The sequence below is a fragment of the Sphingomonas oligophenolica genome, assembly GCF_006438955.1.
Classification (GTDB): domain Bacteria; phylum Pseudomonadota; class Alphaproteobacteria; order Sphingomonadales; family Sphingomonadaceae; genus Sphingomonas; species Sphingomonas oligophenolica_A.
The window spans coordinates 1-57,671 of record NZ_RCZK01000003.1; the positions used below are offsets into that span (position 1 = coordinate 1).

The 57,671-nt window shown below is 64.7% G+C and carries 47 protein-coding genes, 1 tRNA gene, 1 pseudogene and 1 riboswitch (1 of these 50 running past the window's edge); of the genes and pseudogenes, 19 read left to right on the forward strand and 30 right to left on the reverse strand.

Annotated features, from left to right (window positions below):
• Both EAH84_RS04725 and EAH84_RS16525 read right to left on the reverse strand, forming a co-directional pair.
• Window positions 1-210, reverse strand: a 210-nt coding sequence (locus EAH84_RS04725; protein WP_140868377.1) for a transposase, incomplete at its 3' end; no start/stop codon positions are given.
• Window positions 211-380: 170 nt separating this feature from the next.
• Window positions 381-515, reverse strand: coding sequence for a hypothetical protein (locus tag EAH84_RS16525; protein ID WP_277753720.1), 135 nt, complete (start codon window positions 513-515; stop codon window positions 381-383).
• Between the two features lie 39 nt (window positions 516-554).
• On the opposite strand from EAH84_RS16525, the pseudogene EAH84_RS16330 reads away from it, so the two are divergent.
• Window positions 555-858 (forward strand): annotated as a pseudogene (locus EAH84_RS16330) (DDE-type integrase/transposase/recombinase); the annotation flags it as partial.
• Window positions 859-1,017: 159 nt separating this feature from the next.
• On the opposite strand, the gene EAH84_RS04730 reads toward EAH84_RS16330, so the two are convergent.
• The 8 genes from EAH84_RS04730 to EAH84_RS04765 form a co-directional block, all read right to left on the reverse strand.
• On the reverse strand, window positions 1,018-1,407 hold the full coding sequence (locus EAH84_RS04730; protein ID WP_140868533.1) for a hypothetical protein: 390 nt from the start codon (window positions 1,405-1,407) through the stop codon (window positions 1,018-1,020).
• A gap of 54 nt (window positions 1,408-1,461) precedes the next feature.
• Window positions 1,462-2,445, reverse strand: coding sequence for a type II secretion system F family protein (locus tag EAH84_RS04735; protein WP_194150356.1), 984 nt, complete (start codon window positions 2,443-2,445; stop codon window positions 1,462-1,464).
• A 19-nt stretch (window positions 2,446-2,464) separates the two neighbouring features.
• Window positions 2,465-3,439, reverse strand: coding sequence for a type II secretion system F family protein (locus EAH84_RS04740; RefSeq protein ID WP_140868536.1), 975 nt, complete (start codon window positions 3,437-3,439; stop codon window positions 2,465-2,467).
• A gap of 61 nt (window positions 3,440-3,500) precedes the next feature.
• Window positions 3,501-4,790, reverse strand: a complete 1,290-nt coding sequence (locus EAH84_RS04745) for an AAA family ATPase (RefSeq protein ID WP_140868539.1) — start codon at window positions 4,788-4,790, stop codon at window positions 3,501-3,503.
• A gap of 1 nt (window position 4,791) precedes the next feature.
• Window positions 4,792-5,427 carry a CpaD family pilus assembly protein gene (locus EAH84_RS04750; RefSeq protein WP_140868542.1) on the reverse strand — a complete coding sequence of 212 codons (636 nt, stop codon included), beginning with the start codon at window positions 5,425-5,427 and terminating at the stop codon, window positions 4,792-4,794.
• A gap of 11 nt (window positions 5,428-5,438) precedes the next feature.
• Window positions 5,439-7,040, reverse strand: coding sequence for a type II and III secretion system protein family protein (locus tag EAH84_RS04755; protein WP_140868545.1), 1,602 nt, complete (start codon window positions 7,038-7,040; stop codon window positions 5,439-5,441).
• A 1-nt stretch (window position 7,041) separates the two neighbouring features.
• Window positions 7,042-8,085 carry a Flp pilus assembly protein CpaB gene (cpaB, locus tag EAH84_RS04760; protein ID WP_140868548.1) on the reverse strand — a complete coding sequence of 348 codons (1,044 nt, stop codon included), beginning with the start codon at window positions 8,083-8,085 and terminating at the stop codon, window positions 7,042-7,044.
• A gap of 49 nt (window positions 8,086-8,134) precedes the next feature.
• Entirely contained in the window at window positions 8,135-8,611 is a 477-nt protein-coding gene (locus tag EAH84_RS04765; protein WP_140869244.1) for an A24 family peptidase, read from the reverse strand.
• Between the two features lie 20 nt (window positions 8,612-8,631).
• On the opposite strand from EAH84_RS04765, the gene EAH84_RS04770 reads away from it, so the two are divergent.
• Window positions 8,632-9,600, forward strand: a complete 969-nt coding sequence (locus tag EAH84_RS04770; protein WP_241656472.1) for an alpha/beta fold hydrolase — start codon at window positions 8,632-8,634, stop codon at window positions 9,598-9,600.
• Complete coding sequence (locus EAH84_RS04775; RefSeq protein WP_140868551.1) at window positions 9,597-10,685, forward strand: NAD(P)/FAD-dependent oxidoreductase; 1,089 nt, start codon at window positions 9,597-9,599, stop codon at window positions 10,683-10,685. The genes EAH84_RS04770 and EAH84_RS04775 overlap by 4 nt, the downstream gene beginning before the upstream one ends.
• 10 nt (window positions 10,686-10,695) lie before the next feature.
• Here the strand turns inward: EAH84_RS04775 and rnhA are convergent, their stop codons facing one another.
• Genes rnhA through ispH form a run of 3 tightly spaced genes read right to left on the reverse strand, consistent with a single transcriptional unit; the run spans window position 10,696 to window position 13,045 of the window.
• A complete protein-coding gene (gene rnhA, locus EAH84_RS04780; protein WP_140868554.1) occupies window positions 10,696-11,136 on the reverse strand; it encodes a ribonuclease HI in 441 nt (146 codons plus the stop codon).
• Window positions 11,133-12,083 carry a homoserine kinase gene (gene thrB / locus EAH84_RS04785; protein WP_140868557.1) on the reverse strand — a complete coding sequence of 317 codons (951 nt, stop codon included), beginning with the start codon at window positions 12,081-12,083 and terminating at the stop codon, window positions 11,133-11,135. Before thrB ends, rnhA begins: the two co-directional genes overlap by 4 nt.
• Before the next feature lie 5 nt (window positions 12,084-12,088).
• Window positions 12,089-13,045 carry a 4-hydroxy-3-methylbut-2-enyl diphosphate reductase gene (gene ispH, locus EAH84_RS04790; RefSeq protein ID WP_140868559.1) on the reverse strand — a complete coding sequence of 319 codons (957 nt, stop codon included), beginning with the start codon at window positions 13,043-13,045 and terminating at the stop codon, window positions 12,089-12,091.
• A 121-nt stretch (window positions 13,046-13,166) separates the two neighbouring features.
• On the opposite strand from ispH, the gene EAH84_RS04795 reads away from it, so the two are divergent.
• The 5 genes from EAH84_RS04795 (at window position 13,167) to gcvPB (ending at window position 18,804) form a co-directional block, all read left to right on the forward strand.
• Window positions 13,167-13,802 carry a hypothetical protein gene (locus EAH84_RS04795; RefSeq protein WP_194150357.1) on the forward strand — a complete coding sequence of 212 codons (636 nt, stop codon included), beginning with the start codon at window positions 13,167-13,169 and terminating at the stop codon, window positions 13,800-13,802.
• Between the two features lie 67 nt (window positions 13,803-13,869).
• A riboswitch (glycine riboswitch) is annotated at window positions 13,870-13,962 on the forward strand.
• A gap of 159 nt (window positions 13,963-14,121) precedes the next feature.
• The gene (gene gcvT / locus EAH84_RS04800; protein WP_140868562.1) at window positions 14,122-15,294 is read left to right on the forward strand and encodes a glycine cleavage system aminomethyltransferase GcvT; all 1,173 of its coding nucleotides are present in this window, start codon (window positions 14,122-14,124) and stop codon (window positions 15,292-15,294) included.
• Window positions 15,294-15,665 (forward strand): glycine cleavage system protein GcvH, encoded by a 372-nt coding sequence (gcvH, locus tag EAH84_RS04805; protein ID WP_140868565.1) that lies wholly within the window; start codon window positions 15,294-15,296, stop codon window positions 15,663-15,665. The genes gcvT and gcvH overlap by 1 nt, the downstream gene beginning before the upstream one ends.
• A gap of 108 nt (window positions 15,666-15,773) precedes the next feature.
• Window positions 15,774-17,135 (forward strand): aminomethyl-transferring glycine dehydrogenase subunit GcvPA, encoded by a 1,362-nt coding sequence (gene gcvPA, locus EAH84_RS04810; RefSeq protein WP_140868567.1) that lies wholly within the window; start codon window positions 15,774-15,776, stop codon window positions 17,133-17,135.
• Window positions 17,136-17,241: 106 nt separating this feature from the next.
• Complete coding sequence (gcvPB, locus tag EAH84_RS04815; protein WP_140868570.1) at window positions 17,242-18,804, forward strand: aminomethyl-transferring glycine dehydrogenase subunit GcvPB; 1,563 nt, start codon at window positions 17,242-17,244, stop codon at window positions 18,802-18,804.
• Window positions 18,805-19,139: 335 nt separating this feature from the next.
• Here the strand turns inward: gcvPB and glnA are convergent, their stop codons facing one another.
• The 4 genes from glnA to glpD form a co-directional block, all read right to left on the reverse strand.
• Window positions 19,140-20,552 (reverse strand): type I glutamate--ammonia ligase, encoded by a 1,413-nt coding sequence (glnA, locus tag EAH84_RS04820; RefSeq protein WP_140868573.1) that lies wholly within the window; start codon window positions 20,550-20,552, stop codon window positions 19,140-19,142.
• A gap of 34 nt (window positions 20,553-20,586) precedes the next feature.
• Entirely contained in the window at window positions 20,587-20,925 is a 339-nt protein-coding gene (locus EAH84_RS04825; protein ID WP_140868576.1) for a P-II family nitrogen regulator, read from the reverse strand.
• 89 nt (window positions 20,926-21,014) lie between these two features.
• On the reverse strand, window positions 21,015-22,001 hold the full coding sequence (locus EAH84_RS04830) for a rhodanese-related sulfurtransferase (protein ID WP_140868579.1): 987 nt from the start codon (window positions 21,999-22,001) through the stop codon (window positions 21,015-21,017).
• Window positions 21,994-23,439: a glycerol-3-phosphate dehydrogenase gene (gene glpD / locus EAH84_RS04835; RefSeq protein WP_140868582.1), complete on the reverse strand. Its 1,446-nt coding sequence runs from the start codon at window positions 23,437-23,439 to the stop codon at window positions 21,994-21,996. The genes EAH84_RS04830 and glpD overlap by 8 nt, the downstream gene beginning before the upstream one ends.
• A gap of 101 nt (window positions 23,440-23,540) precedes the next feature.
• Between glpD and EAH84_RS04840 the strand changes: the two genes are divergently transcribed.
• The gene (locus tag EAH84_RS04840; RefSeq protein WP_140868585.1) at window positions 23,541-25,748 is read left to right on the forward strand and encodes a ribonuclease R family protein; all 2,208 of its coding nucleotides are present in this window, start codon (window positions 23,541-23,543) and stop codon (window positions 25,746-25,748) included.
• Window positions 25,749-25,810: 62 nt separating this feature from the next.
• The gene (locus tag EAH84_RS04845) at window positions 25,811-26,110 is read left to right on the forward strand and encodes a hypothetical protein (RefSeq protein WP_140868588.1); all 300 of its coding nucleotides are present in this window, start codon (window positions 25,811-25,813) and stop codon (window positions 26,108-26,110) included.
• 10 nt (window positions 26,111-26,120) lie between these two features.
• Here EAH84_RS04845 and EAH84_RS04850 read toward each other — a convergent pair whose 3' ends face one another.
• Window positions 26,121-27,290 (reverse strand): saccharopine dehydrogenase family protein, encoded by a 1,170-nt coding sequence (locus EAH84_RS04850; RefSeq protein ID WP_140868591.1) that lies wholly within the window; start codon window positions 27,288-27,290, stop codon window positions 26,121-26,123.
• 29 nt (window positions 27,291-27,319) lie between these two features.
• Window positions 27,320-29,098, reverse strand: coding sequence for an ABC transporter transmembrane domain-containing protein (locus tag EAH84_RS04855; RefSeq protein WP_140868594.1), 1,779 nt, complete (start codon window positions 29,096-29,098; stop codon window positions 27,320-27,322).
• 144 nt (window positions 29,099-29,242) lie between these two features.
• Between EAH84_RS04855 and EAH84_RS04860 the strand changes: the two genes are divergently transcribed.
• Window positions 29,243-30,475 (forward strand): polyhydroxyalkanoate depolymerase, encoded by a 1,233-nt coding sequence (locus EAH84_RS04860; RefSeq protein ID WP_140868597.1) that lies wholly within the window; start codon window positions 29,243-29,245, stop codon window positions 30,473-30,475.
• Between the two features lie 646 nt (window positions 30,476-31,121).
• On the opposite strand, the gene EAH84_RS04865 is transcribed toward EAH84_RS04860, so the two are convergent.
• The 4 genes from EAH84_RS04865 to EAH84_RS04880 form a co-directional block, all read right to left on the reverse strand.
• On the reverse strand, window positions 31,122-32,486 hold the full coding sequence (locus EAH84_RS04865; RefSeq protein ID WP_140868600.1) for a hypothetical protein: 1,365 nt from the start codon (window positions 32,484-32,486) through the stop codon (window positions 31,122-31,124).
• A gap of 112 nt (window positions 32,487-32,598) precedes the next feature.
• Window positions 32,599-34,137, reverse strand: a complete 1,539-nt coding sequence (locus EAH84_RS04870) for a hypothetical protein (RefSeq protein ID WP_140868602.1) — start codon at window positions 34,135-34,137, stop codon at window positions 32,599-32,601.
• 330 nt (window positions 34,138-34,467) lie between these two features.
• The gene (locus EAH84_RS04875; RefSeq protein WP_140868605.1) at window positions 34,468-35,454 is read right to left on the reverse strand and encodes a hypothetical protein; all 987 of its coding nucleotides are present in this window, start codon (window positions 35,452-35,454) and stop codon (window positions 34,468-34,470) included.
• A 27-nt stretch (window positions 35,455-35,481) separates the two neighbouring features.
• Window positions 35,482-36,156, reverse strand: a complete 675-nt coding sequence (locus tag EAH84_RS04880; protein WP_140868608.1) for a hypothetical protein — start codon at window positions 36,154-36,156, stop codon at window positions 35,482-35,484.
• Window positions 36,157-36,299: 143 nt separating this feature from the next.
• Between EAH84_RS04880 and EAH84_RS04885 the strand changes: the two genes are divergently transcribed.
• Together EAH84_RS04885 and EAH84_RS04890 are read left to right on the forward strand one after the other, a co-directional pair.
• Window positions 36,300-36,776 (forward strand): hypothetical protein, encoded by a 477-nt coding sequence (locus EAH84_RS04885; protein ID WP_140868610.1) that lies wholly within the window; start codon window positions 36,300-36,302, stop codon window positions 36,774-36,776.
• A 2-nt stretch (window positions 36,777-36,778) separates the two neighbouring features.
• Window positions 36,779-37,519, forward strand: coding sequence for a hypothetical protein (locus EAH84_RS04890; protein WP_140868613.1), 741 nt, complete (start codon window positions 36,779-36,781; stop codon window positions 37,517-37,519).
• A 355-nt stretch (window positions 37,520-37,874) separates the two neighbouring features.
• Here EAH84_RS04890 and EAH84_RS04895 read toward each other — a convergent pair whose 3' ends face one another.
• Window positions 37,875-38,294 (reverse strand): hypothetical protein, encoded by a 420-nt coding sequence (locus EAH84_RS04895; protein WP_140868616.1) that lies wholly within the window; start codon window positions 38,292-38,294, stop codon window positions 37,875-37,877.
• A 443-nt stretch (window positions 38,295-38,737) separates the two neighbouring features.
• Between EAH84_RS04895 and EAH84_RS16595 the strand changes: the two genes are divergently transcribed.
• Together EAH84_RS16595 and EAH84_RS04910 are read left to right on the forward strand one after the other, a co-directional pair.
• Complete coding sequence (locus tag EAH84_RS16595; RefSeq protein ID WP_161978334.1) at window positions 38,738-39,127, forward strand: bifunctional DNA primase/polymerase; 390 nt, start codon at window positions 38,738-38,740, stop codon at window positions 39,125-39,127.
• A 475-nt stretch (window positions 39,128-39,602) separates the two neighbouring features.
• Entirely contained in the window at window positions 39,603-40,976 is a 1,374-nt protein-coding gene (locus EAH84_RS04910; RefSeq protein ID WP_425326442.1) for a DNA primase family protein, read from the forward strand.
• A 259-nt stretch (window positions 40,977-41,235) separates the two neighbouring features.
• On the opposite strand, the gene EAH84_RS04915 is transcribed toward EAH84_RS04910, so the two are convergent.
• From EAH84_RS04915 to EAH84_RS04940, 6 genes are all read right to left on the reverse strand, one after another.
• Window positions 41,236-42,153 carry a DUF5655 domain-containing protein gene (locus tag EAH84_RS04915; RefSeq protein ID WP_140868627.1) on the reverse strand — a complete coding sequence of 306 codons (918 nt, stop codon included), beginning with the start codon at window positions 42,151-42,153 and terminating at the stop codon, window positions 41,236-41,238.
• Window positions 42,150-43,493 carry a restriction endonuclease subunit S gene (locus EAH84_RS04920; RefSeq protein ID WP_140868630.1) on the reverse strand — a complete coding sequence of 448 codons (1,344 nt, stop codon included), beginning with the start codon at window positions 43,491-43,493 and terminating at the stop codon, window positions 42,150-42,152. Before EAH84_RS04920 ends, EAH84_RS04915 begins: the two co-directional genes overlap by 4 nt.
• A complete protein-coding gene (locus tag EAH84_RS04925) occupies window positions 43,490-44,971 on the reverse strand; it encodes an N-6 DNA methylase (RefSeq protein WP_140868633.1) in 1,482 nt (493 codons plus the stop codon). Before EAH84_RS04925 ends, EAH84_RS04920 begins: the two co-directional genes overlap by 4 nt.
• A gap of 13 nt (window positions 44,972-44,984) precedes the next feature.
• Window positions 44,985-48,371 carry a type I restriction-modification system endonuclease gene (gene hsdR / locus EAH84_RS04930; protein ID WP_140868636.1) on the reverse strand — a complete coding sequence of 1,129 codons (3,387 nt, stop codon included), beginning with the start codon at window positions 48,369-48,371 and terminating at the stop codon, window positions 44,985-44,987.
• A gap of 59 nt (window positions 48,372-48,430) precedes the next feature.
• A complete protein-coding gene (locus EAH84_RS04935) occupies window positions 48,431-49,636 on the reverse strand; it encodes a tyrosine-type recombinase/integrase (protein ID WP_140868639.1) in 1,206 nt (401 codons plus the stop codon).
• 186 nt (window positions 49,637-49,822) lie between these two features.
• Window positions 49,823-49,909, reverse strand: a tRNA-Leu gene (locus EAH84_RS04940).
• 122 nt (window positions 49,910-50,031) lie between these two features.
• On the opposite strand from EAH84_RS04940, the gene EAH84_RS04945 reads away from it, so the two are divergent.
• From EAH84_RS04945 to gltB, 4 genes are all read left to right on the forward strand, one after another.
• Window positions 50,032-50,970: a complex I NDUFA9 subunit family protein gene (locus EAH84_RS04945; RefSeq protein WP_140868642.1), complete on the forward strand. Its 939-nt coding sequence runs from the start codon at window positions 50,032-50,034 to the stop codon at window positions 50,968-50,970.
• 73 nt (window positions 50,971-51,043) lie between these two features.
• Complete coding sequence (locus tag EAH84_RS04950; protein ID WP_140868647.1) at window positions 51,044-51,850, forward strand: undecaprenyl-diphosphate phosphatase; 807 nt, start codon at window positions 51,044-51,046, stop codon at window positions 51,848-51,850.
• A 153-nt stretch (window positions 51,851-52,003) separates the two neighbouring features.
• Window positions 52,004-53,437, forward strand: a complete 1,434-nt coding sequence (locus tag EAH84_RS04955) for an NAD(P)-dependent oxidoreductase (RefSeq protein WP_140868652.1) — start codon at window positions 52,004-52,006, stop codon at window positions 53,435-53,437.
• 32 nt (window positions 53,438-53,469) lie between these two features.
• Window positions 53,470-57,671: the 5' portion of a glutamate synthase large subunit gene (gene gltB, locus EAH84_RS04960; RefSeq protein ID WP_140869253.1), read on the forward strand. The gene runs 301 nt beyond the window's last position; the window shows 4,202 of its 4,503 coding nt (coding positions 1-4,202); it begins with the start codon at window positions 53,470-53,472; the stop codon falls past the right edge of the window.

The window sequence follows — 57,671 nt, forward strand, 5'->3', positions numbered from 1 at the left end:
CACGTCGATCGCCGGTTCGCTCGCGGCCGGCTCCGATCCGAATACGTCCGCCGCGCCCTCCAGCAGCCGGGATCGCCACTGGTTGATGAGGTTTGGATGCACGTCATACTGCTGCGCCAACTCGGCCAGCGTCTTCTCACCCTTTACGGCAGCCAGAGCTACCTTGGCCTTAAACGCCGGGCTGTGATTCCGGCGGGGTCGCTTGCTCATCTTGCCTCCTGGGGCGGCCAACATGGCCGCGGTCAGATCGGCAATCCACTTATCCCCGCTGTTCAGATTTCCCGAGCCACCTCTGATTTGCGTGGCTGCGTGGGATCAGGCGAAATGACCGTTGAAAGCCAGGCTAGCGGCTCAACCGATCGTTGACCGGCAACCGCGAATCAGCGGCGGCCGCGGTGTCCGATCGTCTGGATGAGCAGTTCGTAGAACGCCAGCGCCGATCGATCGGTGGGATCCGCATCCGGCGATAGGGCGGCAGCGCGCAACCGGTCGAGGTGCTGGTCGAGGAGCGACACGGTCTCTGGCGATGTCGACGGAGCCGGCAGGGGTCATCGGCAGCGGCGATCACCACGGACGGACTGCGCTCGTATCGCGCGGCGATGAGGGATCTCGGCAACCATGAGAAGCAGGAGGTCGGCCGCTGGGCGAACGACCGGGTGGCGAACAGCCATCTGCCGTTCCGACAACGGGAGCGGGCAATGCTGCGGTTCAAGGCGAATGAAAACCTTACAGAAGTTCGCTTCGGTCCACGCCAACGTCCACAATCACTTTGACCTCGAACGCCATCTCGTCGGCCGCCAGACCTACAAAGAACGACGCTCAGCCGCGCTGGCTGAGTGGCAACAACTGTCGAGCTAGGCGGCCGTGCTCAAAGCCCGACCCGTATCGTCGAGGGACTGGTTCGCATTGGACTGACGGCACCCAGCGATCTGCCGTTCCGACGACGAGAGCGAGCGATGGTCAGATTCCGGCTGATGAAGACTCAATAGAAGTTCGCTGCCGTAATCCGGTCACGCTCTAGCTGAAATCGAACCAGCCGCGCTTGCGGTCGTCGGCGGCATAGGGACGCGCTGCGGCGCGGGGGCGCGGCGCGACCGTCTGCGCGGTCACTGGCGCTGCGGTGCGCAGCCGTTCGTTCTCGCGTTCAAGCTCGGCGATCCGGTCGCGATGGTCGGCCTCGCGGTCGTCGAGCCCGGTCTTGGCGGTCGCGATCCGTTCGTCAGTCTGCGCGGTCAGCGTCTTGTGCTCGGCGTCCCACGTCTTGCGGTTGGCGGCATGCGCGTCGCGTTCGGCGAGATAGCGTTCCTTCCACTTGCGCCCGCCCGGATGGCTCGCGAGCCCGAGGAACCAGCCGGCGATCAGCAGCAGCGCGAGCACCGCGAACTGGGTGGGAGTGGAAAATAGCATCGTCGGTGTCTCCTGTTACGGAAGCTCAACGATCCTCAACGCCAGTGGTTGCGATTAGAACGCGTCGCTGATCGAACACGCCGCCGGACCCAGAATGACGACGAACAACGTCGGCAGGATGAACAGGATCAGCGGGATGGTCATGATCGCGGGCAGCCGCGCGGCCTTTTCCTCGGCGCGCATCATGCGTTCGTTGCGGAATTCGGCGGACAGCACGCGCAGCGCGGAGGCGAGCGGGGTGCCATATTTCTCGGTCTGGATCATCGTCGTGACGACACCCTTCACCGCGTCCAGATTGACCCGCATCGCCAAGTTTTCGAACGCCTGGCGTCGCTCGGTCAGGAACCCAAGCTCGATCGCGGTCAGCGTGAACTCGTCGCCCAGTTCGGGATAGGCCCGGCCCAGCTCGCGCGCGACGCGCCCGAAGGCGGCATCGACCGTCAGCCCCGCCTCGGCGCAGATCACGAGCAGGTCGAGCGCATCGGGAAGCCCCTTGCGGATCGCGTTGCTGCGCTTGGTGATCTTGTTCTTGAGGAAAATATCGGGGGCTTTGTACGACAGGATGAAGGTGACCGCGACGATGCCGTATTTCTTCAACGGGCCATAGGCCGCGACCATGTCGGTGCCATAGACCAGGAACAGCGCCAGTCCGCCGAACACGATCGGCAAGACCAGCCGACCGAAGATCACCGCGACCGCCCACTCCTTCGACCGGATGCCCGCCTGCATCAACTTGGTCTGTACCGTCTTGACCTGGCTATCCTGGAGAACCTTCAAGGTCGACAGCAGCGTGCGCATCCGGTCGGCGGTGTCGTTGCGCTGGACCAGTTTGGCGCGGCGCTTGGTCGACGCGGTGATGCCCGCTTTCAGCTGTTCGCGGCGGTCGGTCAGCGCCTTGACGCGCTTGGCCATCGGATCCCTAACGGTGGTGACCGCATAGATGGCGATCACCACCGCGAAGGCGGCGATGCCCGACAGCATCGTCGCCACCCACAGCACATCGATCCCCATGATCGTCGGTCCGGCCGTTGCGTTCATGATCCGTCTCGCCCCGCCGTTAAATTTCGAAATTGACCATCTTGGCCATGATGAACGCCCCGAGCCCCATCCAGATCAACCCGCCGATGCCGGCAATCATCAGCCGCTGATCGACGAAGAAATTCTGCATATAGCTCGAATTGATCACCCAGATCATGGCGAACACGATGAACGGCAGCGATCCGACGATATAGGCCGAGGCCTTGGATTCGGACGACATCGCCTTGATCTTGAGCTTCATCTGCGCGCGCTGGCGCAGCACGGTGGCCAGGTTCGCGAGCGTTTCTGCAAGGTTGCCGCCGGTCTCGCGCTGGATCGCGATCGTGATCACGAAGAACTGGAATTCCGGAGTGCCGAGCCGATCCGCGGTATCCTGCAACGCCGAATCCATCGACTTGCCGATCTTCATCTTGTCGGTGATCATGCGAAATTCGTCGCCGACCGGACCCGCAACCTCGGTGCCCACGACCGAAATCGTCTCGGTCACCGGCAAGCCCGACCGAAGCCCACGGACGAGCAGCTCGATCGCGTCGGGAAATTTGTTGGTGAACTTGTTGATCCGCCGCTTGATCAGCATGCTCACCCACTTGTGCGGCAGGCCGATACCGACAAACAGACCCATGAAGATCGCGAGCAGGATGGGGGCGCCCTTGATCGCCAGCAGCAGCGCGACGATCGCGAACAAACCCGCCGATATCATCGCGTAGCGGCCGACCGTCCACGATTTGCCGGTCATCGCTAGCCGCTTGGCCAGCTGGGCGGGATTGGGGAGCAGCCGTCCGAATGCCGCCTCGGTCTTGGAGGTGGATTTGGCGGTCGAAATGCTGCGTAACTGCGCCTCGGGGGAGAATGCCCGGTCGCCGTGACGCGATCGTACCGCGGTCAACCGACGCGCCTGCGCGCGTTGGGGGGAAGGGCCGACGAACGCGAACACTGCCATGGCGAGCACGACCATCGCGCCGGTCGCGATCATGATAAAGGGCATCAGTTCCATCGCGGTCGCTCGGCTCCCAATCTCTTGCCGTCAGGCGGGCCCCTGCGCGAGGCCGCCCGCGTCATTTCTTCGCACGCTTCGGGATTATCGACGAAAAGCCGCTCATCAGTGATTTACCCTTGGGAGCGGTATCGCCCTTGCGGGTCGCGCCCGTTGGCAGCGCGGCGTCGTCTTCGTCGGACAAATGCGAGAGGCCCCGGGCAAGTGCGAGCAATGGCGCGATCGTCTTCGAATTCTTGCCCGCCTCCGCGACGGTCTTCCCCAGTTTCGCGGACTGGGTCAGCAGCTTCTGGTCGAACGGTACGACCTGGTCGATCTTGCGTTCGATCGATCCCTCGAAATCCTTGCGGCTGATCTCGAGTTGCCCCGACGCGTGTACGCGGTTGGCGACGACGGTGACCGTGGTGCGCGGCGCGTTGGTCTTCAGCCACGACAGCAGGCGGATCGTGTCGCGCGCCGCCGCCAGCGTCAGTTCGGTGACGATGATCGCGGCCTGCACCTCGGTCATCAGGTGCGGATACTGGACCAGCATCCCACGCGGCAGATCAATGATCGTGCATTCGAACGCCGATCGCATTTCTTCCTGAAGCTGGAAGAAGGCGGTGCCGTCGGTGATCAGCGGGGTATTGATCGGGGCCTCCGCGCTCAGCACCGCGAGCTTTTCGGTCGCCCGAACCATCGCGCGTTCGATGAACAGGCCATCGATGCGACTGGGGTTCTCGATCGCATCGGTCAGCCCGCGGCCTGGCTCGAGATCGAGCGCCAGCGCGCCGGTGCCGAAATGGATGTCCAGATCGAGCAGTGCGGTCGAACGGCTTTCGCGTTCCGCCATGAGCCACGCCAGCGCAGCGGAGATTGTCGATGCGCCGACGCCGCCACGCGCACCGATCACCGCGATCGCGCCGTGCGGCCGTTCCACCGCGGCTTCGGTCTGTTTGGGCGCGTTGAGCATCGTCTGCGCATGGCCGAACGCTTCGCGCAGCATGTCCGGATGAAGTGGCTTCAGCAGATAATCCTGGATCCCGCTCGCGACCAGGTCGCGATACAGCCGGACATCGTTGACCTGACCCGCCGCGATCACGACGGTGCCGGGTTCGCAGACTTCGGCCAGCGCGTTGATGTCGTTGAGCGGATCGCCCGATTCGGCGAGGTCGACGAACAGGATCATCGGGCTCGCGGAGACCGACAGCGACTGGATCGCGTTGCGCAAGCCCCCCTTGAAGATCTTGTCGATCGACCAACCAAGGTCGGTCGCGATCGGCCGGATCGTTTCGACCGTGGTATCGTCGCAGACATAGGCGGCAAAGGGATCGCGCGATCCGACACCGGCGGGTTTCCAGGGTGCGTTCATCTTAGTTGCCCTTCGCGCTCTCGGTTTTCACCGTGTTGCCGTTCCCGGTGGGCGTCGCCTTGCGATAGGCGTCGATCGCCTTGGTCGAGGTCGCCGGATCGAGCGAGCTGTCGGCGGCGCGGCCGCGGACCAGGTCCTCGGGGCGCGCGATCATCGCGGCGAGCGTGGAATTGGTCGCACAGCCATAGTTGGACGACGCGTTGCCGTTGAACTCATGGCTCGAATCGCGGCTGTAATCCGGGCATCCGGGTACGCTCGCGCGCATCCGGCTAACCACCACGCGGATCGTCCCAGGCGTGATCGGCGCGGCGGCGACCGGCGGCTCCTCGGCGAGCAGGAGGCCATAGCTTGCTACCACCGCGGCGACATCGCCGCGGGCGCCGGGGCCTTCATAGGCCGGATCGTCGATCGAGATCCGATCGCCGAACCCCAGTTTCATGACGTTCATCCAGCCGGTCAGCCGCTGACGCTCGCCGGTGGCGAGCGTACCGCCGCGAACCGCGAGATCGATCGCATAGTCGGTGCGCGCGATAACCGGCTGATGGACCGATTCGAGGCCCCGGTTTTCGGTGCCCATGCACCCGCCGATCGCCATCGTCGGCGCCAGCGCGGCAAGGAGGAGCTTGTGCTTGATCATGACGGGCATCCTCAATTCGAAAAGCCGGGGGCGGGGATCGCGCCCTTTTTGGTGTTGATCGCCTTGGTCTCGGCGCGGCGCGCCGGGACGGGCTGGGGCGAGGGCATGGTCGGCACCGCCGCTGCGGCGCCGATTGTCGGCGTGACCGGCGCGGTGCCGGCCATGGTCGGGACGGGACGCTGCGCGCCGCTCTGCCCGCTGCCAAGCTCGCCCAGGAACACGCGGCCGAGATCGGTCGGGGCGCGATAGCCGTCGGTCGGCAGCGCGATGTCGGCGGCGTTGTTGACCGGCTTCACCAGATACGGCGTGACGACGATGACGAGTTCGGTCTCGTTGCGCTGCCATCCGTTGGAGCGGAACAGCGCGCCAAGCACAGGCACGTCGCCCAGCCCCGGGGTCTTCTCGATCGAATTCTGCGTGCTGTTCTGCAGCAGCCCGCCGATCATCATGCTCTGCCCCGATCCCAGTTCCAGCGTCGTTTCCGCGCGCCGCGTGGTCAACGCTGGGATGGTCGTACCGTTGATTTGGACCGCTCCTGCGGCGCTGAGTTGCGATACCTCGGGCCGAACCCGCAGCGAGATGCGGCCATCGGACAGCACCGTCGGGGTGTATGATAGGCTGATGCCATATTGCTTATATTCGACCGACACCGCCCCGAGCCCCTGGCTGATCGGGATCGGTATCTCGCCGCCCGCCAGGAACGAGGCGGTCTCGCCTGACAGCGCTGTGAGGTTGGGATTGGCGAGGGTCGAGACCTGCCCCAGCGTTTCGCCCAGATCGAGCGCACCGAGCAGGTTGAGACCCAGCAACTTGCCGATCCCCCCAAACGTGGTGGTCAGCGGACCCTTCTGGATCGACGAACCCGGTGCCGCGATGATCTTCCCGTCGATCGGATTGATCGTGTAACCGGACACGGTGCCCGAACCGACGCCGAGCGGCAGATTAGGATCGGTCGTGAAGGTCGTTCCCGGCGCACGGCCTGTCGCCACGCCGAACTTGAAGCCGCCGGTGCCGTCGATCGTCGACAGGTTGCTGCCGATGTTCTTGGCGAAATTGCGGCTGACCTCGGCGATCCGGACCTGCAGGTTGACCTGCAGCGGCGTCGCGGATTTCAGGCGGCTGAGCACTTTGGTCGCATCGCCGACATAGGCCTGGACCAGGCGCTCGGCTTCGGCGGCGTCCTCGGGCTGGGCGACGGTGCCGGTCAGCAGGACCAGGCCGTTCATCGGCGTCGCGACGATCTGCGCGTCGGGCATCGCCAGCCCCAGCATCGACCCGATCGAATCGAAGTTGTTGCCGACCCGTACGGTGGACGAATAGACGACCGCGCCGCTGCGCGAGGTCGCCGAGATCGTCGTCTCGCCCGGCTTCTTGCCGAAGATGTAGATTTGCGTCGGCGATCGGACCTGCACGTCGGCGATCGCGTCGTCGGCGACGAAGACGTCGGTCATCGGCGTGGCGAGCGTCACCAATCGGCCGCGGCCGGTGTTGACCTCGACCAGCGCGGGAGCGCTGGCGATCCTGGCCTGCGCCCCGAGCGGCGACGGAATCGTGGCGGCGGATGCAAGCGCGACCGCCAGCGGCAGGCCGATTTGCGTCATCGAGATACGCATCTTAATTCTTCCCCCCGACCGGAACCACGGTCACGTTGTTGCCGCGCGCGACGCGCACGACGGGTCCGACCGGTGCGACGGCGGAGGCCGTGCCGGACGGCGGTGTGTAGCCAGGCGCGCTCTGCATCGGCGCGCCCCCGAAACCAGCGTTCGTGGATGCCTTCCCGGGCACCGTGCTGCGCTGATAGCGCGATACGTCGGCGCCGGTCGCGAACGTGGTGTTGCCCGTCTGCGGCTGGCTGGCGAGCTGGATCAACATGTCCTTTTCCGCCTTGGGATCGCCGTCGGGAACCTTGACCGCGCCCGATGCGATCGCCTGTTCCAGCTCGGCCGAATTGTCCGCCAGGCTGCGCAGCGAGAGCGACAATGATCCCAGCGTCTGCGCGACCGCGATCTGTTCGGCGATTTTAGGGGTCGCTTCGACGGTGACGTTCGAAAAGGTGCGGACCTGGGTCTTGCCATCTTCACCGACCAGATTGTCCGTGCGCTGGTCGGTCGCGAGTACGCGCAGGTTGCGCATGATCGTCTCCGATACCTTGAGTGGGGCACCTTCGCCGCCACCGGTCACGGTCTGGGTCAGGACCAGATCGATCCGGTCGCCCGGAAAGACGAAGCCTGCGACCGCGGCCTGTGCCGACACCGGCACGGTGACCGCGCGCATCCCCGGCCCGAGCGCGGCGGCCAGAAAGCCGCGATCGCCCGGCTTGACCAACGCGCCCTGCGTGATCGGCTGGCCCGCGGTGATTGCGTTGCGCACCACCGTGCCTTGAAGCGACTGCACGTTGGTCTGCGCCTTCAGATAATAGGCGCCGTCGACCATTTCCTTGGGCCAGGGCTGAAACTTTAGCGCGGTGGCGTCCAGGATCGTGCCGACCGGCAGCGCCCGCGTGGCGACCAGCACCTCGGGGCCGTCGATGACGACCGGCTGACCCATCGCGGAGGCTTGCGGCGCCGCGCTGCCCGCGATCAGCGATCGCGCGAAGAACGCGGTCATCAATGCGACGACCAGGGCACCTGCCAACAGAGCGAGCTTGCGACTATCCATGTCTCATCCGGCCTTTCGGGGTGCGTAGGATTGCACCGGCGTTAATCATCTACGAAAACTGGTTAAAAAGTGGTTCGCGCAATACGAGTAGTGCGGCGATCGCGATCGCGACGCCGTAAGGTACTTCGATTGCACGCGAACTCTTGCGGATCACGCTGTCGATCACCATGACCAGCGTCACCACGCCGCCCGCGATCGACATGATGATCATCATGTCGACGAACCTGACGAGTGGCATCCAGAGCGACAGCGCGGCGATCAGCTTCACGTCGCCGCCGCCCATCCAGCCCATCGCGAATACCCCGCAGAAGATCGCGAAAACGATCCCTGCGAACAGCAGCTGCACCGCCATGTCGGGCCACAGCGACAGCCCGCTGCTCCACCAGAACAGCGGCGCGGCGAGCGCGATCGCGGCGTTCTTCCAATTCGCGATCTCGCGGACGCGCACGTCCTCGATCCCCGCCGAGACCAGCATCAGCCCCAGCGCGACGACCAGCGCCACCGAAAGAAGATTTTCCCACCCCATCGGGCAAACAGGTAGACGCAATGGCTTTCGAAAAAGTAACCGTAGGCGCGATGACCGCCGATCCTTCCCTCGCCGTCCGCCGCGCGATCGCCGACGATGCCAGTTTTTCGACGTGGCGCGCGCGCGATGGCTGGGCGCATCGCCGGTTCGACTGGCCGGCTGCGACGCCGCGGGGGCGCGTGCTTGTCCTGGGCGGGCGCGGCGATATCGTCGAGAAATACCTCGAAATCCTCGGCCATCTTCATGCGGAAGGCTGGTCGGTCACGACGTTTGACTGGCGCGGCCAGGGTGGATCGGGGCGGTTGTCGCCCAATTCCCGCGTAGGCCATGCCGCCGATTTCGCGATCTTCGTGCGCGACCTTGCCGATTTCTGGGACGAGTGGACGCAGCAGGCGGACGGCCCCGCGATGCTCATCGCGCATTCGATGGGCGGCCACATCGCGCTTCGCGCGCTGGCCGAGCGCGCGATCGATCCGGCCGCGGTCGTCCTCGTCGCGCCGATGGTCGGCATCCGATCGCCGATCGGCGCATGGGCGGGCGCCTGGCTCGCCCGAATCATGGCGAGAATGGGCGACCCGGCGCGGGCGGCGTGGCGGGTCAGGCCGGACCAGCGCTCGGCGGGGCATCGCCAGCGGCTGCTGACGCATGATGTCGGGCGGTTCGAGGACGAGGCGTGGTGGTATGAACGAAAGCCCGACCTGCTCCTCGGCCCGCCGAGTTGGGCGTGGGTTGCCGAAGCGTTTCGTTCGGGCCGCGCGCTGGCGACCGATCCGCGGATCGCCACGATCACCGTACGGATCCTGATGCTGGTCCCCGATGCCGACGGTCTGGTCGATTCACGCGCCGCGATCCGGCTGGCCGCGACATTGCCCGATGCGACCCTGATCCGGTTCGGCGACGAGGCCGCGCACGAGTTGCTGCGCGAATCGGACGCGGTGCGCGACCGGGTCTACGCCATGATCGACAGCTTTCTCAACCGCCACGCATGACGACCTACGACATCGCGATCGTCGGCGCGGGGATCGCCGGCGCCAGCTTGGCGGCGGAACTCGCGCCCCATGCCCGAGTCGTTGTGCTCGAGGCGGAGGAGGTCGCGGGTTATCATGCGACCGGGCGATCGGCGGCATTCTGGTCCGAAACCTATGGTGGCCCGGGGATCCAGCCGCTCACCAGCGCGTCGGGCCCGCCGTTGCGCGACGGGGGGTTTCTCGAACCGCTCGGCTCGCTCCACATCGGCCGCGCGCAGGATCAGTCGCGAATCGACGCCTTCCTCGCCGCGTTCGCGGGCACGCACGTCCCGCTCGAACGGGTCGATCCCGCCGCGCTCGTCCCCGGCCTGCGGCCCGAATGGACGCTGGGGGTGAGCGAACCGAGCTGCGCCTATATCGATGTCGCGGGTCTCCACGCGGCCTGCCTCGCGCGGGTGCGGCGCGCCGGTGGCGATCTCGTGACGAGCGCCAGCGTCGAGCACGCCGAGCGCCACGACGGCGTATGGCGGATCGACACGAGCGCGGGGATTCACGCCGCGCGCGTCCTGGTCGACGCGGCGGGCGCCTGGGCGGACCCGGTCGCGATCCGGTGTGGGGTCGCGCCGCTTGGCATCCAGCCGTATCGCCGCACCGTCGTCCAGCTGCGCACCGATCCGCCGACGGCGCCGGGTATCCCGCATGTCGCCGACATCGCCGGTGGTTTCTATTTCAAGCCCGAAGCGGGCGGCAAGCTGTGGCTCAGCCCGCACGACGAGACCCCGACCGACCCGTGCGACGCGGCGGCGGAGGAGCTCGACGTCGCGATCGCGATCGACCGGTTCGAACAGGTCGTCGACTGGCGGGTGGTTGCGGTCGAGCGGCGCTGGGCGGGGCTCAGGAGCTTCGCGCCCGATCGGCATCCGGTCTATGGCTTCGACAACGCCGCGCCCGGGTTCTTCTGGTTCGCGGGGCAGGGCGGGTTCGGTATCCAGACCGCGCCCGCCGCCGCTTCGCTCGCCGCCGCGCTAATGCTGGGCACCGATCCGCCCGCAGGGCTCGACCCAAGTCGCTATGCGCCGGGCCGATTCGCGGGACCGGTCAGGTGAGTTCGTAGCGTCAGCCTGCCGCCGCGGCGACCGCGGCGGCGCTGGCCAGCTGGTCGGCGCGTTCGTTGTCGGGATGCCCGGCATGGCCCTTGACCCAGACCCATTCGATGTCGTGGGGCTCGGTCGCGGCGATCAGCGCGTGCCAGAGTTCCGCGTTCTTCACCGGCTTGTTGCTCGCGGTCAGCCAGCCGTTGCGCTTCCAGCCATGAATCCACTTGGTCAGGCCATCCATGACATATTTGCTGTCGGTCGACAGCGTCACCTTGCATGGCCGAATCAGCGCGTTGAGCGCCTCGATCGCGGCGGTCAGCTCCATCCGGTTGTTGGTGGTATGAGGCTCGCCCCCCGACAACAGCTTCTCACTGTCCCCGACCCGCAGGACCGCACCCCAGCCACCCGGCCCCGGATTGCCCTTGCACGCGCCATCGGTCGCGATCTCGACGATCGTCATGCGAAGAGATTCCTTTCCTCATAGGCGTCGAGCCGACGGCGATAGGCGAGCGGGTCCTTGCGGGTCACCAGCGCGTCGGCCGGGGTGTGGATCCAGTCATAGGCACGGGTCAGCAGGAATCGCAGGCACGCGCCGCGCGCCAACACCGGCAGTGCGCCGCGCTCGGCGTCGGACAGGCGACCGCGCGCGCAATATCCCGCGACGGCGGCCGCGCCGACGGCATCATCATAGCGGCGGCCGGTCGCGTCGAAAGCCCAGGAGGTGTGCATCACCGCGACATCGTAGGCGCGAATATCGGTGCACGCGAAGTAGAAATCGATCAGTCCGGTTACCGAATCGTCCAGCATCAGGACATTGTCGGGAAACAGATCGGCGTGGATGATCGATCGCGGCAAGTCCGACGGCCAGCGCGCGACGATATCGGTCAGCGATCGATCGACCCGCGTGCGCAACCCCGGCTCGATCGTGTCGAGCTGGTCCGCGCACGATGCGAACAGCGCCTGCCAGTCGGCGGGGCCCAGCGTATTGGGTCGCGCGAACGGCGCGTCCGCGACCGCAGCATGCATGTCCGCCATCGCCGCGCCGACGGCGTGGGCCTGCGCGGGGGTGGGATGGCTGAGCGACACGCCCGGCAGGAATTCGATCAGGCAGGCGGGCCGGTCGGCGAGCGTCTGGATCGTCGTTGCGGTGCGGTCGGGCAGCATCCGCGGCACCGGGCATCCCGCCGCCGCGAGCCGGTCGAGCAGCGCCTGGAAGAAGGGCAGGTCCGCGCTCGCGACGCGCTTTTCGTACAGCGTCAGGAAATAGCGGCCTTGGGTGGTGTCGACCATATAGTTCGAATTTTCGACCCCCTCGGCGATCCCCTTGGCGGAGACCAGCGCACCGACATCGTAGCGCGACAGGAATGCGGCGAGCGATTCCGCGGAGACATGGGTGTAGACCGCCACCGCGCTCAGGCCGCGGCGTCGAGGCCGCGTGGCAATTTGAACGCGATCGTCTCGCGCTTGGTTTCGACCTCGCGCTCGATCACGTCGAACCGCGTCGAGAGATGATCGACCAGTTCGCGGACCAGCAGTTCGGGAGCCGACGCGCCCGCGGTGATGCCGAGCGTGCCGACGCCCTCAAGGAAGTCCCAGTCGAGCTCGTTCGCGCGCTGGATGAGCCGGGCGGGGGTACCCTCGCGCTGCGCGACCTCGACCAGCCTGACCGAATTGGACGAATTGGGCGCGCCGATGACGAGCATCGCGTCGCACGACGCCGCGATCGCCTTGACCGCTTCCTGCCGGTTCGACGTCGCATAACAAATGTCTTCGCCGCGCGGCGGCTGCATCGCGGGGAACCGGCGTTGCAGCGTCGCGACGACCTCGGCGGTATCGTCGACCGACAGCGTCGTCTGGGTCAGGAAGGCAAGGTTGGCAGGGTCGGCGCACGCCAGCGCTTCGGCATCGGCCACCGTCTCGACCAAGGTCATCGATCCCTCAGGCACCTGGCCGAAGGTGCCGATCACCTCGGGATGCCCGGCATGCCCGATGAACACGATGTGCCGCCCCGCCGCGACCAGCCGTTCGGCCTGGCGGTGGACCTTGCTGACCAGCGGGCAGGTCGCATCGAGATAGTCGAGTCCGCGGCCCTGCGCCTCCGCGGGTACCGATTTGGGCACGCCGTGCGCGGAAAAGACCACCGGCGCGCCGTCGGGCACCTCGTCGAGCTCCTCGACGAACACCGCGCCTTGCGTACGCAGCGTATCGACGACGAACTTGTTGTGGACGATCTCGTGGCGGACATAGACCGGCGCGCCATGTTTCTCGATCGCGAGCTCGACGATCCGAATCGCGCGATCGACTCCCGCGCAAAAGCCGCGGGGGGCCGCGATCATGAGTTCGAGGACGGGTTTGTCGGGTGCAGCCATGATGCGGGTTTCACTACGCGATTGCTTGCGCGGGTGAAAGCCGGTTCCTATGGTGCCGCCCGATCGGCGCCCGCCCGTTCTCATCCCGGGCGCCCGCCCGCTTAAGAAGGTATGCGTTTTCGTGAAAACACCGCTTCTCGCCGCTTCGGCGCTCGTGTTCGTGCTCGGCGGCTGTGCCGGTAAGGGTGAAATCGAGGATGGCGGGATTACCGCGGTCCGTTCCGCCTGTCCGCAGGTCGCGGTGCCCGCGGGGACTGGCGACATCACCTTGTTCGATCCCGCGACGAGCCGCGATTCGACCGCGATCGACGTCACCGCGACGATCACCGATGTCCGTTCGACCTGCGGCGATGCCGGTGATCAGGTCAATACCGCGGTGACGTTCGACGTGATCGCGCGGCGGACGCATACCGAAGCCGCGCGCGATGTCGTGTTGCCGTATTTCGTCACCGTCGTCCGCGGTGGCAGCGCGGTCGTCGCGAAGCGCGTCGGTAGCGTCACGGTCCATTTCGATGCGGGTCGCGACCGGGCGCAGGCATCGGCCGCTGGCTCGGCGCAGATCGCGCGCGCCGCCGCGACCCTGCCCGACGATGTTCGCGCCGAGCTCACCCGTCGCCGCAAACCGGGGGATCAGGATGCCGCGGTCGATCCGCTCAGCAAGCCCGAAATCCGCCAGGCGGTGCTCCGCGTTACGTTCGAGGCACTGGTCGGATTCCAGCTGACCGACGACCAGCTGAAATATAACGCCCAGCGGTAACACGTCGCGATTGACTCGGTTTCGGCGCGCGGCCACAGCATGGCGCGTCGGTCGCGGGCAACCGTGACGGGCACGCGCGGGAGAGAGCGTTCCTCCAAGGACGCCGCCGAAGGAGCAACCACCCCGGAATCTCTCAGGCACACGGGACCGCGCGCGCCACCGACACTCTGGAAAGCGTCCTCGTTTCGGCGAGGGCCACCGAAGGGGTAAGCGCGGCCTGATCAGCAGGGGTCTCGCGAAAGCTCTCAGGTCCCGTGACAGAGGGGGTAACGGTCGGCACGCGGGAACCCTCGCGCGCCCCGCCCTTTGGAGACGGACCATGAGTGAGCCAGTCCATGATATCGCGGCCGAGATCGCGGCGCGCGACGATGCGGAGGTCGAGGCAGCGGTCATCGATCTGCTCCCGCTCGACGCCTGGCATCGCGCGCATGGCGCGCGGATGGTCCCGTTTGCGGGCTATGAAATGCCGGTCCAATATGACGGCATCATGGCCGAACACCTGTGGACGCGCGAAAGCGCCGGGCTGTTCGACGTCAGCCATATGGGTCAGATCTTCCTGTCCGGCGAGGGGCTTGATGAGGCGCTCGAAACGCTGATTCCCGCCGACGTGAAGGGCGTGAAGCCCAACGCGCAGAAATATTCGCTGCTGCTCGACGAGGGTGGTGGTATCCTCGATGACCTGATGTTCACGCGCTGGGACGACGGGCTCTACATGGTCGTCAACGGTGCGGTGAAGTACGAGGATATCGGGCATCTGCGGATGGAATTGCCCGACGACATCACGTTGAACCACATGGACGACCACGCGCTGCTCGCGCTCCAGGGGCCGAAGGCGGTCGATGCGCTGGCGCGGCTAGTGCCGGGGGTCGAGGCGCTGGTGTTCATGACCGGCGACCATTTCGACTGGAACGGTACGCAGCTGTGGATCAGCCGATCGGGCTATACCGGCGAGGACGGCTTCGAGATGTCGGTGCCCGGCGAACACGCCGTATTGCTCGCCGATGCGCTCGTCGCCGAGCCCGAGGTCAAGCCGATCGGCCTCGGCGCGCGCGATTCGCTCAGGCTCGAGGCGGATTTGCCGCTCTACGGCCATGACCTCGATACCGAGACGACTCCGATCATGGCCGCGCTCAATTTCGCGGTCGGCAGCAAGCGCCGCCGCGAGGAAGCCAATTTCCCGGGCGCGGCGCGCATCCTGATGGAGCGCGAAAACGGCGCGATCGTCCGTCGCGTCGGCCTCGTCATCGAGGGCCGCCAGCCGGTGCGCGAAGGCGCCGCGGTGATCGACGCCGACGAAACCACCGTTGGCAGGGTGACCAGCGGCGGCTTCGCGCCGACGCTCGGCGCGCCGATCGCGATGGCCTATGTTCCCACCGCGATGGCAGAGGTCGGCACCCGGGTGCAGATCGTCCAGCGCGGCAAGATCCACACCGGGATCGTTACCGCGATGCCCTTCGTTCCCCACCGCTATGTCCGTGCAGGAGGCAAGTGATGAGCCGTTACTTTACCGAAGATCATGAATGGGTCGATGTCGATGGCGAGATCGGTACCGTCGGGATCAGCGATTACGCGCAAGGCCAACTCGGCGACATCGTGTTCGTCGACGTGCCCGAAGAGGGCAAGTCGCTGACCAAGGGTGACGAGGCCGCGGTCGTCGAATCGGTCAAGGCCGCGTCCGATGTCTATTCGCCGGTCTCGGGCACCGTCATCGAGGGCAACCCCGCGCTTGCCGACGAACCTGCGCTGGTGAACAGCGACGCCGAGGGCGACGGCTGGTTCTTCAAGATCGGGATCAGCGACGCGAGCGAGCTCGACGAGCTGATGGACGAAGGTGCTTACGAGGCGTTCGTCGCGAAGCTGTAATCCCCATCCCGCTTGCGGGAGGGGCTAGGGGAGGGCCTGTCCTCCTGATTTCTCTCTCGACAAGCCCTCCCCCGACCCCTCCCGCAAGCGGGAGGGGAGGAGCCAATCATGCGCTACCTGCCTCTTACCGGCCACGACCGTGTCGACATGCTCGCGGTGATCGGCGCATCGTCGATCGACGACCTGTTCGTCGACGTGCCCGACGTCGCCCGCCTCGATGGCCCGATCCACGACCTGCCGATGCACGCCAGCGAAATGGCGGTCGAACGCCATATGTCGGCCTTGGCGCGCAAGAACCTGACCGCGGGGGATGCACCGTTTTTCCTCGGCTGCGGCGCGTACAAGCATCACGTTCCCGCCAGCGTCGATCATTTGATCCAGCGCGGTGAGTTCCTGACCGCCTACACACCCTACCAGCCCGAGATCGCGCAGGGCACGCTCCAGATGCTGTTCGAATTCCAGACCCAGGTCGCCCGTCTGCTCGGGACCGATGTCGCCAACGCGTCGATGTATGATGGCTCGACCGCGTGCTGGGAAGCGATCGGGATGGCGCGGCGGATCACGCGCCGCGGCAAGGCGATCCTGTCGGCGGGGCTCCACCCGCATTATGTCTCGGTCGCCAGGACGATGGCCAAATATACCGGCGACGTGCTCGACACCGCGGCCCCGCGGCTCACCGCGGACACCGATTTCGAGGAGCGTCTGATCGCGAAGATCGACGATGATACCAGCTGCGTCGTCGTGCAGTATCCCGACATCCTCGGCCGGATTGCCGACCTGAAGCCGCTCGCCGACGCCTGCCACGCCAAAAAGGCGCTGTTGATCGCGGTCGTCACCGAACCCGTCGCGCTCGGCGCGATCACATCGCCCGGCGAGATGGACGCCGACATCGTCGTCGGCGAAGGCCAGTCGATCGGCGTCGGGCTTCAGTTCGGCGGACCGTATGTCGGCCTGTTCGGCTGCAAGGAAAAATACGTCCGTCAGATGCCCGGGCGGCTGTGCGGCGAGACCGTCGACGCCGACGGCCGCCGTGGTTTCGTGCTGACGCTTTCGACCCGCGAACAGCATATCCGCCGTGAAAAGGCGACGAGCAATATCTGCACCAACAGCGGCCTGTGCGCGCTGGCATTCTCGGTCCACATGACCTTGCTTGGCGAAGCGGGGTTGCGGAGGCTCGCGGCGATCAACCACGCAGGCGCATGCCGCGCTGCTGACCGTCTCGCGACAATTCCTGGCGTCCGCCTCGTCAACGACAGCTTCTTCAACGAATTCACGCTCGACCTCGGCCAGGAAGCGCGCCCGATCGTCCGCACGCTCGCCGACCGCGGGATCCTCGCGGGGGTATCACTCGGGCGGCTCTATCCGTCCGAAGGCGCGCTCGCGAACGGGCTGGTCGTCGCGGTTACCGAGACCACGAGCGAGGCGGATGTCGAAACCCTCGCCGTCGCGCTCGAGGAGGCACTGGCATGAGCTTCATCCATTCTACCACCGTTCGTGCTGAGCTTGTCGAAGCACGCTTGGCGCCAACGCCCTTCGACACGCTCAGGGCGAACGGTAGCTTTTCGGGAGCCCTTCGATGACCATCAACCAGTCCGGCTGGCGCCCCACCGCCCCCGCGAGCGGCGCCGCCGCCGCGCCGACGTTTACGGGTAACAAGGCGCTCATGCTCGAAGAGCCGCTGATTTTCGAGATCGGCGATGCCCACACCACCGGTGTCGATTTCGCCGAGGGCGATGTCGCGGGCTCGCGGCTCGGCGATCTGACGCGCAAAACCCCGATCGGCCTCCCCGGCCTGTCGGAGCCAGAGACGGTGCGCCATTACACCCGACTCAGCCGCCAGAACTACGCGATCGACCTCGGCCTGTTCCCGCTCGGCAGCTGCACGATGAAGCACAACCCGCGGCTCAACGAGAAGATGGCGCGGCTGCCAGGGTTTGCCGATGTCCACCCGCTTCAGCCGACCGACACCGTCCAGGGCGCGCTCGAGGTGATCCACCAGCTCGCGCATTGGCTGGTCACGCTGACCGGCATGGCCTCGGTCGCGATGAGCCCGAAGGCGGGCGCGCATGGCGAACTGTGCGGCATCCTCGCGATCAAGGCGGCGCTCGCCAAGCGCGGCGATACTGACCGCAAGGTCATCCTCGTCCCCGAATCGGCGCACGGCACCAATCCCGCCACCGCCGCCTTCGCGGGCTTCAGCGTCGAGGATATCCCGGCGACGGCGGAGGGCCGCGTCGATACCGCGGCGCTCACCGCACGGCTCGGCCCCGATGTCGCGGGGGTGATGATCACCAACCCCAACACCTGCGGGCTGTTCGAACGCGACCTCAAGGCGATCAGCGACGCGGTCCACGCCGCGGGCGGCTATGTCTATTGCGACGGCGCGAACTTCAACGCGATCGTGGGGCGCGTCCGGCCCGGCGATCTCGGCATCGATGCGATGCACATCAACCTCCACAAAACCTTCTCGACCCCGCACGGCGGCGGCGGGCCGGGCTCGGGGCCGGTGGTGTTCTCCGACGCGCTGACCCCGTTCGCGCCGCTCCCCTTCGTCGAAAAGCAGGGCGACCATTTCGCGCTGGTCGAGGAAGAAACCGCGGGCGATCACCATGCGTCGAGCTTCGGGCGCATGGTCGCGTTCCACGGGCAAATGGGGATGTTTACGCGAGCCCTCACCTACATGCTCAGCCACGGCGCCGACGGACTGCGCCAAGTCGCCGAGGACGCGGTGCTTAACGCCAATTACATCCTCCGCAGTCTCAACGACACGCTCGACGCGCCATTCGGCGGCAGCGGCCCGTGCATGCACGAGGCGCTGTTCAGCGACGATGGCCTCGCCGACGGTTTCTCGACGATTGATATCGCCAAGGGGCTGATCGACGAAGGCTATCACCCGATGACGATGTACTTCCCGCTCGTCGTTCACGGAGCCATGCTGGTCGAGCCGACCGAAACCGAATCGAAGGCCGCGCTCGACCAGTTCATCGGTGCGCTGCGTTCGGTCGCCGAGCGCGCCAAGGCGGGCGATGCCAGCCTCAAGACCGCACCGCACTTCGCGCCGCGCAGCCGCCTCGATGAGACGCTCGCGGCAAGAAAGCCGGTGCTGGTCTGGAAGGAACCCGGGCTGGCGGTAACCTAGCCCACACTCCCGCCAAACGGGTGCTCGCCATTCGCCAATAAGAGCGGCGACGTTGCCAGCGCGAGACTAACCCTGCTTGCGGCAAAGATAGAGGCGAGTCGCGCGCTTATCGACCTCGTGACGGCCCACGATTGCTTTTCCACGTCGAGGGTGAGGATTCGCTGTCCCTTCGATGACACTTTGCCCGTCCAGCGGCCACGCCCATTCGTGTTCGATAGCCGCCACGCCAGCACCTTGCGGCTGGCGCAGGCGTGCCAAAAGGGCGCCCGGATCGCTCCGGACGCCCTTCTGCTGTCCCCGCGCGGAATGCGCGGAACGGGGAGGCGGTACGAGGATTACAGCGAATAGTACATATCATATTCGACCGGACTGGGGGTCATTTCCCAGCGCACGACGTCTTCCATCTTCAGCTCGACATAGCTGTCGATCTGATCCTTGGTGAACACGTCGCCCTTCAGCAGGAAGTCGTGATCCGCCGACAGGCAATCGAGCGCTTCGCGGAGCGATGCGCAGACGGTGGGTACCTCGGCGAGCTCCGCGGGCGGCAGGTCGTACAGGTTCTTGTCCATCGCCTCGCCGGGATGAATCTTGTTCTGGATGCCGTCGAGCCCCGCCATCATCAACGCCGCATAGGCGAGATAGGGATTGGCCATCGCATCGGGGAACCGCACTTCGACGCGCTTCGCCTTCGGTCCGGTGCCATAGGGAATCCGGCACGATGCCGACCGGTTGCGCGCCGAATAGGCGAGCAGCACGGGGGCTTCGTATCCGGGCACCAGCCGCTTGTAGCTATTGGTGGTCGGGTTGGTGAACGCGTTGACCGCCTTGGCGTGTTTGATGATGCCGCCGATGAAGAACAGGCACATCTCGGAGAGCCCGGCATAGCCGTTGCCCGCGAACAGCGGCTCCTTGCCGTTCCAGATCGAGAAATGGGTGTGCATCCCCGACCCGTTATCTTCCTTGATCGGCTTGGGCATGAAGGTCGCCGATTTGCCATAGGCGTGTGCGACCTGGTGGACGACGTATTTGTAGATCTGCATCCGGTCCGCGGTCTGGGTCAGCGTGCCGAAGGTGAGGCCGAGTTCGTGCTGCGCGGCGGCGACCTCGTGGTGATGCTTGTCGCAGGGCAGGCCCATCTCGATCATCGTCGAGACCATCTCACCGCGGATGTCGACCGCGCTGTCGACCGGCGCGACCGGGAAATAGCCGCCCTTGGCGCGTGGCCGGTGAGCGAGGTTCCCGCCCTCATATTCGCGACCGGTGTTGGTCGGCAGTTCGATGTCGTCGATCTTGAAATACGACGTGTTATACGCGTTTTCGAACCGGACATCGTCGAACATGAAGAATTCGGCTTCGGGGCCGACATAGACGGTGTCGCCGATCCCGGTTTCCTTGAGATACGCCTCGGCGCGCTTGGCGGTGGTGCGCGGGTCGCGGCTATAGCCTTCGCCGGTCGACGGTTCGACGATGTCGCAGAACAGGATCATCATCGGCGTCGCCGAGAACGGATCGATATAGGCGGCATCGAGATCGGGCATCAGCGTCATGTCCGATTCGTTGATCGCCTTCCACCCCGCGATCGACGATCCGTCGAACATCAGCCCGTCGGTCAGTTCGTCCTCGCCGATCAGCGAAGCGACCATCGTCAGATGCTGCCATTTGCCCTTGGGATCGGTGAAGCGCAGATCGACCCACTCGATCTCCTCGTCCTTGATCTGCTTCAGGATGTCGTTCGGCTTGATCGCCATTGTCGTTTCTCTCTTTTTCTGACGGAATTCTAATTCAGATCGCGGCGTCGTCGCGTTCGCCGGTGCGGATGCGCAAGGCGGTCTCGACCGGGATCACGAAGATCTTGCCGTCGCCGATCCGCCCGGTCTGCGCCGCAGCGGCGATCGCCTCGACGACGCGTTCGGCCAGCGAATCCTCGACCACGACCTCCATCTTCACCTTGGGCAGGAAATCGACGACATATTCGGCACCGCGATAGAGTTCGGTATGGCCCTTCTGCCGCCCGAAGCCCTTGGCCTCGGTCACGGTGATGCCGCTGACGCCGATCTCGTGAAGCGCCTCTTTGACCTCATCGAGCTTGAAGGGCTTGATGATCGCCTCGACCTTTTTCACGGCGCTGTTGCCCTCTCACTCGTTTAACCCTCGCCCAAGGGGCGTCTTGCACCAAACGTGCCAGCAGCCGCGCCTGCGGGCAACCGCCTTTATCGCGGTGCGGCTGCCCGGAAATCGGGCAGATCGCCAGCGCATGCCTGCTTCGGGGGCAGGTCCGCGGCGAATACCCGCCCGACATGCGCCTCGCCACGCGCCGCCGCCAGCGTGGCCTGGCGATGCCGCTCCGCATAGCTCTCGCGTTGCGCCTCGGTGCGAGTCGCGTGGCACCGCGGACAACCGATGCCTTCTTCGTACAGTGGAGAGACCTGGTCGTCAGGGGACACCGGCATGCGACACGCGCGGCACAACGCGTGGGTGCCGGGGCTGAGCCCCTGGCCGACCGCGACGCGCTCGTCGAACACGAAGCATTCGCCCTGCCAGCGGCTCTCCGTGGCAGGCACCGTCTCGAGATAGTTCAGGATCCCTCCCCTGAGGTGGAACACGTCTTCGACCCCTTCGGATCGCAACAACGCGGTCGCCTTCTCGCAGCGGATGCCCCCGGTGCAGAACATTGCGACCCGCGTCTTGCCCGCGAGCAGCGCGTCGCGGTGGTCGCGAAACCACGCGGGGAAATCGCCGAACGCGCGCGTCGCGGGATCGACCGCGCCCGCAAATGTCCCGACCGCGACCTCGTAATCGTTGCGGGTGTCGATCACCACCGTCGTAGGATCGTCGATCAGCGCGTTCCAGTCGGCGGGATCGACATAGGTTCCCGCGTGCGCCGGATCGGCGGCGGGTTCGCCCATTGTCACGATCTCGCGCTTCAGCCGCACCTTGGTCCGGTGGAACGGCAGCGCATCGGCCGCGGCATATTTGACGTCGAGATCGGCGCAGCCGGGCAGCGCGCGGATCTGCGCGATCACCGCCGCGACGCCGTCGGGCGACCCCGCGATCGTCCCGTTGATCCCCTCGGTCGCGAGCAGCAGCGTGCCCCTGACCCCGTTCGCGGCGCACGCGGCGAGCAGCGGATCGCGCAACCCCGCGGGGTCGGCGAAGGCGGTGAAGCGATACAGCGCGGCGATACGAATGTCAGTCATGCGCGGCCCACCATTGCTCGACGCGCGCGCGCTGCGCTTCGTCAAGCACCAGCCCGATCTTGCTCCGGCGCGCGAGCGCGTCCTCGACCGTGGTCGCCCATTCGTGGGTGCGCATCCAGTCGAGCTCGACCGCGGTGAGCCCGGCGCCGAAATGCTCGCCCATATCGGTTTCCGAGACGACCGCGCTGAGCATCGCGAACAGCGTCTCGCCATAGGCGTGCGTCATCCGCGCGGCGCGCGCGTCGCCCAGGAACGGCCAGCGCCGCGCCACCCGCGCGAGCAATGCGTCATATCCATCGGCGGGCGCGCCGGGGAAGCGCCGGTCGCGCGTGACGGGGCGCGCGGCGTTGCCGAGCAATTTTTCGCACGCCTCTTCGGCCAGGTGGCGCGCGGTGGTGATCTTGCCGCCGAACACCGACAGCAGCGGCGCACCGTTGGTGTCGAGTTCGAGCACATAATCGCGTGTCACCGCCTTCGCGTCGGTCGCGCCGTCGTCATAAAGCGGGCGGACGCCGGACCAGGTTGAGGTAACGTCGGCGGCGGTGATCTGCGTCGTGAAATGGCGGTTCACCGCCTCGCAGAGATACGCGATCTCGCCGTCGTCGATCCGCGCATCCTCGGGCGCGTCGACGGGGATGTCGGTCGTCCCGATCTCGGTGAAATCGCGCTGATAGGGGATCGCGAACACGACGCGGCGGTCGGGCTGCTGGAGGATATAGGCGTGATCGCCGTCGTAGAGCCGCGGCACGACGATGTGGCTGCCCTTGACCAGCCGGACCTGCGCGGCGCTGTTGACCCCGACCCGGCCGAGCGCCTCGCCGACCCACGGCCCGGCAGCGTTGACGAGCATCCGCGCGGTGACGTCGCGCCCGTCCGAAAGCGTCGCGCTCCACCCGTCGCCGGACCGGCGTGCGCCGACCAGCGCGGTGCGGGTCGCGATTTCGGCACCGTTGGCGGCGGCGTCGAGCGCATTGGCGAGGGTGAGGCGACTGTCGTCAACGAACGCATCCGAATAGACGAAGCCGCGCCCGTTTCCCTGCAGCGGCGCGCGGAACGCGGCGTCGCTCTTGCGCAGGCCGCGCGAGCGTTTGAGCGAGCTTCTGCCGCCGAGCAAGTCGTAGAGGATCAGTCCCGCACGCACCATCCACCATGGGCGCACCGCATGCTCATGCGGCAGGACGAAGCGCATCGGGCGGATCAGGTGCGGCGCGGCCTTTAGTAGCCGTTCGCGCTCGTGGAGCGCCTCCGAGACCAGCCCGAAGTCGTAATATTCGAGGTAGCGCAAGCCCCCGTGGATCAGCTTTGTCGAGGCCGACGAGGTGTGGCTGGCGAGATCGTCGCGCTCGATGAGCAGCACGCGCTGGCCAAGCAACGCCGCCTCGCGTGCGATCGCACAGCCGTTGATGCCGCCACCGATGATGAGAAGATCGTAGGTCATATCGATTCCGTCATGCCAGCGAAGGCTGGCATCTTCCAGCGGCTTGAGACCCCAGCCTTCGCTGGGGTGACGAAGCGGGACGGAGCGCCTAACTGTCCACCGTGCCAAAGAAACCAACACCCGGCTTGCCGACCCACGAGCAGATCCTCGGCTTCATCGCGCAGTCCGCGACCCCCGCGGGCAAGCGCGAGATCGCCAAGGCGTTCGGCCTTTCCGCGCAGGAGAAGATCGGGCTGAAATCGTTGCTCAAGGACATGGCCGACGAGGGGCTGATCGACAGCGCGCCCGGCCGCGCGTTCCACAAGATGGGCGGGCTGCCCAAGGTCACGGTGCTGCGCGTGGTCGATGTCGACGATGGCGGCAATGTGTGGGCGGTGCCCGATCGCTGGGAAGCGGAAACCCCCGCGCCGCGGCTACGCATCCGCGAACGCAAGCGCGGCGCGCTCGGCGTCGGCGAACGTGTCCTCGCGCGCACCGAGGAAGCGGGGAACGGCTGGATCGCGCACCCGATGAAATTGCTCGAAAAGGCCGCCGACCAGCTGCTCGGCGTGCTGCGCGAGGAGGGTGGGCGGTTCTGGCTGACCGGAGTCGACAAGAAGGAACGCCGCGAATTCGCGGTCAGCGACGCGGGCGGTGCCGAAGCCGGCGACCTCGTCCTCGCCGAACGCGCGGGCCGCCCGCCGCGGATCACCGCGCGCGTCGTCGAGAAACTCGGCGATCCGTTCGCGCCGCGCAGCTTCTCGCTGATCGCGATCCACAAACTCGGCATCCCCGATGTCTTTGCGCCCGAGACGATCGAGGAAGCCGAACGCGTTGCGCGCCAGCCGCTCGGCGACGATCGTGAGGATCTCACCCATCTCCCGATCGTCGCGATCGACCCCGCCGACGCGCGCGATCACGACGATGCGGTGTGGGCGGCGCCCGACGACGATCCCGCCAACCCCGGCGGCTGGCAGGCGATCGTCGCGATCGCGGATGTCAGCTTCTACGTCCGCCCCGGCTCTCCGCTCGACAAGGACGCGCGGCGGCGCGGCAATTCGGTCTATTTCCCCGATCGCGTCGTGCCGATGCTCCCCGAAATCCTGTCGGCGAACGTGTGTTCGCTGAAACAGGGCGAGGATCGCGCCGCGCTCGCGTGTCACCTCACCATCGACAAGGGCGGCGCGCTCACCGCGTGGCGCTTCACCCGCGCGGTCGTCCGCATCGCCGCGAACATTGCGTACGAAGATGCGCAGGCGACCTTCGACGCAGGGCAGGGGGTGATGATCGACGCGCTCAAACCCCTCTGGGCCTGCTGGCGCGCACTCGCGAAGGCACGCGATGCCCGCGCGCCGCTCGACCTCGACCTGCCCGAACGCCGCGTCGTGCTCGACGAGAAGGGCCGGATCATGTCGGTCGCGCCGCGCGAACGGCTCGATTCGATGCGGCTGATCGAGGATTACATGATCGCTGCCAACGTCGCCGCGGCCAAGGCGCTCGAAGCGAAGAAGGCGCCGGTGATGTACCGCGTCCACGAACCGCCAAGCCGCGAAAAGCTGGTCGCGATGAAGGACTATCTCGAAACCTTCGACGTGCCTTTCGCGCTCGGCCAGGTGATTCGCCCCGCGACCTTCAATCACATCCTCGATCGCGTCGGGGACGCCGATTTCCGCCCGCAGATCATGGAACAGATCCTCCGTACCCAGACCCAGGCCTATTACGCCCCAGCCAACCACGGCCATTTCGGGCTGGCGCTGGGGAGCTACGGTCATTTCACCTCGCCGATCCGGCGCTATGCCGACCTGATCGTCCACCGCTCGCTGGTGTCGGCGTACAAGCTGGGGCCGGGCGGGCTCACCGCCGGCGAGGCCGCGGCGATGGAGGCGATCGGCACCGGGATCAGCGCGCTCGAACGCCGCGCGATGGAGGCCGAACGCGACACCGTCGACCGCTATGTCGCCGCCTATCTGTCCGAACGCGTCGGCGAGGTGCTCGATGCGCGGATCACCGGGGTCACCAATTTCGGTTTCTTCGCGACGATCGAGGGGATCGGCGGCGACGGATTGATGCCGGTCCGCGACATCGGCGGCGATTACTACAAGTTCGACGAGGCGGCGCGGACGCTGACCGGCGAGCACAATGGCGAGACCTTCGCGATGGGGCAGGTGCTCCAGCTCAAGCTCGCCGAAGCGAACCCGGTGTCGGGCGCGCTGCGCTTCGAAATGCCCGAGGGCAAGGGCGCGGCCCCGGCTGGCGGCACGCGGACGAACCGGGTCGTGAAACGGCGCGGGCGGCCCGCGAACATCCGGCATCAGGGCAAGCGGCGATGACCATCTTGCCGCGATCGGTGCCGCATGCCAGCATGAGCTGAAACCAGGCGGAGGAACGGGAGATGGCGACGGCGGCGGCAGCGATCATGGCCAGGGCGCGACGCGAGGTCGTGTCGCACTTCATGGCCAACAACGCGGTATCCGCGGCCAACGCGGTGGCGTTCGAGCCGAACCGCCGAGTGAAGCGTCGCCAGTTCGAGCGGATGCGCGATGCCGGGGTGATTCACGCGACGGGGATGGATCGTTACTGGCTCGACGTGCCGCGCTACGACGAATGGCAGCGCAGCCGACGGCGCCGCGCGGGCTTGGCGGTGGGTGCCGCGGCGCTGATCGGCGCGACGATCGCACTGCTCGCGGGCTAACCGCGGCCGGTCACCCCGCCGTAAACGTCAGCCCGGCGTGGGCCTTGAGCCGGGTGCGCAGTTCCGGCCCCATCAGCGCGCCCGGCGTCCAAATGCCGCCGTCGCCCGCGACATCCTCGACCAGGCACAGCGCGCTTTCGGCGATCATCTTGCTGGTCGAGCCATAGCCGGGATCGCGATCGCCGGTGACGACCGCGTCGATCCGCGTGCCGTCGGGCATCAGCCCCGCGAACAGGATGTCGTAATGGCCGGCGTCGCGGTCCGCCTTGCTGGGGCCTTCGCCGGGCTTGGGGCCGCCTTCGCTGCCGAACGGATTATACTTGGCGATCGCGTCCGCCGCGGCCTTGCCGATCTCGCCCAATCCAGGCGCGACCATCATCTCGTCATAGACGAAGTCGTCGCCATAGCGATTGCCGAGCAGAAAGTTGGTGCGGTGGACGTTCTTGGTGTTGATCGGCGCCATCACGAACGGCGCGACCCAGGCACCGATCGTCGAATCATATTCGGGGATCAGCCCGGTCGGCTGGTGCGCCCCCTTGAACCCCGGGGTGAGCGCGAACGAACTCGTCAGCAGCTTCACCAGGCTGGGATCGCGCGCCGCGGCGGCGAGCGTCGCCTTCAGGCTCGCGGCGGTGCCCCCTGAGAACCCGCCCTGCATCTGGCGGACCCGGCCTTTTACGCGCGGCGCGGGACGCCCGAACTTCGCCAGCGCGCATTCCTGTAGCGTCAGCACGCCAAGATCGAACGGGATCGAATCGAACCCGCACGAAAACACGATCCGCGCGCCCGTCCGCTTGGCCTCGTCGTGATGCGCGTCGATCATGTGGCGCATCCACGCGGGCTCGCCGCACAGGTCGACATAGCCGGTGCCGCTCGCGGCGCAGGCGGCGACGAGCGCGGTGCCGTAGAGCTGGTACGGACCGACGGTGGTGAGGACGACCCGCGTGCGCGCGCACATCGTGGCGAGCGTCGCGGGGTCGTCGGCATCAGCGACCACCAGCGGGGTATCGGCGGGTGCGCCGATCAGGTCGCGCACCTCCTCCAGCTTGGTGAGGCTGCGCCCCGCCATCGCCCAGCGGGGCGTGCGCTTGCCGACCAGATATTCGGCGACGAGCCGCCCGGTGAAGCCGGTCGCGCCATAGACGATGACGTCGAAATCGCGGGTCTGGTCCTGGGGCATGCTCGAGTCTCCTTTCGAGGGCGTCGCGGTCAGGCGGCTTCGCTGAATTGCAGGCTGGCGAGGTGCGCGTAAAGCCCGCTGCGCGCGATCAGCATCGCGTGGCTACCCTCTTCGACGATCCGGCCCTCGTCCATCACCACGATCCGCCCCGCGGCGCGCACGGTGGCGAGGCGGTGCGCGATGACCAGCGTGGTGCGCGTTTCCATCAACCGTTCGAGCGCCTCCTGGACGAGGCGTTCGCTCTCGGCGTCGAGCGCACTGGTCGCCTCGTCGAGCAGCAGGATCGGCGAATCGCGCAGCAACGCGCGCGCGATCGCGACCCGCTGGCGCTGGCCCCCCGACAGCCGCGCGCCGCCCTCGCCCAGAAAGGTGTCGAGCCCCTCGGGCAGGCGGGTGAGGAAATCGGCGGCGTTCGCGGCTTCTGCTGCGGCCCACAGCGCGTCGTCGGTCGCGGTCCAGTCGCCGTAGCGCAGATTATCGCGCGCGCTGGCGCCGAAGATCACCGTCTCCTGCGGCACCATCGCGATCTGTGCGCGGATCGCGGCGGGATCGGCCTCGCGCAGGTCGACGCCGTCGAGCGTCACCCGGCCCGCGGCGGGATCGTAGAACCGCTCGGCGAGCTGGAACAACGTCGTCTTGCCCGCGCCCGACGGCCCGACCACCGCGACGGTCTCCCCCGGTGCGACGTGCAATGAGAAATCGCGGAGCGCGGCGACGTCGGGCCGGGTCGGGTAATGGAACCGGACATGATCGAACGCGAGCGCGCCGCGGACCGGTACGGGCAGCGGCACCGGCGTCGCCGGGCGCGTGATCTCGGGGCGCTCGCGGAGCAGTTCGGATAACCGACCCGCCGCGCCCGCGCCGCGGAGCAGATCGCCATACACTTCGGTCAGCGCGCCGAACGCCCCCGCGACGATCCCGCCGGTGAAGACGAAGGCGAACATCGCGCCCCCGGTGATCCGCCCCGCGGCGACGTCGCTCGCGCCCTCCCACATCACCAGCGTGATCGACCCGAAGATCAGCGCGATCATGATCGCGGTCAGGATCGCGCGCACCGTGATCCGGCGCTTGGCCGCGGCGAAGGTCGCCTCGACCGCGCTGGCGAAGCGCCCCGCCTCGCGATCCTCCTGGTTGAACGCCTGGACGATCTTCATCGCGCCGAGCGTTTCGGTGACGAGGCTGCCGACATCGGCGATTCGATCCTGCGACGCGCGCGACAGGTTGCGAATACGGCGGCCCAGCACCGCGATCGGCAGGATGATCAGCGGGATCCCGACCAGCAACAGCCCGGCGAGTTTGGGCGATAGCGTGAACAGATAGATCAGCCCGCCGATCCCGGTGAAGCAATTGCGCAACGCCACCGACACGGTCGTGCCGACGACGGTCTCGATCAGCGTCGTGTCGGAGGTCAGCCGCGAGGCGATCTCCGACGGGCGGTTTTCCTCGAAGAACCGCGGGGTGAGGCTGAGCAGGTGGCGCTGAACCTTGAGGCGGATGTCGGCGACGACGCGCTCGCCCAGCCACGACACGAAGTAGAAGCGGATTGCGGTCGCGATCGCGAGCACCACGACGATCATCAGCAAATAGTGGAACGACGCATTGACGTCGGCGCGGGAGCCCGCGGCGAAACCGCGGTCGATCACGCGCTTGAACCCGGCGGGGATCGCGATCGTCGCCGCCGATGTGGTCATCAGCGCCAGCAGCGCGATTACCAGATGGCGGGGGTATGCCAGCACCCGTTCCCAGACCAGGGTGAGATCGCCCAGGCTGCGGCGGGAACTGGGTTTCGCTGGTGTGGGGTCGGTCATCGCGCGGGTGTCTATCAGTCGCGGCAATCACCCTCAACGGCGAAGCTGTCTCGGGCGGGATGCTGCATTGCACCATCAATGCTTTGCGATAGCGCGCTTTTGGAGTAGCACGGCGGACCCCATGTCGGGGACATGGGATACCCAATGCTCTATAACGCGTATGAAATGCAGCGCTCGATGCTGGCGGGGGCCAGCGCCATGGCCGGTTTCGGCGCGGATTTCTTCACCAACCCGGTAAACCCGATTTCCTATATGGGCGGCAGCGCGCTGATCGGATCGGCGCTCGACGTGTTCGCGCATGCCGCAGCGCCCCGTGGCAAACCCGCCTTCGGCCTCGACCGCACGACGGTCGACGGGCGCGAGGTCGTGGTGACCGAAGAGATCGTGCTGCAGAAGCCGTTCGGGCAGCTCAAGCGGTTTCGCCGCGAGGGCGTCGAGGGTGGGCCCAAGCTGCTGATCGTCGCGCCGATGTCGGGCCATTATGCGACGCTGCTGCGTGGCACGGTCGAACGGATGCTGCCCTCGGCGGACGTCTACGTCACCGACTGGCGCGATGCGAAGCTCGTCCCGCTGAGCGAAGGGACATTCGACCTCGACGATTATGTCGATTACCTGATCGAATTCATGGAAGCGATCGGCCCCAACAAAGGCGCGGGCGGGAGCCACATGCTCGCGGTCTGCCAGCCGTCGGTGCCGTGCTACGCCGCGGTCGCGCTGATGAGCGGCGACAAGAACCCTGCGCTGCCGAAGACGCTGACGATGATGGGCGGCCCGGTCGATACGCGGAAAGCGCCGACCGCAGTCAACATGCTGGCGACCGAACGCCCGTTCAGCTGGTTCGAACAGAATGTCATCGCGACGGTGCCGATCGGTTATCCCGGCGTGGGGCGGAAGGTGTATCCGGGGTTCCTGCAGCTCGCCGGGTTCTTGTCGATGAACCTGGGGAACCACATGCAGAGCCACTGGGAGATGTTCAAGCATCTGGTCGAGGGCGACGACGAGAGCGCGGACGCGACCAAGGATTTCTACGAGGAATATCGCTCGGTCTGCGACATGACCGCCGAATTCTATCTCCAGACGATCGATGTCGTGTTCCAGGATCATGCGCTGCCGAAGGGCACGATGACGCACCTCGGTCGGCGGGTCGATCCGGCGGCGATCACCGATGTCGCGATCCTCGCGATCGAGGGTGAGCGCGACGATATTTCGGGGCTCGGCCAGACCAAGGCGGCGCTCGACATCGCGACCAAGCTCGGCGCGGACAAAAAGAAGTATCTCGTCGCCATGGGCGCGGGCCATTACGGCATCTTCAACGGATCGAAATGGCGCGACCAGATCGCGCCCGTCGTCGAGGACTGGATCGCCGCGCACGGGTAATTCGTGAGGCGTGACGCCCCGTAGGTCACCCAGCGTAGCTGGTCGCGCGATGGCATTTTTGCTGTACCATGGCGACAGTCCGATGCGCGCGATCATGCGTACCGATGTGGCGAAACCATCAAACTGAATCGCCTTTCGCCTGGCTTGAGCGACCTGTTGTCGATCCGGTCGCCAATCGCGTGCGCTCTCCGCGCCCGGGTATTCCGCCCTCTCATGGCGCCCCTGTCGACGACGGTGATCGCGTCGGGGTCGCGACGTGGGGTCGCTCAGCGGTCGTTATGGACGGGACGATTTTTGCAACAGTTCGAGGCCGTTTTGGGTCTCTTTTGCCGAAACCAGCTGGATCAACCCGGACGGTTGCCAGCGATCGCGATGAAATTGTGCTTTGAAACCAGCCGCTTGCTGGACGTCCCCGGACGAATCCGGGGAGAACAAATGGTGCCAGAAGAGGACTCGATACTGGTAGCTATATATCTGATAGATACAGTCATTATGAAATCTGATGATTTCAGGCCCCCATTTAGGCCCCCAATCCATAAGTTAGACCGGCCGGTCCGGCTCTGCGCCTCAAAATGGGTTATGCGCCTGTTCTGTTCGCGATCCCGAAAGCCGCCAATCGACTATTTGGCGCTCCCTTCATAGGTATTCAGTTCGAAATCGGTCGGCCGCGACGCGGGTTGCGAGAGCCAAGCGTCCTGTCCTCGGCGCTGGCGAGGGCGGCAAAGTCAATGACAAGTGTAAGCGGGACCCCATCCAACCAGATCTTGGCGTCGCCAAGGAGATCCACCAGCCCGGCCTGCTCCGCCGCATATTCGTCCAGGGGGCCGGCCGGGAGCGCCACCTTCATCACACTGGAGCCGGCGACTTCCGCGTCAACCACGAAGCGATCGAACAACTCGCCGAACACGGCGCGCGCGAGGACCAGATAACGGATGAGCGGCATGACCGTATCCCGAATTTCCTCGTCGGAGACCGGCTTCGCCTCGACAGGCACGGTCACGAAGCACGTCTTGTGCTCGGTGTTGAATGCGACACTGGTGCAGGGGATGTCGCGCTCGGCGCATTGCAGGAACAAGATCTTGCCCAGCAGGTCGAGACGCTCCGCCTGAGGGATAGTCTCGATCGTCTGGAGTTGCTTCAGCTTGCCGCCGAGCGACGCGCCCAGCGCCAGCCGCTGCTCGCGATTGAGCACATGATAGACGAACCGATCCGTGACTTCGCGCTCGCTCGCCAGGTCGACGCTGTCGATCCCGAAGATCTCGATGGCGGCATCGATCGACATCACCAGCTCGATCAGGGCGATGACGTGGCTGTGCAGGTCATCGTGACTCCACCGCCGTGATTCCACGATCGGTGTCGGTCCGCGCTTGATATTGCGGAACAGGATCGAACCGGGCTCGTAAAGCACGCCGTCGCTGCCGGCATGAGACAGCGCATTGCGGACGATCGGGTCATAGCCTTCGAGCAAATTCGCCGGTCCGCCCGATTGCCGGATCCGCGATTCCACGACCTCGGCCTTGCTGCGCTCCTGGGCGCCGAGATTGCTGGTCTCGATATCGACGAACGTGCCCTCGGTGAAGGCGTAGGTCGCGATGAGCAGCGTCATGTAAGGGTCGAACACATCCGACACCAGTGGCCGGTACACCTTGGTTGCGATGTGCGCGGCATCTTCCGCCGAATACGCTTCGATCTCGTTGGTTCGCGCAATGTCGTCGATGATGCGCATCACCTGGTCGTGCAGCCGCCGCTTGATGCCGATCCAGGGGAAGAAGACCTTCGTCAGATAGGCTGCGCGCTCCTGCTCGCAGGCCTGGTGCATGATCAGCAGCAGATATTCGACCGTCGCGAGCCGGCGTGGCGGATCGTAGGAGAAGGCGACTTTCCGCCACAGCGCTTTCTGCGTTTCCTGGTCGAGTCCCGTCTCGTCGCGCACCAGCAAGAGGCTGTCCGGGTGCAGGCGCTCTAGGATCGAAAGGATTTCGTTCGGCGTAATCGTGATCGGGTATTGCATCGGTTGGAACTCGCTTCGCCGCCGGAAATGAGCTTGGCCCCGACAAAGCGCAAGGAAAACGAAGTGCACCACCGGCAACCGCGGAGAAGACGCCCGGCCGCAGAGCGCCGCGTTATGCCTCGCCCGCCAGATGCAGCAGCATATTGTCGATCGCAAAGGCGCCGGGACGGGTTGCATGGCGGGTATAGTCAGCCGTCAGACGCTCGAACATCGTGAGGTCGCTGGTCGGAAAGACATAGGTCTCCAGCAGCGTCGCCTGGCCGAAAGTCACGCGCAGGCTGGTGTCGCCACGCTTGATCGACCGTAGCAGCAGCCGGATCAACGTCCCGAATGCCCAGTCGCCAACCGACAGGAGCGCGAAGGAAATCGCATGATCAAACGTCGGAAAGTCGGCGTCGCGGGCGACGTTAGCGTTGAGCGTCGTTTCGGTGGAGGCGACCACGCTGTGAAGATTGTCGAGCCACTCGACCTTGAGTACTTGGTCGATCGAGATCAGCGGCACGACCGTCTTCGCGCCTTCCGCGATCCGCGCGAGCGTCCCGAGCGGACCGGCCAGGCGGCGCCATCCCGGTGCATCCCGAAACGCATCCATGCTGCCCATTCCGCCGAACAGCCGGTCATCGCCAACGGTGACCATGACGTCGATCTCGCCCATGCCGCCCCAGCCTATGAACTTGGCCAGCTTCTCGAGCTCGGTGGGCGGGCGTAGCGTGGCGGTGTCGAACTGCGACTGGAATTTGGCGGCGCTTCCCGTCCAGATCAGGTCGAAGATCGCGGTGCGGACACGGTACTTCATCTGATCCTCGGCCAGGCCGGGGATGACCGGGACGAGCAGCTCGCCCTCGAGTGTAAAACTGTCGCCATCGGGCCCGCGCACACGCACGTCGCAGATCGCGGCAGGGTTGGCGTGCATGCGGGCAAAGATCGGCGGGCCGTCGGGAATCGGAAATGGAAGCTCGACATCGAATCGGCGGTGGTTGATCGCGAATTTCCGCATCTCGATCGATGGCGTGAGGCCGAGTTGGTGATCGACGAGCTCTTCGATCGAGGCATTGGGGGCGAAGGTAATCGACCCCGTTATCTCCTTCGCGTCGAAGCCAAGGCTTTCCCGGAGCAGTGCCTTGGTGACGGTATAGTCCCGGCCGAATTGACGCACAGTGGCTTTCATCCAGCCGATCAGGGCAGCGCCATCGTGCGCGTCGGCCTCGCGCATCGTGAAGCTGATTTCATATTTGTGGAGCTCCTCCTCGCTGACGCCGTCGCGGTGCAGCTCGCGGACCCGCCTGAGCGTCCGCGTCATCAGCACATCCCACCAATGGACCGCGTGGAATTGTACGGGCTCGCCGGCTGGAGCGCTCACGATCACGACGAAGCAGGGATTGTTGTACCGAGTGAAGGCTAGCGCATTGCTCAGCTTCATCGTAGCCTTGAGATTGCCGTAGCGCAGCCGCGTTTTGGTCTGGACGAAGCAGGCCGGGAGCGCCGTAGCGAGGTCGGCGGGCAGTCCGCGCAGCGGCCGGTGGTCGAATTCGACGACATGGTCCCAGCCATGTTCGTCTTCTTCGCTCGCGTTGCACGTCGCACCCGGCTCATAGACCGAGACGAGCGCCGCAAAAATCCTTTCCCCCAATTTTCCGACCTTTCGTGCCATCGGTCTCATATAGGGCGCGATCCATCGGTACGCGAACTTGCAGAAGCTTACGCTACGGACTAATTGATCTCAGTGCCCCAATCAGGGCGACGGAATTGGTGTTACTCTAATTCGGGCCTGAGCCGTTCGCGGTGGAAGCCCACTGGCCCGAGGGTTCTTCCCTAGGGCCATGTTGTCGAGGGCCATTCGAGCCCATGGAAACCGGGTAGCCCTTGCCATCGAGCCGGGGGACTTTGGGGACCGTGCAGTTGGCACGCCAACTGATCGGTGGAAAATGAAGGTAACGCATGCGTGTATCGGGCGGGCAGCAATGTCCGCCCCTTACTTTTTCTAGCCCTGGGTTCCCGTCACAACGTCGCTGGGGAACACATTGACATGGTCCCCGCTGAACGGGACCCGCTCCTTGGTCACGCAATCGAACAGCTCGCCGTTGAACGGTACGTTCTTTTCGCGCTGGGCGTCGTGCTGGAAGCCGTCGGGCACGAGCGGCGTACCGAACCGGTAGCGGGACTCGAGCGCGCGCTGCAGCAACGCCGCGTCGATGGGGGCATCGGCCGGGATCTCGTGAACGCCGCCATCCTGCCCGTGATTGGCCTTGGCGAAGACGATGTCACGGGCGTCGATTGCGAACTTTTTCCGGGTCCCGCCCATCCGATTGTAGAAGTTGCTCAGCCGCTCGTAGGCGAACCGTTCGACGCGAACGCCCGCCTCGATGGCGGCAACCTCCAGATGGCCGTTCATGAAGCCGCGGAACCGCTCGACGAGGCGGTGCTCCGCATCGAGATGGAAGTTGCGGCCCGGCAACAGCAAGGCATCGTCCGACCGGTGCGCCTCGAGCCGCAGACGAAGCGCTTCCGCGGAATCAGCCTCGGCTTGCGCGATCGCGCGCCTGACCAGGAGGTTCACGATCTCGATATCGTGCCGCCAGTGACGGCCCTTGGGCCAATCCCAATCGGGATGGCTGAGCGGCATCGGCAGCACCGCGTGCCCGAAGACATCCCAAAGCCGCTCGAACCCGGCCACATCGACATAGGCGACCGCGATCCTGCTCGGCGTCGGAATCCCTTCGTCATCCCGCTTTCCCGCCATCGCGAATTCGCAGGCGAGCCGGCCAAGCTCGACGATCGCCTTCGAATCGCCGTAGAATCCGGCATCCTGATTGGGGAAGGCAGCAGCGACCGCACGCCAGCGCGTGTCGCGATCGTTGTTGATCGTCGCCGCGGCGGGCTCGGCGGTGACCTTGGGCAGGCCGGCTATCACCAGCAGCGGCGAGGGACCTGGCGGCCCTCGCTTCTCGGGCCGCGATGCCTCGGCCACGCCTTGCTTCCAGTTACCCGCCATCGGTCAGGAATGCTTGAGCAGGATCTGGGCGATGTCTGCGGGGATGATCAGGCGGGGAATGATATCGGCGGGCTGGGCCGCGATCAGGCGGGCGAGCGCTGTTGTCGCCTCGCCTTGCTGGAAGGTGTTGGGTTCGATGCCCGTGGCTTCCGCCCAGCTGATCAAATTGCGCCAAAGGGCCTCGCGCTCGGTGACCGAGGCTGTACGCAGCGTCAGTCCCGGCCGCCGATACTCTTCGCCGATGATCCGCTGGGTCGGACGGATCAGCTCGGGGGTCGTGACCTTGGTGAACCGGAAGGGGCGGACGGTGTCGATCGCGACCTGTTCGCCGGCTTCGGTCCGCACGCAGAAGGCGAGCTTCACCGCAGCTGGCAGGCAGTCGAACAGGTTGGCGTCGCGTCGTTGACTAGCGGTGTCGGTCTGGATCTGCTGCTGCAGCGTCGTGGCGATCGAGGCCGGCGCCACTGCTTCGCGTCCGCTGGTCGCATCGACGACCCGGATATTGTCCTCGCCCGCCGCGCGCACCGCCGCCATTAGCGATCCGAACTCCGCCTTCAGGTCGGCAAGCAGCGGCTTGTTTCTTTGCCCGAAGCTCGACAACAACAGCGGCGTTGGATTGGGGGCATCGTAGTGGGCTCCAACCGCCGCAATCAGCCTTTCCAGTGCGGTGTCGGCCACCCGATAGATCCTCTCAAAGTCTCAGCTACGGACCCAGCCTAGGTCACGCCTTGGATAGTGTCCATGCGGGTGGCGTCCGCGCCATTGCTACCATCCGGCATCAAATAGACTTGTGTTGCGCCGTGGCGTGATTGAGATGGGATATGGCCGAGATCGACCCGCGACTGAACGCAATCATCGGGACGGCACTGGGTTCGCCGCTCGCGCCCCTGGTCGTACGCGCCTTGGCCCGGATCGAGGCGCTGGACACGCAGCCGCGAAGGATCGACGAGGATCACGACCCGTTCGCGCCCGTCGAAGAAGAGGTGCCCGAGGATCGCGCGCTTCGCCAGCTCGGGCTGCTGGATTTTGTGGTCGCGCGAGAGCTAAAGCTCGAACTCGAATTGATGGATCGCAACGGTGAGCTGATCGCGGAACTCGGCAATGCCATCGCCGAGTTCCGGACGGGCGCTGCCATGTCAGTGGTCGTGTTAGATCCAGCAGACGCCGATGGGCGCGAGAGACGCGCTCCGGAAGACTTGCTGTCCGGCGAGCGCCGGCGTGCGATCGAGGAGACACTCGAGGCATGGAGGGATGCGGTCGAGAATCTCGGCAGTGCGATCCGCGGCACGGAGGCCTGATCGTGCCGATCGTGAATCTTCTCGGGAAGCTGCAGGCCGCCGCGACGGCGCTTGGTATTGTGGCGCCCAGCATCGGCGCCTCCAAGGGCAAGGCCTATGAGGTCTGGATCATGCTCGAGATCGCGGCGCGGCTGAAGCGACGCGGCGTCAAAGTCTATCCGCTGAATCAGAACAACCAGATGGAGACAAACCTCCGCGTGAATGGGGCTCCCGCGAACATGCCGGGCGTCGATCCGAGCGGGTCCGGCGCTTGCCACTTCTTGTTCGTGAGAGATGCAAATTTTGTCGAACTCCATCTCGGCTTGAACCATCTCGGACTCAGCGGTGCCACGCACGAAATCGACTTGTCGGTCCTGCCGGCGGCGCAGGGATGGGAACTGAGGCAGAAGGGAGGAGGGCCGTTCGACGGTCACGTCCGTGTCGGCCTCGAGCTCAAGGCGCACAGCGACCAGTACAAGCTCGACCATAGCATTCCCCGAGCGTTACTCGGGGTCGCCATGGACCTCGATCCAAGCTGGCCGATCCAGGGCTGGACATTTCACACATCAGGCGGCGGCAGCGGCCACCGAATGGATCGCACGTCGAAAATGAGATTGGCGGTCATGACGACGACGCAACTTTTCGACAGCTCGCGCCAGTATCTCGAACACCACGGCGCGGGTGCGCACGCCGATGTCACGCCAGGCGGCAACACGGCTGCCATCGACGCCGTTGTCGTTTGGATCGACGACCTTTTGGCCTGATTTGAGCAACTGCCTTCGGGAGAGGAGAATGGCGGCATGAATGACCAAGATCGGTCTTCGCGGCATGCAAGGCAGTGCAACGAACAGTCGATTCTCGTCTTAAGTCGCCTGAAAGCAGCCGGTCCGCAATCGGCCCAGCTGCGGACGTTTCGTCCGCTATTCAAGCCAACAAAAGTCCACAATTCGTGCGCGATAAAGCTTAATAGAAGGCGAATATTAACCTCATCGCGCTAGATTTTATGGTAATATTTTTGTGTTTTGGAGCCTGTTATTGATGTATAAGGATCGGGACTTTGATGGTAGCGTCGACGCTCTGCTAGCACGCGCTATTGCCAACGACCGAGATGCCGCGGAACTAATCTGGAGCGATATCGCGCAGGGCGGAACTGCATTCGTAAATGACCATCGGTGGATCCGGCACGTAGCCAGAAAAATTGCCCGGATGCTTATTGACGATAATCCGGAGAGCAAGGCGCGCGCGCAGCTCGCTCTTCAAGCGCTCGGGATGGTTGGCCGGTCGAGCCGCGACGAAGACCTGTATCGTGAGCTTGTCGCGTCTCGAACGTTTCGGAATTGGGATGCGCCTGTTGTTGATGATCAGGACGAGCCAGCTCCGATGAGCCGAACTGCGATCGCTCGGGATTTTATAAGAGCGAAGCTTATTCCACCGACGTTGAATGTTCGAGCGGCCGCCAAACGCCTCGATCGGATTGCGGGAAAGTTTGACCGGACAGACAAATAGGGTGTCCCGCAAAGTCCGGTCGTATCGGGACATTGGCTAGACCTATCCCTCCGTCGTGATGAACGGAGACATTCAAATGAACGCGAACAAGTCCTTACCAGAGACGGGGTATGTCCGTCTCGCGACCATCATCGGCGATCGCAGGTCGGGTCAACAGGGGCTCATCCCGGTAGGTGCTACCACATGGTGGAACGGCGTGAAGTCGGGTCGCTTCCCACCGCCGGTTAAACTCGGGCCTCGGATTACCGCTTGGCGGGTCGAAGACATCCGACGGTTGTTGCAGGAGATTTCAGGTGTCGCGTAGCAGAGCGGAGGGGGAGCGTTATGGCGCGTCGGTAGCCGAGTGGGAGCATTTCTCGAAGCGTTATCGCGACCGCCTTCAAACCGTGGTGTCAAATCCTACCGCTCGCATCAGTCCGAAATCATCGCTCCGAACGCTGGGGAAGGTTCCCAGCCGATACAATCGAGATCGAGAGGTGATCGGCATTCCTGATTGGCCGCGACGAAGCCTTACCGATCGCGAGCTACGAACCGCCAGTACTGAGCCCGATTACGGGATTTCCGTAAGACTGGGCCAAGGGCTCGCAGCGTTTGACGTTGATGTAGAGGACGAAGATCTTGCGAACCTTTTCGAGAACACTGCCTACAAAAAGGGGTTTCGCGGACTCTGTGTCCGATACCGGAAAAACAGCCCAAGGCGGCTCATCCTTTTTAGGATCGCTGACAGCCTTGGGAAAAGCGTGCTCCGATCTAACATCGACGGTGCAGGCTGCGTCGAAATCCTTGGAGATGGGCAACAGTTCGTTGCAGCCGGCGCTCACCCGTCGGGCGCCCGATACGCTTGGCGAGAAATTCGAGCGTGGTAGCTTGCCTGATTTCCCCAAGCGCCTTCGGCGCTTAAGGGCTGATGAACTCGAAGATCTATTGGACGAGGTAGGTAAGCGGTGCGGCTTTGCATCGCCCCACACCAGCGCCCCAAAAGCTGGAAGTGATGATCCGAATCTCAACCGTGAGATCAACGCGGCGATCGAACAGGATCATCGCGCCCAGTGGCTGATCGACGGTCAACTGATGCTGGACACCGGTCGCCGAGGTCAGCTCTACCTGGAGTGCCCATTCAAGGACGGACATAGTTCGGATAGCGGCCACACAGAGACCGCGTATTTTCCTGCTGAAACAGGCGGCTTCTACCATGGCCATTATAAATGCATGCACGCCACCTGCGCGGAGCGATCGTGCGAGGATTTCGATCGAGCACTCGGTTATCCTGGTCCGGATCTCGGCGAGCTTTTCGACGCGCATGATAGCGATTCTGAAGTTGTCATCGATCCACGCGATCCGATGAGCACCGCCCGGCAGGTGTATAGCCGGCGGTTCTCGAGAAACGACCAACCCGTGCTGATCCGAAGTGGCGGATCTTGGTATGAGTATGCAAACTCGTATTATCGGGAGCGAGACGAGGAAGTCGTCCGCTCAGCAGTATGGCAGCTTCTCGAAACAGCGCTGACGGTCGATAAACTAGGCAAGAAGGTGCCAGCTCGTGTCACGTCCGCACAGATTAGCGCGGGGATGGATGCGCTGAAATCGGTGACGCGCCGGCTGGAGCAGCCAGAACCGTGTTGGCTTGATGGGAGGGAAGGGCCCGCGCCGGCGGATCTGGTCTCGCTTCGTGATGGTCTGTTCGATCTGACATCTCGGAAGTTACTTCCGCACACCCCGGCATTCTTCAGTTTGCACGCGCTGCCGTTCGACGCTCCGAAGAAGGGCGATCGCGCACCCCGTTGGATCGCGTTCTTGGAAGAGGTTTGGCCAAGCGATTCGGCAGCTCAGCAGACATTGCAGGAGGTGATGGGATTATTCCTCACAGCGGATACCTCACTGCAAAAGGCATTCCTGATGGTCGGGCCGCGCCGGTCCGGTAAGGGCGTCATCGCGCGGGTTATCCGTATGTTGCTCGGAGAGCATAACGTCGTCGGCCCGACGATGAGCAGCCTGTCCGGCAATTTTGGCCTGCAGCCGCTTATCGGCAAACTGGCTGCTCTGATTTCGGACGCGCGTTTTCGACACGGGCAATACTCACATGCCGCCGTCGAGCGCCTGCTGCTCCTAACCGGCGAAGACACGGTCACGGTCGATCGAAAGAACAAAGAGGCCTGGACTGGCAAGATGAGCGTTCGCATCATGATCACATCGAACGAGGTACCGAAGCTAAGCGATGCGTCCGGCGCGATCGCTAGCCGCTTCATCACACTTAAGATGTCTCAGACCTTCTACGGGAAGGAAGATCCCGGTCTCACCGATAAGCTAAGATGCGAGCTACCGGGGATTTTCGAGTGGGCGCTCGAAGGGCGTGATCGGCTGATGGAGCGCGGATACTTCCTCCAGCCCAAATCGGGTCACGATTTGGCAGAGCGCCTTTCAGAGCTCGGCAATCCTGTCGGGAATTTCATTGATGAGTGCTGCGCGCTCGACAAGCGTGGCTCAGAGACGATTGACGCTCTGTATCAGGTCTACCGCGAATGGTGCGCCGCGAATGGCCATCACCCGACGGCGAAGAATCAATTCAGCCAGGATATGGAGACGGCGTGCGCGTCAATTAGCCGGCATCAGCCACGGGTAGGCCAAGGCGGAAAGCAGGTCAAATCGTTCAAAGGCATTCGCCTCCAGCGTGATTCAGGCGCTGGCTCTGACGACGATGACGACGGCTACATCTAGATCTTGGAGAGATTGCTGACTGAAATGACTGGGGTAGGCTAGGAATTGAAAGTGTCGTCGTCATCGTCGTCTACGGGTCCTTACCCACCGGTCGATTGTCCGTGCGGGGGCGCTGAGCCGCGTTGCGCGATTTTATCGGGGATCCTGCATGGCCCCGGTAGTATCGGAACATTCGGAAGTGAGATTGCGATCGTCAGACGGCTTAAAATCAAAGGCTTAGCCAACCGACAGGCGTCTTACGATATGCGCTCCGGTTAGCTCACGAATTTTGATACGACTGATCAAACAGCGGCTTGGCCTTTTCGAGATCGGCCACCGTCTGGATCGTGATCTCCAGGTCGCCCGTGCCGAAATGCCCGATGCCGCGCACGTCGCGGGTGAAGCCGGGCTCGAGCGCGATCGTGTCCGGATTGACCTTCGCGAAGACCAGCAGCTTCTTCATCTGATTGCGGATCTCGACGCAGGCAAAGTTCTTGATGCGGCGGAAGGCGACATAATAATCCGTCGTCTTCACCTGCACATCGTCGCCCACCGCGGTCAGATAGTCGGTGAGCAGGTGATAGAGATCGAGCAGATCGGCGGGCGCCTCGGCAATCTGGCTGCTGATCGTCTTGTATTTGCCCTTCACCACCAAACCCGCCGGTGCGGACGGCTGCACGGGCCCGACGGTGCCAGGCTTGGCGCTCGCGGCGGTGAGCTGTTCGAGCAGCAGCAGATCGCCTTCGAACTTGCGATAGCGGATCAGCGCGATGTTGCGGTTCATCTGCTTGACCGCGTGCTCGTCATATCTGCCGAAATCACCGGCGATGCAGATCAGCCGCGATCCCGACCAGTCGACCGCCTTGGCCGCCTCCGCACCCAGCGTCTCCAGCACCAGCCATTCGAAATCCTTGCGATGGCCCATCAGCCAATCGAGGTAGAACAGCCCCTGATTGATCACATTTTCGTTAGACGATCGCTTGTATTCCATCACCACCGGCGCGTTATTCTCGTCTATCCCCAGCGTATCGATCCGCCCCTCGGTGATGACGAATTCGGAGGCGAGGAAGCGGACGCCGAGCAACTGCTCCAGATTGGCCTCGAACAGTGTCTGCAGCGATTTCTCCAGCGCGACCGTGCCGCCGGAGAGCTCGCTGACGACGTTGCCGGCGGTACGGAAAAGCTTGATGTCGCTCATGCGGATGCCTTCGCGGCGCGGCCACGTTTCGGTTTGGGCGCGGTGGCACGCTCGGCGCGGATGCGGTCGAGCAGCACGCTGGCGGGCTCGTCATTCGGGTCCTGCGGAACCAGTTCGCCGCGGAATGCCTTGGCGAGGATTGCGGCTTCAAGCCGGTCGATCAGCGCGCGGGCGCGGGCGGCTTCGGCTTCGAGGCGGTCGGCGCGGGCGAAGGCGTTGTCGATCGCAGTCAGAAGCGGTTGCTGCTGCTCGACAGGTGGCACGGGGATTACGGTCTTTGCCAGCCCAGCCTTGCCGATATGAATGATATTCACCCCCTTGGTATTCGCAATGAACTGGCCGCTTTTTGCCATATACAAAAGCGCATAGCGCAGGAGGTCTGGCAGGTACTTTGTAGGGCGAACGCGAAGTAGTGTGTTTTGAAAACAAGCGCCTTCGATCTCGCCGTGCCAGACCGCTGGCTTTCCAACTTCCTTAGCGCTGCCCGATCCTTCGTTGAGAAGCACGTCGCCTTTCTCAAGAACAAAAACCGGAAACTCTGTGGGGCTGAAGTTCATCTCTTTGACGTCCGAAAGATCCCAGCCGTCCCAGGTTACATTCGCAGAGCGGACATAGGGTCGCATATGCGCGCCATGATGATCCTTGGGCGATCGCTGCCTACCGAGTTGAACGGAACCGACCTCGTCGATGCGCTGTCGGGTCCAGCAGCGTGGCAGTTCGTCCGCGTCCCAATGAAATACCTCACGCAACGCAGTAGCGCGAAGGCTTTCCGCCAACACCGGCACCCGATCCAGTTCCGCCCGCGCGCGGGCGAGGCGGGCGGTCAGCGCGTCTAGCTTCGCGACGATACGGTGTTGTTCGGCAGCGGGTGGAACAGGAAAAGGAAAGGCGCGGCACTGAGAGAGGGATATGTTGACCTGCCCTGCAATTCCGCGGGTAGCGTTGATAACACTTTGAACACTTCTACCGCCCCGCAAATACCAATAAATCCATCGCGATCCTAATACCTCGCTCGGCCGAAATATTGTAATAGCTTGGTTGACGTTCCACTCATCCGAGTAGTTGGGTACGATGGCGATTTTCCCAAGTGGCGGCCCAACAATGTTCATCAGAACATCACCAGGATATACTCTCGATTTAGAGAGCTCGCCTTGGTGGATTCCTGGAGAGATCCACTGTGGCCGATATGAAAAGGCCACCTGCTGATTGACGAGATTGTAAACTTTCAAGAACGGTATCCCGGGATGGTCGAGGAACCCTTTCTTTGGCGTCCCTCCACTTTGAACGATCGCGCAGACCTCTCCTGCCTCGGCAATTGCCCACCCCTTCGGCAACGTCATTCCGCCGCCTCCGCCGACTCCGCCTCGCCGGTATCCCCCTCCAGCTCCGCCACAAGCGCCGCAATCTCCTCCAGCGCCACCTTCAGATGCCCCTGGATCGCCGCGGCGATGTCCTCGGGCGTGTCGAGGCCATCTTCGGCGTCGGCGCTGGTGTCCTTGAGCCAGCTGATGTCGAGATTGTCGCCGCGCGCGGCGATCTCTTCGCGGGTGAAGCGGCGGAAGCGGCCTTCCTCGCCCTGATACAAGCGCGCCGCGCCGCCCAGCGGATCGTCGCCGAACGCCGCCACGAAATCGGCGAGGTCGGCGGCCTTGAACGGGTTGGTCTTGCCATAGGAGGGGGCGCCCGATCGCGCGTCATAGATCCACACTTCGAGCGTCGCGTCCTGCGTCGGCGCTTCGTCGTCGGCGCGGGTGAAGAACAGGACGTTGGTCTTCACTCCCTGCGCATAGAAGATGCCGGTCGGCAGGCGCAGGATGGTGTGGAGGTTGCACCAGCTCATCAACCGTTGCCGCAGCGCCTTGCCGCGCCCGTCGTCGAACAGGACATTGTCCGGCACCACCACCGCCGCGCGCCCGCCCAGCCGCAGCGCGCGGATGACATGCTCAACGAACGGCAGCTGATAGGAGGAAACGCGATCGGTGATCGTCAGGTCATCGCGCGTCGGCGGACCGCCCGCCGGGCCGAAGGGCGGGTTGGTAAGGATCAGATCGGCATGTTTGAACTGCGCGCGCTGACCGGCGGGGCTCAGCGTATCGGCCAGATCGATATGATCCGGGTCGATCGCGTGCAGATGCAGGTTCATCAGCAGCAGGCGGAACGTGTCGGGCACATTCTCGATCCCGCGCAACGCCTCGCGTAATTGGAATGCCTGCTGCTTGGGGCTCAGCTCGTAATAGTCGTCGCTGCGCGCCTTCATATAGCTGTTTGCCGCGATCAGAAAGCCGCCGGTGCCGGTCGCCGGATCCTGGATCACTTCGCCGGGCTGCGGCTGCATCAGATCGACCATCACTTCGATCAGCGTGCGCGGCGTGAAATATTGCCCAGCGCCGCGCTTGGTCTCCTCCGCCATGCGCTGGAGCAGGCCTTCATAGGCATCGCCGAACGCGTCGCGTTCCTCGCTAAACCAATGTAACCCGTCGATCGCGTCGATCAGCTGGCGCAAATTAGCTGGGGTGCGGATGATCGTGGCCGCATTCTGGAAGATGGCGACGACCGAGCGGTCCTTCACCTTCTCGCCATCACCCAGATCGATCAGCGCCTGCTTGTAGCGTTGCAGTACCTCGGTCTCGCTCGCTCCCTTGAGTGCGGACCAGCGATATTGCTCGGGGATGCGGCTCTCGTCCTTCTGTTCCGAGGCCATCTTGAGGAACAGCAGATAGGTGAGCTCGGTGACATATTGGTGATAGGTCACGCCATCCTTGCGGAGCAGCGCGCACAGGCGCCAGAGCTTGTTCACCAGATCGGCGGAAGGATTCATCGGTTCGCTTTCGTCAGGCGGCCTGATCGTCGCCCCAGATGGCGGCGTTCAGGTCCTTGAGGACATTCCGTAGCCCGGAATCGAACTCGCGGTCGACCATGTCGAAGCCACCAGCCTGGGCGAACAGCGGATCGGAGAGGATTTCGGGATCGCCAACCGGCTGCGCCTTCAGTGCGCGGCCGATGCGGGTAAGCCATTGCTTCTGCTTCGTCGACCAGGCGCGGCTGGCGAGGATCTTCTGCACGCCATTTTCGACGCGCGTCTCATAAGGGACGAGCGGATCGCCGATCGCGGCCTGGCGGACGAAGCCGATGATATGCGCAGCGATATCGGCGTTGCGGGCGCTGCCATAGGCGCGACGCAGGCTCGCCTCCGAGAAGCCGTTGCCATCAAGCAGGATGGCAAGCTCCTTCAACTCCTTGCGAGTCAGCTCACGCGGGCGCTGGATTGCCGCAACCAGCGCGGGTACGGCATTCATGTTGGCGCGGACGAACGCCTCGAAGCTTTCGATATAGTCGGCGGGGCTCGCCTTCTCACCAAAATCGTCGACGACATCGATCAGTTCGTCGTCATGCTCGGAGATGAGCATGCCGTCGCCCTTCTTCGCCGGATTTGCGGCATCAAGCGCCGCGGCTAGCGCGGGATGATCGCGAAACAGGGCCAGTGTGTCCGATGGCGGCGCGGACTTCAGCCGGTCGGCCAGATCAGGCAGCGGCCCCAGCACGGTCTCAAGCAGCGAACGGCGCTCCGCATCGATATATTTGATCCGCTGCCGCAGCTTCACGACGATCTGGTCGCGGACGAAGGCGCGATCTTCGTCAGAGGCCGCGCGCTCCAGATCGGCGGTCAGCGTGGCGAAGGACAGCGCCGGATCGACCACCACCGGGCGCATGTCGCTGACTTCCTGCAGATTCGCGTAGATATCGACGGCGTCGAAGATGCGGAAATATTCCTTGCCGATCTCGTCGCAGCGCCGCGTCGCGCGACCGATCATCTGGTCATACAGGATGCGGCTGTTGACGCGCCGCACGAACACAAGGTTGGTGATCGCGGGCACGTCGATCCCGGTGGTCAGCAGGTCGACGGTGACGACATATTTGGGGCGGGGGTCGTTCTTGAACGCCTTGATCCGGTCGAGCGGTTTGTCGACCGACCCGGTGATCTTGTCGACCAGATCATGCGCCTGCGGCCCATATTCCTCGGTCAGCGCGGCGCGCAGTTCTTCGACCAGGATATCGGCATGGTCGTCGCGCGCGGCGAACAGAAGGGTCTTACCCGACTGATCGGGCGGGCATTCCAGTGCGATCGCCTGCGCCACCGCCCGATTGAAGGCGCGGGTGTAAACCTTCTTGTTGAACTCGGAGACTTCGAAATCGACCTGATCGTCGAGATTGAACAGATCGATCTGGCCCGTTCGCGGATCGAGGATGTTGACCTCCTCGTCCTTCTCGAAATGGATTCCGGTCTGGCTGAGCGCGGTAGTGATCCGACGCGGCGGGCGGTGGTCGATCAGATAGCCGTCGATCACGGCTTGCCGGTAGCCATAATGGAACGCCGGTGCCCCGAAGATTTCCCGCGTATGTAGCGCCGGCGTCGCGGTGAGCGCGATACGCGTTGCGTCGAAATAATCGAGCACACGACGATAAGCCGAAAGATAATCGTCGAGATTTCGGAAGCCGAGATCATCCTCACGCAGCTCGGCATCCAGCGTATAGCCGCGATGCGCTTCGTCGACGATGATCAGGTCATAGGTGCCAGGCGTGGGCCGTTCCGCCGCGGGATCGTCGAAGACCCTCCGGATCATTGCTTGCACCGTGGCGACCTGTACTCGATCGGTCGCCTCGGGAAACTTGCGGGCCAGGTCGGCGACCGGGAACACCTGATCGAACTTGAGAAACCCGCTTGTGTCAGTGGTGCTCATCGCATCGAGCGTCTGCCGACCCAACGCGTTGCGATCCACAAGGAACAGAATCCGACGAAACCGCTTGCGGCGCAGCAGTTCGTACATCAGCGCAATCGCAAGCCGGGTCTTGCCGGTCCCTGTGGCCATCGCGAGCAGGATGCTGCGCTGGTCACGAGCGACGGCGGCCTCAACAGCCTTGATGGCGTCATTCTGATAGGGCCTGAGGCCGGTAACGCCGAGCTCGCGTTCGGCAACGGAAGTTACTTCCTCGATTTCCTGTTCCAGACGCTCGGTCAGGTCACGCGGCGAAAACCATTCCGGCAAAGCGCGAGGCTCGCCACCACCAGGACGACCATCCCAGAACCAAATCCCCGATTTGGTCGCGAGTTGCTTTACATACGGACGGCCGTTCGTGACGAAGAGAAACGGCACCCGAAAGCGATCATCTCCTTGAACCCAAGGGCCCCCGCCGGGCACTTCGTCGGGGGTCAGCGTAATGTCCTTCGCATAGCGCTTGGCCTGCCCCAGGCGTCCGGGCACGTCCTTCAGGCCACGCTTTGCCTCGACGACGCCAATACAGCGACCGTCTACGAAAAGCGCATAATCTACAGGCCCGCTTTTTGTCGGCCACTCGGCGATCGCCATCGACTTCCCATATTCGGGTCGAGCGCCGGCCGCGTGGCGCAGCACGACACTGTCGACGATCCACCCAGCCGAGCGAAGCTGCTCGTCGATCAGAACGCGCGTCGTCGCTTCGTCCAGCTCGAGGTTCTGCGCCTGTTGGGTGCCGATCTGGGCAAGCAGATCGAGCTGAGGCTGAGGGGTCGCTTGTGCGGCGGCCTGGGCTTCTCTCAACGCAGCCTCGGTTTGGCGCAGGCCCTCTTCCGTTTCCGCTGCGCACTTCTCCCATAATGCGCGCTCCTGCTGATGCTCCTGCACTTCCTGAGTAGCCGCCAGACGAGCCGCCTCGGCCTCCTGCCACGCCAGCCGCGCCTTCGCCTCACTGTCGGCGCTCGTGCGGACAATTTTGCGAAGGTCTTCCAGCTCAGAGGCCAACGCAGCAGTCGCGTCGATCGGTGGCGCTGGGGGAACGAATGGCCCAGCCTTGAAGCCAGGCGCATTGCCGTAGCTCTGATGAAACCAGATTGCCGCCGCGCGCGCTACCTTGAGCGCGGCCAACGCTTCGGTCGAGCTGCCAGCATCCTCGTGAGCCGCGGCATTGCCCAACCGTTTCAAATGGAAAAACAGATCGGCGATCTCGCGCGGCAACACAGATCGCAGCTTCAAGGTACGCAGAACCTCGTCGAAGGAAACAGAGGTTGCGGGGAGCAATGCGTGCCTAGCGGCAACATCTTTCGCGATGAACTCGCCAAGCTGGCGCAGCTTGATGAGAGCCCCCGGCGCGTCATCGAAAAAATAGCGCTCGGCCAAGGCGCCCAGCCTTGCCAACCGGGCATCATGTTGCGTGAGAAAATCGAAGTTGCTGGCTCCCCCCATATCCCAATACTAGCGGGGCGCAGCCGAAGCTCAAGCAAATGACCGATCGCTGGTTTCGATTATCCTCGGCTCAGAGCACCGCCTTCCAGACTGTCGAGATAGTCGCTCCACCACTGAGCCATTTTAACGCGCTCATCCCAGTGCAGGCCGCGGTGATAGGCCCCGCGCGTCGCGTTGCTCTCGCCATGGGCCAGGGCTCGCTCAATCGCATCCGGATTCCAGAGGCCACTTTCATTGAGCATCGTTGACGCCGTGGCACGCAACCCATGCGCTGTAATCTCGTCCCGATCGAATCCCATACGGCGAAAGGAGGCATTAAGCGTGTTTTCGCTCATCGGACGGCTGCCGCCATAGGCAGAAGGAAACACATAGACACCGCGTCCGGTATGCTCTCGCAGCCCTACCAGAATCGCCATTGATTGCCGAGAGAGAGGAACCGCATGGGGCCGCCGGGCCTTCATCTTCGCAGCCGGTAAGTTCCAAATGCTCCGCTCGAAATCGAACTCGGTCCATTCGGCGTGGCGCAGTTCACCCGGCCGGACGAAGACGTGAGGTGCTATCTTCAGCGCCGACTTTGTGACGGGGCTGCCGGCGAAAGAGTCGATCGCGCGCAGTAACTCGCCTAGCTTAGACGGTTCCAAGATTGCCGCATAGTGACGAGCTTTTGGCGTAATGAGGGCGCCTTGAAGCAAGGAGGCGGGGTCAGCATTGCATCGGCCTGTCGCAACGATGTAGCGGAACACCCGACTTGCGAAGGATCGGCATTTCTTAGCGGTCTCGTGACGGCCCTTCGCCTCCAGCCGCTTCAGTGCCGCGAGAAGCATCTGCGGATCTACATCCGTGATCGGCATTGAGCCAATGGCTGGCGCGAGCTGCTCAAGAAACCATTTCGCCTTTGAGACGGTCGCAACTGCGCGGTCTTCGTTCACCATTTTCACATCGATATATTCGCGAGCTACATCACCGAACGACGTCGCCGCACTCAATCTCGCAGATAGTTTGGCCTTCTTTCGCTCCAGCGCGGGATCGACCCCGGTAACAAGGATTGACCGCGCAGCATCACGCTGCGATCGGGCGTCCTTCAAGCTGATCTCGGGATAAGCCCCCAGGGATAACTTCTTTTCGCGGCCATGGTGGCGAAATTTGACCCGCCAGAGCTTTGATCCAGCCGGCGTGATCAGCAGATAAAGCCCCTTCTCATCCGCCAATTTCCATTCGCGTTCCAATGGCTTAGCTGCGCGTATAAGTTTGTCATTCAAAGGCATGTGGGGGCCTTCCCAGCAGCGCAGATGCCGAATTGCAGCCCATGCGAAAGAAAGGCCCCCAACAGGGCCCCACCTTGTCTGTGATCAGTGGCGAACATGCGTGAACATCCCCGAACGACGAAACGTAATTTTTCGCAGATTTTCGGGGATTTTTCAACCGTCAGCGAACGACGCTGAACAGGGGAATGGTGCCCAGAAGAGGACTCGAACCTCCACGGCCTTGCGACCGCCAGCACCTGAAGCTGGTGCGTCTACCAATTCCGCCATCTGGGCCCCAGAAGACTTGTTCGTCAGGTAGGCGGCGGGCTTTAGGGGGCGTTCGTCGCGCTTGTCAATCGAGGTATGGGTGAGGCAAGGGGCTCGGCGACGATTTCTTTCGACATGAAGGCCGCGCGATGAGGGACAGACTGGTAACGGTATTCGGCGGCGGCGGGTTCGTCGGGCGCTATGTCGTCCAGGCGCTGCTGCGCGGCGGCGCGCGGGTACGGATCGCGCAGCGCGACCCGCGGCAGGCGTGGTTCCTGAAGCCGCTCGGCGGGCTGGGGCAGACCCAGTTCGTCGCCGCCGACGTCACCCGGCCCGATACCGTCGCCAACGCGGTGGCGGGGGCCGATGCGGTCGTGAACCTCGTCGGGGTGCTGTCGGGCAAGTTCGACGCGATCCATGTCGCGGGCGCGCGCACCGTGGCACACGCAGCGGGCGCGGCGGGGGTCGGCACGCTGATCCATTTGTCCGCGATCGGTGCCGATCCCGACTCCGCATCCAACTATGGGCGGTCGAAGGGGGCAGGCGAGGCGGCGGTGCGCGCGGCGTTTCCGGGGGCGATCGTGGTCCGCCCGTCGATCATCTTCGGGCGCGAGGATGCGTTCATCAACCGGTTCGCGGGGATGATCGAAAAGGCACCGGTGGTCCCGGTGGTACGATCGGACACCAAGTTCCAGCCGGTCTTCGTCGCCGACGTCGGCGATGCGGTCGCCGCGCTGGTCGATGGGGGGCACGCGGGCGAGACCTTCGACCTGGCCGGCCCGGACATCATGACGATGGGCGAGATCATCCGCTGGATCGCGACGACGATCCGGCGCGACCCCGCGATCGTGGCGCTGCCCGATATCGCGGGGGCGCTGATCGCGCGCGCGGGCTTCCTGCCCGGCGCCCCGATCACCTGGGATCAGTGGCTGATGCTCCAGCACGACAATGTCGCCGCGCCCGGTGCGAAGGGGCTGGCCGATCTCGGCATCACCGCGACCCCGCTTGCCGCGGTCGCGCCCGATTGGCTCGTCCGCTTCCGGCGGCAGGGCCGGTTCGCGGGTCGCGTCGACGATCTCGCCGCCTGACTACCCCGCGCGCCGGGAGCCGCGCTCGATTTAAGCCCCGCTCGATTCAAGCCTGCTCGATTCAAGGACCGCCATGGACATCCTCACCGTCATCCTGCTCGGCATCGTCGAGGGGGTCACCGAATTCCTGCCGGTCTCCTCGACCGGGCATCTGATCCTCGCGAGCGCGCTGCTCGGCTATGATTCCGAGACGTGGGCGGTGTTCAACATCGTCATCCAGCTCGGCGCGATCCTGGCGATCGTCGTACTGTATTGGCGGACGTTCTGGGTGGTGCTGGTCGGATTGTTCAAGCGCGACGCGCTCGCGATCCGGTTCGTCCGCAACATCCTGGTCGCGTTCATCCCCGCCGCGGTGATCGGGTTTGCGCTCCACAAAAAGATCGAGGCGCTGCTGGGCCAGCCGATCGTCGTGGCGGTCGCGCTGGTGGTCGGCGGGATCGCGATCATCGGAATCGAGCGCATCACCAAGCCCGGCGAGGTGCGCGGCGTCGCCGAGGTGCCGCTGGGCACCGTGATCGGCATCGGCTTCATCCAGTGCCTGGCGATGGTGCCCGGGGTCAGCCGGTCGGGCGCGACGATCCTCGGTGCGCTCGCGCTGGGGGTCGAACGGCGCACCGCCGCCGAATTCAGCTTCTTCTTGGCAATCCCGACGATGCTCGGCGCGACAACGTTGGAGCTGGTAGCCAACCGTCATGCGCTGGCGGGTGGCGCGGGGGTCGGACTTGGCGCGATCGCGCTGGGCACGCTGGTCGCGTTTGTGGTGGCGCTGGTCGTGGTGCGCTGGTTTGTGACGCTCGTCGGTCGCACCGGTTTCTCGCCCTTTGGCTGGTACCGAATCGTCGTCGGCGCGGCAGCGTTCATCTGGCTGATCAGCAAGTAGGTCCGTGAATTGACCTAAAAAAGAGAAGTGACAGTCGGCGCCTGGGCATAAGTGTATTTCAAGAGAAAAATAGGTCCGTAATATGGCCTATTGGTCGTTTAGATCGTGACTCAGGGGGATTGACGCAATATGCGCACCCTCGGAGGTCGCATCATGGCGAATGATCACATGCTGAAGTTCGTCGATCGCGGGCAGGCGTATCCGGTCAAACGGGCGGCAGACGAACGCGCCGACGATTTTCGCGAGATCGCGGATCGCTATGCGGTGCCGACCGCGGAGGACCAGGCGGGGCGATGCTCGCAGTGCGGCGTGCCCTATTGCTCGGTCCATTGCCCGCTCCACAACCATATTCCCGACTGGCTGCGGCTGACCGCCGAGGGGCGGCTGCGTGAGGCGTATGAGCTCAGCAACGCGACCTCGACGATGCCCGAAATCTGCGGGCGGATCTGTCCGCAGGACCGGCTGTGTGAAGGCAATTGCGTCATCGAATTCAGCGGCCACGGCGCGGTGACGATCGGGTCGGTCGAGAAGTTCATCACCGACACCGCGTGGGAAGAGGGCTGGGTCGAACCGCTCGTCCCCGGTCCCGCGCGCGGCCAATCGGTCGCGGTGATCGGTGCCGGCCCCGCGGGGCTCAGCGCCGCCGAATATCTGCGCGGCAACGGCTATGACGTCCACGTCTACGACCGCCATGACCGTGCGGGCGGATTGCTGACCTATGGTATCCCCGGCTTCAAGCTCGAAAAGCCGGTGGTGATGCGTAGGGTCGATCGCTTGAAAGCAGGGGGCATCGTGTTCCACCACGGCTTTGCGGTCGGCGAGGACGCAACGCTCGACGCGCTGCGCCAGCGCCACGATGCGGTGCTGATCGCCACCGGCGTGTATCGCGCCCGCGCGCTGGATGTGCCGGGCGCGGCGGACAGCGGAACGCTCGCGGCGCTCGATTACCTGACGGCGTCGAATCGCAAGGGGTTCGGCGATGCTGTGCCGGCGTTCGACGACGGCAGCCTCGATGCCGCGGGCAAGCATGTCGTGGTGATCGGCGGCGGCGACACCGCGATGGATTGTGTCCGCACCGCGATCCGTCAGGGTGCGGCGAGCGTGAAGTGCCTCTACCGCCGCGATCGCGGCAACATGCCGGGCTCGCAACGCGAGGTCGGGCACGCCGAGGAAGAGGGCGTCGAGTTCATCTGGCTCTCCGCCCCCGCCGCGTTCGAGGATGGCGGCGTGGTGCGGGCACGGAAAATGCGGCTCGGTCAGCCCGATGCGAGCGGTCGCCGCGCGCCCGAGCCCGATCCTGCGGGCGATTTCACGCTGCAGGCCGATCTCGTCATCAAGGCGCTCGGCTTCGATGCCGAGGATTTGCCGACCTTGTGGGGCGCGCCCGAACTCGGCGTCAGCCGCTGGGGGACGGTACTGGTCGACGGCAAGACGCTGATGACCAGCCTCGACGGCGTGTTCGCGGCGGGCGACATCGTCCGCGGCGCGAGCCTGGTGGTCTGGGCGATCCGCGACGGCCGCGATGTCGCCGCGACGATGCATCGGTGGCTTAAGGCCAAGGCAACGAGCGGAAGGGTGGCCGCGTGAAGGACCAGCGCGACCGGCTCGCCGCCGAGGGGATGTACCGTCCCGACATGGAGTCCGACGCGTGCGGCGTCGGACTCGTCGCAGCGACCGACGGCAAGGCCTCGCGCCGCGTCGTCCAGTGCGCGATCGATGCGCTGAAGGCGGTGTGGCATCGCGGCGCAGTCGATGCCGACGGCAAGACCGGGGATGGCGCGGGAATCCACGTCGACCTGCCGCTCCGCTTCTTCGACGACGCGATCGTCGCGTCTGGGCATAAAGTGCTGCCCAACCGGCTCGCGGTGGGCATGATCTTCCTGCCACGGACCGACCTTGGCGCACAGGAGACGTGCCGCACGATCGTCGAAAGCGCGATCATCGAGGCGGGGTATACGATCTACGGCTGGCGCCAGGTGCCGGTCGACGTGTCCGTCATCGGGCTGAAGGCGCAATCACTGCGCCCCGAGATCGAACAGATCATGATCGCGGGGCCCCCCTTGCCGCAAAGCGGCAAAGAAGAACAGGCGCCCGATGATGTTACCGCTGCCGAGTTCGAGAAGAACCTGTATCTCGTTCGCCGCCGGATCGAAAAGCGCGTGATCGCCGCGCAGATCCAGGGCTTCTACGTCTGTTCGCTGTCATGCCGCTCGATCATCTACAAGGGGCTGTTCCTCGCGGAGAGCCTGTCGGTGTTCTATCCCGATTTGCAGGACCAGCGGTTCGAATCGCGCGTCGCGATCTTTCACCAGCGCTATTCGACCAACACCTTCCCGCAATGGTGGCTCGCGCAGCCATTCCGCTGTCTCGCGCACAATGGCGAGATCAACACGATCCGCGGCAACAAGAACTGGATGCTGAGCCACGAGATCCGGATGGCGAGCCTCGCGTTCGGCGAGCATTCGGAGGACATCAAGCCGGTGATCCCGGCGGGCGCGTCCGACACCGCGGCGCTTGATGCGGTGTTCGAGACGATCTGCCGGTCGGGCCGCGACGCGCCGACCGCCAAGCTGATGCTGGTGCCCGAGGCGTGGCAGAAGCGTGGTGACGTGCCCGACAACCATGCCGCGATGTACAGCTATCTCGCCAGCGTCATGGAGCCGTGGGACGGCCCCGCCGCCCTGGCGATGACCGATGGACGCTGGGCGGTCGGCGCGGTCGATCGCAACGCGCTGCGCCCGTTGCGCTACACCCGGACCAGCGACGGGCTGCTGATCGTCGGGTCCGAAAGCGGGATGGTGGTCGTCCCCGAATCGACCGTGATCGCCAAGGGGCGGCTGGGGCCGGGGCAGATGATCGCGGTCGACCTCGACAGCGGCGAATTCCTCGAGGATCGCGCGGTCAAGGATCGGATCGCCGCCGAACAGGATTACGCCGCGATGATCGGCGAATTCCATACGATGGACGATTTGCCGAGCGTCGAGAACGCGGTCACCCGCTACGATCGCGCCGACCTCGCGCGGCGCCAGGTCGCGGCCGGGCAGACGCTTGAGGATATGGAACTGATCTTGAGCCCCATGGTCGAGGGCGCGAAGGAAGCGATCGGATCGATGGGGGACGACACCCCGCTCGCCGTGATCAGCGACAAGCCTCGCCTGATCAGCCAGTTCTTCCGCCAGAATTTCAGCCAGGTCACCAATCCGCCGATCGATTCATTGCGCGAACGTTATGTGATGAGTCTGCGCACCCGGTTCGGCAATCTCGCCAACATTCTCGATACCGAGGATCAGCGCGATCGCGTGCTCGTGCTCGATTCGCCGGTGCTGACGGGCGCGCATTGGGCGCGGCTCAAGGCGCATTTCGGCGCGACCGCGGCGACGATCGACTGCACCTTCGAAACCGGCGGCGGGCCGGAGACGCTGCGCGCCGCGATCCAGCGCATCCGCAGCCAGGCCGAACAGGCGATCCGCGAGGGCAAGAGCGAATTGTTCCTGACCGACGAGGCGATCGGGCCGGAACGCGTCGGGATCGCGGGGGTGCTCGCCGCGGCGGCGGTCCACACCCACCTCGTCCGTTGCGGCCTGCGCTCCTACGCCAGCATCAACATCCGCACCGCCGAATGCCTCGATACCCATTATTATGCGGTGCTGATCGGGGTCGGCGCGACGACGGTGAACGCCTATCTCGCTGAAGCCGCGATCGCGGACCGTCAGGCGCGCGGGCTGTTCGGAGACCTCAGCCTCGACGAGTGTCTCATGCGCCACCGCACCGCGATCGAGGAGGGCTTGCTCAAGATCATGTCGAAGATGGGGATCGCGGTGATCTCCAGCTATCGCGGCGGGTATAATTTCGAGGCGGTGGGGCTCAGCCGCAGTCTGGTCAACGACCTGTTCCCCGGGATGCCCGCCAAGATCAGCGGCGAGGGTTATGCCTCGCTCCACGTCAACGCGGTCGAGCGCCACGAGGCGGCGTATGACGAGGCCGTCGTCACGCTCCCGATCGGTGGTTTCTACCGCCAGCGTGCGGGCAGCGAAACCCACGCCTATTCGGCGCAGCTGATGCACCTGCTCCAGACCGCGGTCGCGACCGACAGCTATACCAGCTACCTGCAGTTCAGCCGCGGCGTCGCCGATTTGCCACCGGTGTATCTGCGTGACCTGCTCCAGTTCAATTTTCCCGCCGATGGCGTCCCGGTTGATCAGGTCGAGGCGATCACCGAAATCCGCAAGCGCTTCGTCACGCCCGGCATGAGCCTGGGTGCGCTGTCGCCCGAGGCGCACGAAACGCTGGCGATCGCGATGAACCGGATCGGGGCGAAGGCGGTGTCGGGGGAGGGCGGCGAGGACCGCGCGCGGTACCAACCTTACGCCAACGGCGACAACGCCAATTCGACGATCAAGCAGATCGCGTCCGGGCGGTTTGGCGTGACCGCGGAATATCTCAACGCCTGCGACGAGATCGAGATCAAGGTCGCACAAGGTGCCAAGCCCGGCGAGGGCGGGCAGCTGCCCGGCTTCAAGGTCACCGAATTCATCGCCAAGCTGCGTCACGCCACGCCCGGCGTCACGCTGATCAGCCCTCCGCCGCACCACGATATCTACTCGATTGAGGATCTGGCGCAGCTGATCTACGACCTGAAGCAGATCAACCCGCGCGCGCGGGTCTGCGTGAAGCTGGTCAGTTCGGCGGGGATCGGCACCGTTGCGGCGGGTGTCGCCAAGGCGCACGCCGACGTCATCCTCGTCGCGGGCCACGTCGGCGGCACCGGCGCGTCGCCGCTCACCAGCATCAAATATGCGGGTACGCCGTGGGAAATGGGGCTCAGCGAGGTCAACCAGGTGCTGACCCTTAACGGGCTGCGCGGGCGGGTGCGGTTGCGCACCGATGGCGGCTTGAAGACCGGGCGCGACATCGTCGTCGCCGCGATCCTGGGCGCGGAGGAATTCGGGATCGGCACGCTCAGCCTGGTGGCGATGGGCTGCATCATGGTGCGCCAATGTCATTCGAACACCTGCCCGGTCGGGGTCTGCACCCAGGATGAAAAGCTGCGCGCGAAATTCGTCGGCACGCCCGAAAAGGTCATCAATCTGATGACCTTCATCGCCGAGGAGGTGCGCGATATCCTCGCGCGGCTCGGCGTGCGCAGCCTCGACGACATCATCGGGCGCACCGAATTGCTGCGTCAGGTCAGCCGCGGGGCCGAGCATCTCGACGATCTTGATCTCAACCCGATTCTCGCCAAGGTCGACGCGACTGACGCCGAGCGGCGCTTTTCGCTCAGCACCTTCCGCAACGAGGTGCCCGACAGCCTCGATGCGCAGATCATCAAGGATGCCGCCGCGGTCTTCAGCCGGGGCGAGAAGATGCAGCTGACCTATTCGGTCAGGAACACCCACCGCGCGGTCGGCACCCGGCTGTCGAGCGAGATCACGCGGACATTCGGGATGAGCAAACTCGCCGACGGCCACGTCACGATCCGGCTGCGCGGGTCTGCGGGGCAGAGCCTCGGCGCCTTCCTGTGCAAGGGCATCACGCTCGAAGTGTTCGGCGACGCCAACGACTATGTCGGCAAGGGGTTGTCCGGGGGCATGATCATCGTCCGCCCCGCGGTGTCCTCGCCGCTGGCGAGCCAGGATAATACCATCATCGGCAACACCGTCCTCTACGGCGCGACCTCGGGCACATTGCTCGCGGCGGGGCAGGCGGGCGAGCGCTTCGCGGTGCGCAATTCCGGCGCGACCGTCGTCGTTGAAGGCTGCGGCGCGAACGGCTGCGAATATATGACCGGGGGTGTCGCGGTGTTGCTCGGCGCGGTGGGCCA

What these genes read in the sequence shown, in the direction of transcription:
- EAH84_RS04730 (WP_140868533.1), bottom strand. Translation starts at nt 1,407, where the DNA reads ATGCTATTTTCCACTCCCACCCAGTTCGCGGTGCTCGCGCTGCTGCTG.
- EAH84_RS04735 (WP_194150356.1), bottom strand. Translation starts at nt 2,445, where the DNA reads ATGAACGCAACGGCCGGACCGACGATCATGGGGATCGATGTGCTGTGG.
- EAH84_RS04740 (WP_140868536.1), bottom strand. Translation starts at nt 3,439, where the DNA reads ATGGAACTGATGCCCTTTATCATGATCGCGACCGGCGCGATGGTCGTG.
- EAH84_RS04745 (WP_140868539.1), bottom strand. Translation starts at nt 4,790, where the DNA reads ATGAACGCACCCTGGAAACCCGCCGGTGTCGGATCGCGCGATCCCTTT.
- EAH84_RS04750 (WP_140868542.1), bottom strand. Translation starts at nt 5,427, where the DNA reads ATGATCAAGCACAAGCTCCTCCTTGCCGCGCTGGCGCCGACGATGGCG.
- EAH84_RS04755 (WP_140868545.1), bottom strand. Translation starts at nt 7,040, where the DNA reads ATGCGTATCTCGATGACGCAAATCGGCCTGCCGCTGGCGGTCGCGCTT.
- cpaB (WP_140868548.1), bottom strand. Translation starts at nt 8,085, where the DNA reads ATGGATAGTCGCAAGCTCGCTCTGTTGGCAGGTGCCCTGGTCGTCGCA.
- EAH84_RS04765 (WP_140869244.1), bottom strand. Translation starts at nt 8,611, where the DNA reads ATGGGGTGGGAAAATCTTCTTTCGGTGGCGCTGGTCGTCGCGCTGGGG.
- EAH84_RS04770 (WP_241656472.1), top strand. Translation starts at nt 8,632, where the DNA reads ATGGCTTTCGAAAAAGTAACCGTAGGCGCGATGACCGCCGATCCTTCC.
- EAH84_RS04775 (WP_140868551.1), top strand. Translation starts at nt 9,597, where the DNA reads ATGACGACCTACGACATCGCGATCGTCGGCGCGGGGATCGCCGGCGCC.
- rnhA (WP_140868554.1), bottom strand. Translation starts at nt 11,136, where the DNA reads ATGACGATCGTCGAGATCGCGACCGATGGCGCGTGCAAGGGCAATCCG.
- ispH (WP_140868559.1), bottom strand. Translation starts at nt 13,045, where the DNA reads ATGGCTGCACCCGACAAACCCGTCCTCGAACTCATGATCGCGGCCCCC.
- gcvT (WP_140868562.1), top strand. Translation starts at nt 14,122, where the DNA reads ATGAGTGAGCCAGTCCATGATATCGCGGCCGAGATCGCGGCGCGCGAC.
- gcvH (WP_140868565.1), top strand. Translation starts at nt 15,294, where the DNA reads ATGAGCCGTTACTTTACCGAAGATCATGAATGGGTCGATGTCGATGGC.
- gcvPA (WP_140868567.1), top strand. Translation starts at nt 15,774, where the DNA reads ATGCGCTACCTGCCTCTTACCGGCCACGACCGTGTCGACATGCTCGCG.
- gcvPB (WP_140868570.1), top strand. Translation starts at nt 17,242, where the DNA reads ATGACCATCAACCAGTCCGGCTGGCGCCCCACCGCCCCCGCGAGCGGC.
- glnA (WP_140868573.1), bottom strand. Translation starts at nt 20,552, where the DNA reads ATGGCGATCAAGCCGAACGACATCCTGAAGCAGATCAAGGACGAGGAG.
- EAH84_RS04830 (WP_140868579.1), bottom strand. Translation starts at nt 22,001, where the DNA reads ATGACTGACATTCGTATCGCCGCGCTGTATCGCTTCACCGCCTTCGCC.
- glpD (WP_140868582.1), bottom strand. Translation starts at nt 23,439, where the DNA reads ATGACCTACGATCTTCTCATCATCGGTGGCGGCATCAACGGCTGTGCG.
- EAH84_RS04845 (WP_140868588.1), top strand. Translation starts at nt 25,811, where the DNA reads ATGGCGACGGCGGCGGCAGCGATCATGGCCAGGGCGCGACGCGAGGTC.
- EAH84_RS04850 (WP_140868591.1), bottom strand. Translation starts at nt 27,290, where the DNA reads ATGCCCCAGGACCAGACCCGCGATTTCGACGTCATCGTCTATGGCGCG.
- EAH84_RS04855 (WP_140868594.1), bottom strand. Translation starts at nt 29,098, where the DNA reads ATGACCGACCCCACACCAGCGAAACCCAGTTCCCGCCGCAGCCTGGGC.
- EAH84_RS04860 (WP_140868597.1), top strand. Translation starts at nt 29,243, where the DNA reads ATGCTCTATAACGCGTATGAAATGCAGCGCTCGATGCTGGCGGGGGCC.
- EAH84_RS04865 (WP_140868600.1), bottom strand. Translation starts at nt 32,486, where the DNA reads ATGCAATACCCGATCACGATTACGCCGAACGAAATCCTTTCGATCCTA.
- EAH84_RS04870 (WP_140868602.1), bottom strand. Translation starts at nt 34,137, where the DNA reads ATGGCACGAAAGGTCGGAAAATTGGGGGAAAGGATTTTTGCGGCGCTC.
- EAH84_RS04885 (WP_140868610.1), top strand. Translation starts at nt 36,300, where the DNA reads ATGGCCGAGATCGACCCGCGACTGAACGCAATCATCGGGACGGCACTG.
- EAH84_RS04895 (WP_140868616.1), bottom strand. Translation starts at nt 38,294, where the DNA reads ATGTCCCGATACGACCGGACTTTGCGGGACACCCTATTTGTCTGTCCG.
- EAH84_RS04910 (WP_425326442.1), top strand. Translation starts at nt 39,603, where the DNA reads ATGAGCACCGCCCGGCAGGTGTATAGCCGGCGGTTCTCGAGAAACGAC.
- EAH84_RS04915 (WP_140868627.1), bottom strand. Translation starts at nt 42,153, where the DNA reads ATGAGCGACATCAAGCTTTTCCGTACCGCCGGCAACGTCGTCAGCGAG.
- EAH84_RS04920 (WP_140868630.1), bottom strand. Translation starts at nt 43,493, where the DNA reads ATGACGTTGCCGAAGGGGTGGGCAATTGCCGAGGCAGGAGAGGTCTGC.
- EAH84_RS04925 (WP_140868633.1), bottom strand. Translation starts at nt 44,971, where the DNA reads ATGAATCCTTCCGCCGATCTGGTGAACAAGCTCTGGCGCCTGTGCGCG.
- hsdR (WP_140868636.1), bottom strand. Translation starts at nt 48,371, where the DNA reads ATGGGGGGAGCCAGCAACTTCGATTTTCTCACGCAACATGATGCCCGG.
- EAH84_RS04935 (WP_140868639.1), bottom strand. Translation starts at nt 49,636, where the DNA reads ATGCCTTTGAATGACAAACTTATACGCGCAGCTAAGCCATTGGAACGC.
- EAH84_RS04945 (WP_140868642.1), top strand. Translation starts at nt 50,032, where the DNA reads ATGAGGGACAGACTGGTAACGGTATTCGGCGGCGGCGGGTTCGTCGGG.
- EAH84_RS04950 (WP_140868647.1), top strand. Translation starts at nt 51,044, where the DNA reads ATGGACATCCTCACCGTCATCCTGCTCGGCATCGTCGAGGGGGTCACC.
- EAH84_RS04955 (WP_140868652.1), top strand. Translation starts at nt 52,004, where the DNA reads ATGGCGAATGATCACATGCTGAAGTTCGTCGATCGCGGGCAGGCGTAT.